We start from the raw sequence: 56,595 nt of genomic DNA, 5'->3' as shown, positions 1-56,595 counted from the left end.
GTGTTGCTCCAGCGCGGAAAAACGGATGCCATGCTCTCGTGTGGTTGGCCTCGCTCGAGGTGCGGCGATGGGGCCAGCTCCATCGATATCGATGCGTGGATCGCAGGGCTCGTTTCGCGCTCTCGCCGCGCCTCGAACGCCGGCGTAGGCGCGTCAGGGGGAGGCCGCAGCGGCGCCGTCCGGCGTGCGCGCGCGGCGGGCGTCCTCGAACGCGCGCGGGGCGTGAGGGCGCCTCCAACACCGGATCTTCGCCGCCCTGGGCTTCGATCTACGATATCGTCCGGCCATGAGGCCGTCGAGCTCAGCCCTGTCGTCCCTTCCGGTGCTCGCGCTTGTTCTGGCGACCGAGCTCGCGTTCATCGCCTGCTCGCGCGAGGAGTCGATCTCTCCGCTGCCGCCCGGCACGACCGGCGGGGCCTCATCGGCCGCAGCCGGCGGAGCGGACGCGAGTGGGGGTGGCAGCAGCGGGGCTGGCGCGAGCGGGACTGGCGGCAGCGGGGCTGGCGCGAGCGGCGCTGCCGCGAGCGGGGTTGGCGGCAGCGGCGCTGACGGAAGCGGCGGCAGCGCCGCTGGCGGCAGCGGCGGCGGTGAGCCCGCGGAGGGATTCAGCTGTGCGCCGCCGAGCGAGGACGAGGGCGCGCTGAAGCTCACGACGGTCGTCTCCGGCCTCGATCACCCGCTCCTCGTGAAATCCGCGCCGGGCGACCCCACGCGGCTTTTCATCCTGACGCAGCCTGGCCAGATCCTCGTCCTCGACGACGGAGCGGCGGAGCCCAAGGTGTTTCTCGATATCCGGGACCGCGTCCTGTTCAATGACAACGGCGAGCGCGGTCTGCTCGGGCTCGCCTTCCACCCGGATTACGAGGACGGCGGTCGCTTCTTCGTCCACTACACGGACAAGGCGACGGGCGGCAACGCGCATGTGGTCGAGTTCGCGCGGGGAGAGCGACCGGACGTGGCCAGTCCAGACCCGGTGGCCACGTACCTCGAGGTCGTGGATCTACATCGGAACCACAACGGCGGTTCGCTCGAGTTCAGCCCGATCGACGGCTTCCTCTATCTCGGGCTCGGCGACGGAGGGGACAACAATGACGCCGGCCCCGGCCACGCGGACATCGGCAATGGCCAGGCGCTCACGACGCTGCTCGGGAAGATCCTTCGCCTCGACGTCTCGACACACCCGTACGGCATCCCGGAAGGCAACATGACGGGCGAAGGCGTCCTGCCCGAGATCTGGGACTATGGCTTGCGGAACCCGTACCGCTTCAGCTTCGACGCGTGCACGGGCGATCTCTACATCGCGGACGTCGGTCAGCGCCTCTGGGAGGAGATCGACATCGAGCCGGCCGGGCAGGGACGGAAGAACTACGGCTGGCGCCGGATGGAGGGCGCGCACTGCTTCATTCCCGCGGAGAGCTGCGATCTCGACGGGACCATCACGCTCCCCGCCGTCGAGTACGGCCATGCCGGGCAGGTCATCGAGGATTGCTCGGTCACCGGCGGCTACGTCTACCGGGGCAGCAGGATCCCGTGGCTCCGGGGGAGCTACTTCTACGGCGATTACTGCAGCGGCAGGGTCTGGACGCTCACCTATGAGGGCGGGGTGGCCTCCGCGCCCGTCGACCGGACGGACGATCTCGGATCGTTCGGTTTCCACATCGCCAGCTTCGGGCAGGATGGGGCCGGCGAGGTCTACGTGGTCGATCTCGGCGGCACCGTGTACCGCATCGATCCGGAATGAGCGCTCACGGTCCGGAGTGAGCGCTCAGGGCCCCCTTCACCGCGCCGGCGCACGGCTGTGCGCGCCGCGCTGGCGCAGCGCCGCGCCGGCGCCGGCCTTCACATGGACCAGCGGAGCCCGGCGTAGCGCGGGCCGATGACGAGCTCTGGCGGCGGCGCCGGCGCGGAGGCGGCCTGCTTCTCGGGCTGCACCGGCACCTTGCGGCCGCCGATGATGGCCAGCGGGATGCCGACGCCGGCGAGGACGAGCCCGCCGATGACGAGCCCGACGCCGGCGCCTTCCGTGCCGTCTTCCTCGTAGACCGCGTCTTCGGCGAACGGGTCGCTGGAGTCGTACCCGCAGCTGTCGTCGGAGCAGGAGGTGGAGGAGGCGATCACCAGGCCCCCGCCCAGGAGGGCGACGGTGCCGAGGCTCGTCAGGACGATGCCCGTGACCATCATCCCCTTGCTGCGGCGCTTGGTCAGCGGCGCAGCCGGAGGCGCCGGCGCATGCGCGGCGACCGGCGCGAACGGGGCGCCGCTCGCCCGCGGCGCGGTGGCGCCTGCGGGGGCCACCACGGCGCTCGGCGGAGGCCCGGCGGCGCGCGCCGGCGCGGGGGGGCCGCTCGGCGGGAGCGCGGCGTCGCGCGCCGGCGCGCCCGGGGGCAGCGGCGGGATGGCCAGCGTCTCCGAGGCGCCCGCCCGGCTGAGCTCCACGGACCTCGCGAACGGCGCTCGGCCGGCGGCGGAGGCCTCGACCGTGTGCTTCCCGGGATCCACGGGCACCGGCGTGCCCCACTGCGCGCGCCCCACGAGGGCGCCGTCGCGCTTCACCTGGAGGTCGGCCGGGGAGTCGGCCGGCGCCGTGATCGTCAGCCGGATGAGCCGCGGCTCGAGCGCGGCGGCGCGCTGCCGGGCGACCTTCTCGCGCTCCAGCTGGCCGGCGGCCTTCGACGCGCCGGCCACCTCGAGGAACATCGACCAGGCGCTCGCCGTCCGGCCGAGCTGCTCGTAGCAGGCCGCGAGGTTGAACTGCGTGCCGATGCCCGGGTCGAGCCGCTGGCTCTCCTCGAGCTTGGGGCACGCGTCGGCGTATTTCCCCTGGGCCATCAGCTGCTTGGCCGCGTCGAACAGGGCCTGCGCGGCCGCCGTGTCGGCCCTCGCGTCGCGGCCGCCCAGCAGGGCGGCAAGGAACATCGCGAGCGCCAGCAGGCGCCCGAGGTGCTGCACGGGCAGGCTCGTCATCGTGGTGTCCTCACTTGCGATCGTCGAACAGGTTGCCGCCGGGCGGCGCAGCGGCCGGGGCGGCGGGCGGCCGGGTGGCCGGAGCCTGCTGCGTGGCGTGCGCCGCGGCCGGGGGTCGCGGCGCGGCGCTCGGCCGGCGCGGCGCGGCGGGCTTGCCGCTGGCCGTCGCCGCGGGGGGGATCTCGGCCGGGGCCGGCGCCGCCGTGCGGTCGTCCGTCGGCGCCGGGGCCTCGGCGCCGACGGGCGTGACGGTCGGCGAGAGCGACGCGGGCGCGGTCGGCGGCTGTGCCGCGGCGTCCGCCGGCGACGGCGCGGCCGAGGCGCTGGCGGTCGGCTCGGTCGCTGCGCCGTCGCCGCGCGCGCGGGACGTCAGGAACGCGAAGACCGCGATCGCGGCGATCAGCGACACGCCGGCGCCGGCCGCGACGGCGAGTCCCACCGGCCGCTTTCGCGTCACGACCGTCCCGCTCCACGTCGGCGAGGTGTTCAGCGACGTGTTCACCACGGTCGGTGAGGTCACCCCGCTCGCCGAAGGGAGCTCCGGCCGCGGGGGCCCCGAGCTCCGCGAGATCCCGCTGATCCGGTCGACGGAGAGCCGGGCCCGCCCGGTCGCGAACGGCGCGAGCGCCTCGGCCAGCTCCCCGACGTGGCGGAACCGCTGCTCCGGCAGCTTCTCCAGGCACTTGCGGATCACCGCCTCGAGCGCCCGGGGCACGTCGGAGCGGAACGCGGCGAGGGGGCTCGGGATCCCCTGCATGATCGCCACGCAGAGCTGCGGCATCGTCGCGCCGTCGAACGGCGGCGCGCCGGTGAGCAGCTCGAACAGGATGACGCCGAGCGACCAGATGTCGGTGCGCGCGTCGACGTCGCGCGAGGACTTGAGCTGCTCGGGCGACATGTAGAGCGGCGACCCCATGATGGCCTTCGTGTCGGTGATCCGCGGGTCGGAGCCGCCGGTCGCCACCTTCGAGATCCCGAAGTCGAGCACCTTCACGCACGGGGAGCTGTCCGCGCGCCGCGTGAGGAACAGGTTCGCCGGCTTGAGGTCGCGGTGGATGATGCCCGCTGCGTGCGCCTCGGCGAGCGCCTCGCAGGCCTGGAGGACGTACTCGACGGCCGCCTGCGGGGTCATGGGCCCGCCCGCGCGGAGCGCGTCGGCGAGATCGCTGCCCGACAGGTACTCCATCACCATGTACGGCGTGCCGGACTCGAGCGTCCCGACGTCCGTCACGCGCGCCACGTGCTCGCTCTTGACCTTCACCGCGGCGCGCGCCTCGCGCACGAAGCGCTCGGCGAGCGTGCGCGACTTCGCCGCCTCCGGCAGGAGCAGCTTGATCGCGACCCGCTCCTCCAGCTGGAGGTGGGTCGCGGCGACGACGACGCCCATCCCGCCGGCGCCGATCACCCGCTCGACGCGGTACTTCTCGGCGATGACCTGCCCCGGTCGCACCAGCCCCTCGGCTTCGTCGTGTGTCGGCGCGGTGGTCGTCATGGCTCGGTCCCTTCGCGCGCCGGACCGCGGACCCCGTGAACAGCGCGATCTTCGCGGAAAATCCGGTGCAAAGCCAGCCAACGATAGCCGCCGGACGGACGGCAATCAATCTCGGGGCTTGGCTCCGCCGCGCCGGCGTGGCCCGCGCGCCGTCGGGTTCGTGCCATCACCAGCGCGCCGCCGCGCCCGCGCCGGCGCGCCGCCGCCCCTGCCGGCGCGCCGTGGCGTCCCCATGGTCGCTCCCGTCCTCCCGCCAGGACGCTTCCCCCGGCCGTGAATCCGGGAGAACATCGCTCACCTCATGGAGCACGGTTACCCCGGCGGCGCCAGTGAGCGACGCCAGCGGATCCTCGAGGCGACAGAGCGGCTCCTCCGCCGGTACGGGCCTGCCAAGACCACGGTCGCCGATATCGCGCGCGAGGCCGAGATCGCGGTCGGCGCCGTGTACCTGGAGTTCGCCTCGAAGGACGCCATCGTCGAGGAGCTCTCCCAGGGCGAGCACCGCGCCGTCATGGCCGCGATGCGCGCCGCCGCGGCCGGGGACGGCGTGCCCTTTTGCGACCGGCTGCGGGCGGTGTTCGACGCCCGCGCGCGCGCTTTCCTTGAGCTCGCCGGCTCGGGCGCGCACGCGTGCGATCTCGTGCATTGCCAGAGCCGCGCCGTGAAGGCAGCCCACGCCCGCTTCCTCGACGAGGAGCGCGCGCTCCTCCGCGATCTCGTCGCGCGCGGCGCTGGCGCCGGCGAGCTCGACGCCGCCGACCCCGAGCTCACCGCGCGCGCCCTCCTGCGCGCCTATGCGAGCTTCGCGCCTCCGTGGCTGTTCCAGAGCTCCCGTGAAGAGGTGGAGGCGATGCTGTCCGCGGTCCACCGGATCGTCCTTTACGGCCTCGTCGGCCGCGAGCCTGCCCGCGCCGCCCGCAAGCCCGAGCGCTGAGTCCGCGCCGTCAGCCTCCGGGCCTGCGCAGGCTCGCGGCCTCGGATACGACCCAGTCCCTGAAGGCGGCCACCGGCTTTCGCCGCAGGCTCGCGCGCGTGCTCACGAGGTAGTAGGCGAGGCCCGTCGGCAGCGCCGGGAGCCTGGGAAAGAGCAGCACCAGGCGGCCGAGATCGAGCTCTGCGGCCGCGAGCGACCAGCGCGCGAGCGCCACCCCCTGGCCGCGCACCGCCGCATCCACGAGCATCGACGAGTCGGTGAGCTGGCTCTGGCGCACCCGGGCCGGGAGGCGGCGCGAGCGCTCGCGAAACCAGCGGCCCCAGGCGTCGGGGTGGTCGTCGCCGAGCAACACCTCGTGGCTCAGGTCCTCGACGCGCCAGCGCGCGCGCTTGCTCGCGACGCTCGGCGCGGCGGCCACGATCAGGGCGTCGTCCGCCAGCTTGACGGTGACCAGGCCGGGGTAGCTGCCGAGGCCATAACGGATGCCGATGTCCACCGGCTCTCTCGCGAGATCGATGAGGCGCTCGGTGGCGGAGATGCGCACGTCCACCTCCGGGTGGGTCACAAGGAACTGCCCGAGCCGCGGCACGAGCCAGCGCGCCCCGAACGACGGCGTGACGCTGACCGATACGGCGGGCCGCGCGTCCGCGGCGGGCCGCCGCAAGCGGGCGTTCGCCTCGCGCAGCCGGGCGAACACGACGCCCAGCTCCGCAGCCCAGCGCTCGCCGTCCTCCGTCAGGCTGATACCGTGCGGCGAGCGCCGAAACAGCGCCGTCTCCAGCGTGTCCTCGAGGGCGCGGATCTGGTGGCTGACGGCTGTCTGGGTCACGCCCAGCTCGCGCGCCGCGTGGGTGACGCTCGCATGGCGCGCCGCGGCCTCGAACGCCTGCAGGGCGGTGAGCGAAGGCAGCGGCGGAGGGCGATCCCCCGGGGCGGGGCCGGTCATGAGAATTTCTCATGGTTCATGGAAAACATTCGTTCGCTCGTCCTGCTGCGCCGGGGTATCCCGGGAGCCATGAAGCTCTACCGACTCCGATATAGCCCCTTCGCCCGCAAAGTTCAGATGCTTCTCGACCTTTTGGCTCGCCCGTACGAGCTGGTCGAGGTGCCGTACGACGATCGCGACGAGCTGGCCCGCGTGACCGGCGGCTATATCTACGTGCCCGTGCTGGTCGGCGACGACGGCCAGGTGACGGTCGAGTCGCGGCGGATCTGCGAGCTCCTGCTCGAGGACCCTGCCGCCAGGCGCTTGACGCTGGACGCCCTCGAGGGGCCGGTCTGGGCGTACGCGGATTTCTGCGACGGACCGCTCGAGGACGTGCTGTTTCGGATCGCGTCGCCGCGCATCCGCGACGCCTGGGAGCGGCCGGGTCAGCGCGCTCTGTACACGCTGATCAAGGAGCGCAAGTTCGGCGCCGGCTGTATCGAGCAGTGGGAGCGCGACACGCCGGCGCTGCTCGATCGCGCGCGGACCCTGCTCGCGCCGACCGTCAGGACGCTGAAGCGAGCGCCGTTCCTGTTCGGCGAGGCCCCGAGCCTCGCGGACGCGGCGCTTTACGGCAACCTGGCGATGTTGTTCGAGGCGGACCGGGCGCTGCCGGGAGCGCTGGCGGCGGAGCTGCCGGGGTACATATCCCGGCTCGAGCGGCTCATCCCGTCGCGGTGAGCCTGGGCTCCCCCGCTGCGCTCATCGCCCCGCTTCGCAGGATTCACCAGTTCGCCTCAGCTGCAGACGCCCTCGACGCACTCGCTGCCGCTCGGGCAATCGCAGTTCGCCTCGCAGGAGATGGCCGGCTCCGGCGGGGGCGCGCAATAGCCACCCTCGCACGAGTCGCCCTCGGGACACTCGCACGAGGCCGCGCACGGTGTCTTGCAGGTCCCTTCGACGCACACGTCGCCGCTCGGGCAGTCGCACGACGCCTGGCAGGCGCCCGGGGTCCCTGGTGAGCTTTCGCCGCCGCCGCTCGCGCTGCTCTCGCCGCCGCTGCTCGCGCTGCTTTCGCCACCGCTGCTGCTCGCGCCGTCCTCACCGTCGGTGTCCTCGTCCGGATCCGGGCGCTCGAAGTCGGGAGCGTCGGGGGCGCCGGGCTGGTCGATACAGTCATCGCTCCAGTCGCAGTCGTCGCCAGTCTCGATGTAGCAACCGACCGTCGTCATCGAGATAAAGGACAAAGAGAGACCGAGACCCCATTCGAAGGCCGTGCGCATGTTCATGTGTCATCACTCCTGATCAGCGATGGATCCAGGGCAGCGGCGCGGCTCGTCGGCGCGGCGCCCTCTGCCCACTCGGAGCTGCGTGCCCGCTGCTACGCGCTCCGTTCAACGGGTCGCGCCCCTGCGCACGATCTCGACGGCCGCCGGTCCGGAGCTCCCGGGCGGCGGGATGGACCCCGGCGGTCGATCGCGCCCCCTGGCCGTCGATTTCAGCCGTCCGGACCCCCGGCGGTCGATTTTGCCGACCGGCGTTGAACGTTCCGGACCCCTCCGGGCACGAAACCGACGCGCCGACCATGAACGCTCTCCTCCACGCCGGGCACGACGGGGTGTGCCTCATGTCGCCCCGGGCTCTCCGACGCTTGTTGATGGCAAACGGGCAACGCCGCCGGGCGCGTTCGGGTGTAACGATGATGGCGCAGGGATGGACCGAGATGGGACGGAGCGAGCAGCGGGTTTTCCGGGGGCAGAGCCGTCCGGCGACGTCGAGCCCCCGCGCGCCGGGGAGAGGTGGCGACCGATGAAGACCATGGCGCTCCTCATGCCGTTCTTCTTCGCCCGCGGCGCCGAGCGCGCGCAGGACGCGGAGGAGGACCTCGTCGAGCGGCTGCGGCGCGGGGACGCCGCGGCGGTCGGCGAGGCGTACGACAAGCACTACGGCGCGGTGCGCGGGTTCGCCCGCCGCCTCACCGGCGACGACGCGTCCGCCGAGGACCTGGCCCACGACGTCTTCCTCAGCCTGCCGCAGGCCGCGCAGCGGTTCCGCGGCGGCTCGTCGCTCAAGACGTTCCTCATCGCGATCGCGGTCAACCACGCCCGCCACCACCTCCGCTCGGCGGCGCGGCGCCGCGCGGCCATGGAGCGGCTCGCCCTGGAGCCGGACGAGGAGCAGGCGTCGAGCCCCGAGCGGGAGGCCGGCCGCGCCGCGCTCGCCCAGGCCCTGAACCGCGCCCTCGACGCGCTGCCGACGGCGCAGCGCGTGGCGTTCGTGCTCTGCGAGGTCGAGGAGCGCAGCGCACGGGAGGCATCCGAGATCATGGGCGTGCCCGAGGCCACCGTGCGCACGCGGCTGTTCCACGCCAAGCAGAAGCTCCGGACGCTGCTGGAAGAGAGGGCGCCGTGAAGGAGAAGGACGACGTGCTCCGCGACGCCGCGCGCGCGCTGCGCGCGGAGGCAGACGCGTCGCGCGGCCGCCGCGACGAGACGCGCGCCCGCGTGATGAGGAGCCTGAAGGCCCAGCGCGCCCGTCGCCTCGCGATGGTCCGCGTGGTGGTCCCGCTGGCCGCCGTGCTCGTCGGCTCGGTCGCGTGGGCCTCGGCCGCGCGCTGGTTTCCAGGCGGCTGGGACGACGTCGCGTCGCGGCTCGGGCTGCGCGTCTCCGAGGCGCCCAGCATGCCGCCCGCGCCGCCGCCGCACCGCGTGCTGTCCGGACCGCGGCACGCGGCCGAGGCGCCTGCGCCGCCGGAGGCCGAGGCGCCCGCGCCGCCGGAGGCCGAGGCGAGCGCGGAGGTGGTCGCGCCGGAGCAGCCGCCGCTGCCTGCGCCCATCGCGGAGCCCCCGATCGCCCCCGCGCCGCCGCGCGCGCCGGTGCTGGCGGTCGCGCCGGTCCGGTCGGCCTCGCGCCAGGTCGCGGCCGTCGCGCCGAGCGCTGCGCGCCTGCCAGCCGCGCCGCGGCCGGCCGCGGGCGATCCGCAGGCCATCGAGCGCCCGCCGGCCGGCCCCGACGCGGACGCGCTCTATCAGGCGGCGCACCGCGCGCACTTCGTCGAGCGCAGCCCGGCGGCCGCGCTCGCCGCGTGGAACGCGTACCTGGCCGCCGCCCCGCGCGGCCGCTTCGCGGTGGAGGCCCAGTACAACCGCGCCCTCTGCCTGGTGCGCCTCGGCCGCGCGGACGAGGCGCGGCGGGCGCTCGAGCCGTTCGCGCAGGGCGCCTTCGGCGGCTACCGAAAGGACGAGTCGCGCTCGCTGCTCGAGGCGATGCGCGGCGCGGACGAGTGAACGTCGCGGCGCGTGAACGAACGCGACGCGAGCGGGCACAGCACGGTCGATGAACACACCCGCCCTCGCACCTCTCCCCGCGCCGCCGCGGGGCTCGCCGCGCGGTGACCGGAAGACGTCCGCGCGCGGCGCAGGCCTCCGCGCGGGCGTCCTCCTTCTGCATGCGCTCGCGGCGGCGGGCGCGCTCGCCGCGGTCACCGCGCCTCCCGCGCCTGCGCTCGCCGAGGAGCCGAGCGCCTCGGGCGTCGATCTCGTCGTCGACGGCGCGCCGTGGACGCTCGATCCCGACGCGGTGCGCGCCGCCATCGGGAGCGAGCTCGGCGCCGGCGTGACGCTGGCCCCCGCGGCGACCGCCGGGCGCCCCACGCTCGTCCTTCGCGGCGAGCCCGACGGCCGCGTCACGCTGAGCTACAGCGCCGCGGACGGCCGCCGCATCGAGCGCACCATCGACGTCCCCGCGGAGCCCGATCGCGCCGCCGAGGCGATCGCCCTGCTCGCGGGCAACCTCGTCCGGGACGAGGCGGCGGAGCTCGCGGCGGCGTTCGGCAAGCGCCCGCCCGAGGCCCCGCCCGCCGCGCAGCCGGAGACCGCGGCGCGCCCGGCGCCGCCCGCTGCAGGCGAGAAGTCCGCGCCTCCCCGCGGCGCGCGCCCCGCGCAGGCCGGACGCGGCGCGCAGGCCGCGCGCGCCGCGGCCCCGGAGCCTCCTCGGTGCGCGCTCCCCGGCGCGAAGGCCGTCCTCCTCGGCGCCGACGTTCTCCCGCTCGTCGGCACCTCGACCTTCGACGGCACGAACGTCGTCCGCCGCTACTCGCTGAACCTCATCGCCGGGTACACGGCGGGCGTCGCGGGCCTCGAGCTCGGCCTCGGGGTCAACATCGCGTCGTCGTTCCTGTGCGGCGCGCAGCTCTCGTCCGTCGCCAACCTCGTGCTCGGTCCGGCGCGCGGCGCGCAGATCACGATGGGGCTCAACGTCGCCGGCTCGCTCCAGGGCGCGCAGGTCGGCTCGCTCAACGTCGCCGCAGGCCCGGTCACGGGCGCGCAGGGCGGCGTGTTCAACGTCGCCATGGGCGCCGTGGACGGGGCGCAGCTCGGCGCGGCCAACGTCGCGGCGGGCGCCTCGATCGACCTGCAGGTCGGCATGGCCAATGTCGCCGTGAGCGACGCGACCGACGTGCAGGTCGGCGTGGCCAACGTCGCCGCGGGCGCAGCGACCGACGTGCAGGTCGGCGTCGCCAACGTGGCCGTGGGCAAGTCGACAGGCACGCAGATCAGCGTGGCCAACGTGGCCGCGGGCGAGTCGACAGGCCTGCAGATCGGGCTCCTGAACGTCGCGACCGGCAAGGTGGGGGGCGCGCAGATCGGCCTCGTCAACTACGCCGACGAATCGCCGTTCTCGCTCGGGCTGTTCAACTTCATCCGCAAGGGCCGCCTGCACGTCGACGTCTGGGGGCTCGAGTCCGGCATCGTGGTGGCCGGCCTCAAGAACGGGAGCGACCACATCCACAACATCTACGGCGTCGGCCTTCGCACGATCGGCAACCGCCCTCTCCTGGTCTCCGCGCTCGGCCTGGGCGGCCGTATCTCCATCCACCAGCGCGCCTACATCGACCTCGACGTGCTCGGGTACACGCTCCACGAGCCCTCGACCCTCAAGCCCGCGGCCACGATCGCGCAGGCGCGCGCGCTCCTCGGCTTCCGCCTCTTCCCGGAGCTCGCGATCTTCGGAGGCCCCAGCGTCAACGTCGCGTTCAGCGGCACCCCGAAGGACGCCCAGCTCAGCCCCTACGGCAGCGCCCCCCTCGGCTCCGACGCCAGCAGCACCGAGCGCGCCTGGCCCGGCGTCGTGCTCGGCGTCCAGGCGTTCTGATCCAGCCGTCGCGCTCGCTGGCGGGGCGGGTTGACGGGCGCGTGAACGAATTTACTTTTCGTTCATCGATTCATGGAGCTCGCCCGAGCGGTTGCTCGCGGCGGTCTACGTGAGCCCCTCCGCGCGCCGCGCCGCCCTCACGGGCGGAGGTGCGGCGCGCTGTCCACGCAGTCAACCGAACCTTCCACCGATCCGGCACGGATGGCGCGAGCCGACCGCTGCCACAGGAGTTCGCATGAGCCAGCTTCGCAGCGGCGCCAGCGCGCCTCGTTCCCCTTTTCCCCTGCTCCCGCTCCGCACCGGCGTCCTCTTTCCCGGCACCGTGCTCACGCTCCCGGTGGGTCGCCCCCGCTCGGTGGCGCTGCTCAACGCCGTCCACGCCGGCGACGTGATCGGCGTCATCGCGCAGCGCGATCCGAAGCGCGAGGATCCGCGGCGCGAGGACCTCCACGACATCGGCACGTTCGCCCGGGTCGTCGACATCTCGCGCGTCTCGAACGGCTACCGGCTGGTGATCGAGGGTCTCGATCGCTTCGCGCTCTCGGCCCTGGTCGAGACCGAGCCGACGTGGCGGGCCGAGGGCACGCTCGCGCCCGAGTTCCTCGGCGACGCCGAGGAGGCGCGCCTGCTCGCGGCGTCGCTGCGCGAGCGCGCCCGGGAGGTCGGCCCGAAGACGGGGACCAACCTCGCCGAGATCGCCGCGACGAGCCGGGCGGAGCCGGGCGTCTTCGCGGATCAGGTCGCCGGCGCGCTCGGCCTGCCCACCGAGAAGGAGATGGAGGTGCTCTCGGAGCTCCGGGTGGTGCCGCGGCTCCAGCGGGTCGCCGGCCTGCTCGCCGAGGCGTCCGCGCTGGCGGACCTGAAGAAGAAGATCGACGGCGACGTGCGGCGCGAGCTCGGCAAGGGCCAGCGCGAGGCGATCCTCCGCGAGCAGCTCCGGGCCATCCAGAAGGAGCTCGCGGGCGGCGAGGAGGGCGAGGACGAGCTGTCGGCCCTCCGGCGGCGCCTCGACGAGGCCGGGCTCCCCGAGGAGGCGCGCGCGGTCGCCGATCGGGAGCTCCGCCGGCTCGACTCGGTCGGCCCGCAGAGCGCGGAGCACAACGTGATCCGCACGTACCTCGAGTGGATCGCGGACCTGCCGTGGAGCGCGAGGGCGGAGGTGACGGACGACCTCGACGCTGTGAAGGCGAAGCTCGACGAGGATCATCGCGGCCTCGACGACGTGAAGCGCCGCATCCTGGAGCACATGGCGGTGCTCAAGCTGACCGGGAAGGCGCGCGCGACGATCCTGTGCTTCGCGGGCCCGCCCGGCGTGGGCAAGACCTCGCTCGGCCAGTCGATCGCCGACGCCACGGGCCGCCCGTTCGTGCGCATCTCGCTCGGCGGGGTGCACGACGAGGCGGAGCTGCGCGGCCACCGGCGGACGTACGTCGGCGCGCTGCCCGGCCGGATCGTGCACGCGCTGAAGAAGGCCAAGGTGAGGAACCCGATCGTGCTCCTCGACGAGGTCGACAAGCTGGGCGCCGGGTGGCGGGGCTCGCCCGAGGCGGCGCTCCTGGAGGTGCTCGATCCGGAGCAGAACCGGACGTTTGTCGACCACTACCTGGAGCTCCCGTTCGATCTGTCGGAGGTCGTCTTCCTCTGCACGGTGAACGATCTCGGCGCGCTCTCGGCGCCGCTCCGGGACCGGCTCGAGGTCATCGAGCTGTCCGGCTACACGCCGGACGAGAAGATCGCGATCGCGCGGTCGCACCTCGTCCCGAAGCAGCTCAAGGAGCACGCGATCGACCCGGCGTCGCTGTCGATCACGGACGAGGCGCTCGCGGCGATCGTGCGTGACTACACGCGCGAGGCCGGGGTGCGGCAGCTGGGCCGGGAGATCAAGAAGCTCTGCCGGGCGGTCGCGCTGGAGATCGCGCGCGCGGCGGACGGCAAGGCGCCGCGCGTGGTGGTCGAGGCGAGCGATCTCGGGACGTACCTCGGCAAGATCCGGTTCTTCAGCGACGTGGCGGAGCGGACGAGCGTCGCTGGTGTTGCGACAGGGCTCGCCTGGACGCCGGTGGGCGGGGACATCCTGTTCATCGAGACGTCGCGGATGCCGGGGAAGGGGAGGGTCGAGATCACGGGCCAGCTCGGCGACGTGATGAAGGAGTCGGCGAAGGCGGCGCTCACCTATGTGCGCAGCCACGCGGTCGAGCTCGGCGTCGACACGGCGAAGCTCGAGGCCGAGGACCTGCACATCCACGTCCCTGCGGGCGGCGTGCCCAAGGACGGGCCGTCCGCGGGCGTGACGATGTTCACGGCGCTGACGTCGCTCCTCTCCGGGCGACGGGTGCGCTCGGACACGGCGATGACGGGCGAGTGCACGCTGCGCGGGCGGGTGCTGCCGGTCGGCGGGATCAAGTCCAAGGTGCTGGCGGCGCACCGCGCGGGGATCACGCGGGTCATCCTGCCGCAGAAGAACGCGCGCGACGCTGAGGAGATCCCGAAGGAGGTGCGGGCCGAGCTGGAGCTCATCTTCGTGGAGGACATGAGCCAGGTGATCGCGGCGGCGCTGGAGGAGGCGCCGATCGAGGCCGCGGCTCCGGGCGGCGCGGCGGGGGCGGCGGCGGGAGAGCCGGCGGCGGCCGCGTAGCGGACAGGGAGAGAGGGGCTGAGCCGAGCCGCCGCGCCGGCGGGGGGCTGTGCGCGGCGGCGCGCGGGTGGGCGCTCGGCCATCCGCCAAGACTGGGGCCGGGGAGCTTGCGCTGAGAACACCGCCCGGCATGTCTCACTTCGGGCCATGCCTTCTGAGACGTCTCGTTGCGCGCCACATAAGGCGCGCCTGGGACGTAGAGCCCCCTGAGAGGTTATGGCACCTCGTTCGGTGCTCGCCGCGCCCACCCGCGCGCCGCCGCGCACAGCCCCCCGCCGGCGCTCACGTTGTCTTGTGAGCGCCAGTCAAAGGGCGCCGAGCTGCACGGCAGTAATGCGTGGGTACGCGATTCATGACGTTGGTCCGAGGGCGGCCAAGGCGGCCTCGACGGCGAGCGACTTGACCTTCTCCATCGGTACGTCGGTGAACTCGATGACGCAGTCGGAGAGGCCGCCGATGGCGACGACGGCGCGGGCGCGGGCGGCGAGCGAGGGGCGGGGGCCGATGAGAAGGCGCATCAGGCGGCGGCGCCACTCGATCATGCGCATGCCGAGGTCGAGGTAGGCGAGCGTTGCGAGGTCGCGGACCACCATCGTGAGGGTGTCGCGGTGGCGGTGCAGGAGATCGAAGTAGTCGGCGAGAAGGGCTCGGGGGTCAGGCTGCGGGCCGCCCTCGCGCTCGGCGATGAACGCGTCCACGTCCGCGAGCAGCGGCTCGACGATGCTGGCGACGAGCGATTCGCGCGAGTCGAAGTGGTAGTAGAGCGCGGGCTTGGTGATGCCGAGGTGATCGGCGATCTCGCGCAGGCTGGTCCGCTGGACTCCCTGGCGCGCGAACAGCTCGCGCGCCACCGCCTGGATTCGCGCCTTGGTGTCGGAGGGCCGGGCTCGGGTCACCCGCGCAGTGTAGCGGTTACTTACCGATCGGTAAGCCTTGTGCGAGGTGGGGTCGCGTGCTTACCTATCGGTAAGTAAGGAGGGGCCCATGGAGATCCTCATTTCGGGGGCCAGCATCGCCGGTCCGGTGCTGGCCTACTGGCTCAAGCGGCACGGGTTTCGGCCGACGGTGGTGGAGCGCGCGCCGACGCTGCGCAAGACGGGCGGCCACGCGGTGGATCTGTTTCGGCCGGCGATGGACATCGTCGAGCGGATGGGCGTGCTAGCGCGGGTCGAGGCCAAGAAGACGGGCACCGAGCGCATGACGCTGCTGCGCGAGGGGGTGCAAGGGCAGGTCGACGTCGACGTCGGCCGGCTGATGCACGCGGTGTCCGACCGCCACGTCGAGATCATGCGCGACGATCTCAGCGAGATCTTCCACGACGCGACCCGGGGCGACGTCGAGTACGTGTTCGGCGACTCGATCGCGTCGCTCGCCGAGGACGAGGCCGGCGTCGACGTGACGTTCGAGCGCGGCGCGCCGCGGCGCTTCGATCTGGTGATCGGCGCCGACGGGCTGCACTCGAACGTGCGGCGGCTGGTGTTCGGCGAGGAGCGGCAGTTCGCGCGTTTCATCGGCGCTTACCTCGCGGTGATCTCGATCCCCAACTACCTGGAGCTGCACGACCACGCGATCGTGCTCGGCGGGGTCGGGCGGATGGCGGCGATCTATGGCTCGCACACGATCGACGACGCGCGCGCGGTGTTCCTGTTCCGCAGCCCGCGCGAGCTCGACGTCCACCACCGAGACGTCGCGCGGCAGAAGCAATTGCTGCGCGAGGCGTTTGCCGGGGCCGGCTGGGAGGTGCCGCGGCTGATGGCCGAGCTCGATCGGACCCCGGCGTTCTACTTCGACTCGATCACGCAGCTGCGCATGGACTCGTGGTCACGCGGGCGCGTCACCCTGACCGGCGACGCCGGCTATTCGCCGGGGCCGGCGGTCGGCGGCAGCACCAGCCTCGCGGTGGTGGGCGCCTATGTCCTCGCCGGTGAGCTGGCCGCGGCCGGCGGCGACCACGCGCGCGCGTTCCAGGCCTGCGAGCGCAAGCTGGCCGACTACGTGCGCCGCAGCCGGGTGTTCGCGCTGAACGCCGCCAGGCGCCTGGTCCCGGGCAGCCGGTTCGAGCTGTGGGCGCTGGCGCAGATCGGCCGCCTGGTCAGCGTGGCGCCGCGCGGGGTGTCGCGCGCGCTGGCCAAGCTGAGCAGCCATGGGGTCCGGCTGCACGACTCGATCGCGCTCGAGGAGTACGCGCGCTGCCTCGCAGCGACACGCCATCAGGCGCCCGCTGGCGGGCATTCCGGCCCTACGGGAGCCGAGCAGCTACCGCTGACGTCTTCTCCTCGGCTTCGCGACCAGCTCCCCGGTGAACTGGTGCTCCTCCGGAAAGGCATCAACGAGAAGATGTGAGGATGGATCGCGCGGCGTTCCATGAAAAGCGGGAGGCGCGGGACATCGCTCCCTCAACCCGCGCCCGGGCGAGCGGCGCGAGCCACTTCTCGACGGCCGAGCGGGCATTAAGCTTCCTCCATGGATCTAGGGGCACGGCTCGCCACGCACGCATTCTCGGCTGGCGCTGCCGGCATCAGCTTCATCGTCCAGCCGATCCCGGGTTCGGACCAGCTGTTCGTCATTCCCATCCAGTACCTGCTCACGGCGTCGCTCGCGAAGGAGCGAGGCGCGTCCCTCTCGAAGGCGGCGTGGTCCCAGGTCCACCAGATCATCTGGGGCGGCGGCGCCCTTCGGCTCGTGCTCACCATGACCCTGGGGCTGATCCCGCTGGCCGGCGCGGTGACGAACGCGTTCACGGCGTTCGTCACGACGGAGTACCTCGGGCATTACGTGGATAGGGCCCTCGACAACCCGGACAAGCCGCCTCCTGCCCTGTCGATCCAGGATATCCTGGACTCCATCACGTCCCTCTTCACCACGCGAGCGCAGTAGGCAAGCGGTCCCTGGGTCGAGCTCACCCTGCGGCTCGTGGAGCCGAAGGACGAGCTCTTCGGGAGCGGCGCGGCATCACCGCCAGATTCGCCGGTGTTTGCGACGGGAGCGTATCGCCACCGCCGCCACGGACCCCACGACCATCACGGCGGCCGCCGCGATGGCGACGCGCTGGCACGACGCGCGCCGCGGAGGGCTCGGAGGCGCTGGCGCTCCGTTGCGCTCGGCTGCTGGCGCCGGATGTGCAACGAGGCGTCAACACGAGGTGCATGTCCCAGTACGTGACAACCGATCGATCGGCGTGTTCGTCTGCAGCGTCGTCCGGGTGTCCATGGATCTCCGGGGCTCCGTCACGAGCAGCGGCGCGCGCGCGGCATTCCCTGGGGGGGAGACATGGCGCTCCTCGCTCCGATGGCTGACCCACCCCGCTCAGGTCGATTGCGGGAGCGACTCAGGAGCATGCTGCCCGTCGCGACGCTCCTCGCTCTCGCGCTCGGCCTGCTCGTGTCCGGCCGAGACACCGGCGTCGCGCGGTGGTCGACCCGCGCCATGAACGGCCTCATGCGCTGGTACACCACCCTGGCGCCGGCTGTGATCTTCGTCGTCCTCGTGCCGACGTTCGTGAGCCTGCACCGGCAAGGGCGCCCGGGGCGGCTGCTCGCGTACGTCATGGGTTGGCTCGCCCTCAAGCGTCTGGCCGCGTGCCTGTTCGGGGTCGTCGTCACCTGGCTCGCGTTCGGGCTCCCGCTGCTCCCCAGCCACAGCACGGGCGCGCCGTTCGAGGCCGCGCGCACCCTCTACAGCTCCTCGGGCCTGGTCCTCTCGAGTCCGTGCTTCGTCGCCCTCTACGCCGGCATCGTGACGTCGTTCGCGGCATTACGTGCGCCGCGGGTCGCCCGCTCGCTGGAGCGCGCCGCGGATGCCCTGGAGCGCGCGGGAGGCGCCGTGCAGTGCCTGGTCCCGCTCTTCATGTTCGGGCTCGGCGCCTACCTCCGGAGCCTGCCTGCGCAGCTCGCCACGCAGACGCACGGAGGCCCCCTCGCGCGCGCCTCGATGGGGTCGCTCTCGCTCGGCGCCGGCAGCGCCGGTGGCCTCATGGTCTCCTACCTGCTCGTGTCCGGGATCGTCGGCGCCGCCTGCCTCGGCTTCCATGCGGCGAGCCTGCTGAGGATGAAGGCCGCCCTCCCGGAGTTCTCGCTGCGCGACTATTTCGTCAACTACTGGCTCAAGGTCTATCCGCTGCTGTGGGCCTCGTGCAGCGAGGCGCTGGCGACGCCGCTCAACCTGCACCTCGTCCGCAAATGTTACCCGGCGGTGCCGCAGGAGCTCAGGCTCTTCGTGGTGGGCCTCGGCGGCTGGCTCAACGTCAATGGCACGTTGATCTGCGCGTTCGTCATGGCGGGCGCCGCCGCCCGCGTGGTCGGTCATCAGATCTCGCTGCTCGAGCTCACGCTCGTGGTGCCGATCGTGTTCCTGCTCGGGTATGTCGTGCCCGGCGTGCCGGGCGAGCTCGCCCTGTTCGCGGCCCCGCTCGGCGAGGCGCTGCACATCCCCGCGCACCTGCGCCCCTCCTTCATCGCGCTCTACATCGGGTTCAATTTCGGCCTCCCGGACTCCTTCCGGTCGGGCCAGAACTCGACCGACAGCTGCGTGAGCGCCCTCCAGCTGCTCGGCAGGTTGACGCGCCGCCGCGCGCGGGGCGCAGGAGCGAGCGGCACCGCCCGCCCGGCTTCACCGTGAACGCAGCCGCGGGGCGCTGACCCCGGAGCGCGCGAAGCTCAGCCGAGCAGGACCGGTGTTTCGTCTGCGCGCGCGGGCCTCGTGGTCGCCTCCAGATAGGCCTTTCCAATGTCGGCCTCGTCCACGAACCCGACGATCGCGCCCTCGCCGTCGACGACCGGGAGCTCGCGGACGCCGTGCGCCACCATCGCCTCGGTCGCCGTCCGCAGATCGTCGGCGACCGACACGGCCACCGGCGGTTGCATGGCGTCGGCGGCCACGGTCATCCGCTCGAGGTCGTGCTCCACCGCGACGATCCGGAGCGATTCGCCGGTGATGATGCCGACCATCTGGCGCGACGTATCGAGCACCGGGAAGACCTCCTGCCAGCTCGCGTCCGCGGCTCGCAGGAGCATCTCGCGGGCAGGCGTCCCCGGCGCGAACGTCACCAGCGTGCACTCCTCGATCATGATCTGCCGCACGCGGATGCTCTTGAGCACGTCGAGCGTCGGCACCGGGTGCGCGGGAGACTCGCGCTGGGTCGGGAGCTGCGCGTGGTAGAGCGAGTGCTTCCGCAGCGCGACGAAGGCGACGCCCTCGGCGAGCATCAGCGGGACCAGGAGGTCGTAGCTGCCGGCGAGCTCGCACACCATCACGAGGGAGCTCACCGGCACGTGCGCGACGCCGCCGTAGAAGGTGCCCATGCCCACGAGCGCGAAGGCGCCCGGATCGATGCGCGGGTCGTTGAGAAGGAGCGCCGCCGCGCGCCCGAACGCGCCGCCAAAGAGGCCGCCGATGACGAGCGACGGAGCGAAGTCGCCGGCGCACCCGCCGCTGCCGAGCGTGAGCGACGAGGCGACGATCTTGGCGGCGCAGAGCAGGAGCAGGAGCTCCACGCCGCGCCAGCCCGGGTGGAGCCACGGCGCGCCGGTGATCGCGACCTGGACGGCGCCGTAGCCGCCGCCGAGCAGCCCGAGCCCTTGCCCGGGGCTGTCGATCCTGCGGCCGACGAACCAGAGGACGGGCACGCAGAAGAGGCCCAGCGCGAGCCCGCCGAGCCCTGGACGTGCCCAGGGCGGGATCGGCAAGCGCGCCGCGAGCGCCTTCACGCCGCCGAGGCACTTCAAGAAGCCGATCGCGACGAAGGCCAAGACCAGCGCGAGCAGCGCATAGAGAGGGAGGTGCGACGGGATGAACGCATACTTGGGCGCGTGCGCGAAGAGCGTCGATTCGCCGAAGAACGAGATGAAGACCGAGTAGGAGACGACGCTGGCCAGCAGCGCCGGGATCAGCGCCTCCGCCTCGAAATCGTCGCGGTAGAGCACCTCGACGGCGAGCAGCGCGGCGCCGAGCGGCGTGCGGAAGATCGCGGACATCCCGGCCGCGACCCCTGTGAGCATCAGGATGCGATGCTCGCGCCGGCCGACCGCGAGCCCACGCCCCACGAGCGAGCCGAGCGCTCCTCCGATCTGCATCGTCGGCCCCTCGCGACCGCCGGAGCCGCCGGAGCCGAGGGTGAGGATCGACGCGATCGCCTTGACCCACGCGACCCGCTTGCGCATCCGGCCGCCGTGGTGGTGGAAGGCCTGGATCATCGCGTCTCCGCCGCCGCCCGCGGCCTCGGGGGCGAGGCGCCAGGTGAGGATGCCCCCGGCCAACGCTCCGAGCGCCGGGATCACCAGCAGCAACCAGAGCCGGACGTTCCGGTGCTCGGAGCCGCCGCCGCTGAAGATCGCCTCGCCGTGGGCTCGAAGCCGCGCGTAGCCGGCGAGATGGCCGAGGAGCAGCTCCTCGACGAGCTCGAGGGCGCCGAAGAAGAGCACCGCGACCAGGCCCGCGATGGCCCCGACGAGCACGGCATGCAGGATCGTGCGCCCGACGAGCCGGAGATCGAGCGGCGCGATTTCTGAGATGAGCGCGGAGAACGGGCGCAACCGTCGCCTCACGCCGGTGCGATTTGCTGGGACTGGTTCCGGCATGGCGATGGTCATGGTCGCGTCCGGGCGCGGGCGCAACGAGGCTGAGACAGTCCGGTGCACGCTGAGCACACCGCCCTGACGGACGCGTCACATCGTCCTGTCCGCGCCCAGAAGGCGCGCGTCCCCGATGGCGTCCAGTACATCCGAGAGATTGACGGGCTCGGCGGCCGATACGGCGCCGAGAGGCGGCCGCGCCGCTGACGAGGACGTCGGGGCCGGTCGCTCGGCCGTCCGGAGCCGTGGCTCCGGCGGACGCCAGCGCGAGGTCGGACGCTGGCGCTCGCCCGCTGCGTGATGCCTACTGGCTTGCGGCCGCGTCCAACGCGCTTGCGGGGGCTCTCGTCTCGACCTGGGCACAGCCGCCCGATGTCAGGCCGCTGTGCCCAGGTCGAGACGAGCGGGCGAATGCCCTGTAGGTCAGCAGGACCCCCGAGGCGAAGAGGAACGCCGCGAAGAGGCGCCTGTACCTGGCGTTGTCGATCCTGACGTAGACGAGCCGATCGACCAGCAAGAAGACGGCGATGCCTGTCGCCACGTAGATGGCGTGCGCGCCGTAGTCGACGGGGGCGTGGGCGGCGGTGGCCACCAGCGTGGCAATCTGGAATGCGGCGAACGCACAATAGCCGATGGCGGTTGTGACTCGAGTCGCGTCCTTGTCGTACTTCTTGGCGTGCACCAGCGCGGTGAGGAGCGAGCCGCCCAGGTTCGTAAGGCCGTGCACGACCCCCATCGTGACGAGGTAGGTGCGCTCGTAGCGCATCAGGGACTCGACCGCTGCGCCGATCCGCCGGGAGAAGTCCTTGAGGGCGACGACTACGAGGAACGGACCGATGATGAAGCCGACGTTGATCTTGACGCGGGTGACGAGCGCCAGGCAAGCCACGATGAAGGGGATCGTGTACAAAAGGATCCTTCGGAACAGGGGCCAGTCGATCTGGCGCCAGTGCTGGGCGATCTGAAGCAGGTTGATGGAGATGGATATCGGCAAGAGCACCGTTAGCGTCTTGGTGAAGGAGTACCCCAGCAGGAGGAGGATAGGCGTGCCGAACAGCAGCACCCCGACCCCGAAGACGGACTGGATGGCTGCGGTGATCACGACGGCGATCAGGATGTCACGCGCCATACCCCTCCCGGAATGTGCACCTCTCGTCGGCTCCCGCCAACCGCTGTGCCTCAGGGACCCTTGGTCACGTCCCTGTCGTCGCGTCGACCCGCGGCCGGGCGCACCTTGCTCGCCACCACCGCGGAGAGGTGAGCGGCCATGACCTGCTCGGCATCCTCGGCCTGCGGAACCGCGAGGAGGCCATGGTGCTTCGTAACTCCATCGTGACCTGCGCTACGCTGCTCGGGCACGAGGCGCGCGCCGCCAGTGTGAACGCCCGCTGGGACATCCCCGAGGCGAAGCGCAGCGTCAGCGTCGCCTCGTTCCGCAACGCCCTGCGGAGGCTCCGCCCGAAGCGCCGGGCAAGCGCCGCCGAGCCGGACGATCTCGCGCCGCCTGCGCCCGCGCCCGTCCAGGTCAAGCCCACCGAGCCTGCGCCGGTTTGATCTGAGCCGAAAAATCCCCGTTGCGCATGCCGAGCTCGCCGGTAGATGCTCGGCGCGCCGGGGCATGGTGTTGCAGCGGGACCTCAGGTCGCGCGCCTCGACATCCTCGATCCAGCATTCCTCGCCCGCTACCTCGTCGTGGAGGTGACCCATGTCCGACGACCGTCTTACCGCCGCAGAGCTCGGCGAGATCTGGGCGGTGCTGTCCCCCGAAGAGCGCGCCGACGGCGTCGAACACCTCGAGCGGGGCGAGGCGCACAGCTTCTTCCTCGGCCTCGCCGAGCAGGAGCAGGCCGCCGTCCTCCTCGCGATGAAGGCCGGCGAGCGCAGGCTCTGGATGCGGCTCCTCGCGCCCGACGACGCCGCGGACGTGATCCAGCTCGTTCCCCAGGAGCTCCGCGCCTCGCTCCTGGAGATGCTGGACGAGCCGACGCGGCGCGAGGTCGCGGCGCTCATGGCGTACGCCGAGGATGAGGCCGGCGGGCTCATGAGCCCACGGTTCGCGCGGCTGCGGCCCGACATGAGGGTCGGCGAGGCTATCGGGTACCTCCGGCGGCAGGCCCAGGAGCAGCTCGAGACCATCTACTACGCGTACGTGCTCGACCAGGAGCAGCGGCTCCTGGGCGTGGTGTCCTTCCGGGACCTCATCACCGCGCGCAGCGACAAGGCCCTGTCCGAGGTCATGCGGCGGGACGTCATCTCGGTGCCCGATACGCTGGACCAGGAGGCGGTCGCGCGCGTCATCGCGCAGCATGACCTCAACGCGATTCCGGTCGTCGACGCCGAGGGCCGGATCAAGGGCATCGTCACCGTCGACGACATCGTCGACGTCGTCCAGAGCGCGGCGACCGAGGACATCCAGAAGCTCGGCGGCATGGAGGCGCTCGACACGCCCTACATGAAGACCGGCATGGTCGCCCTGGTGAAGAAGCGCGCCGGCTGGCTCTCGGCGCTCTTCCTCGGCGAGATGCTCACCGCGAGCGCGATGGGGCATTACGAGGACGAGATCGCGAGGGCGGTCGTGCTCGCGCTCTTCGTTCCGCTCATCATCTCGAGCGGCGGCAACTCCGGATCCCAGGCGACGACGCTGATCATCCGCGCGATGGCGCTCGGCGAGGTCACCATCAAGGACTGGTGGAGCATCGTCCGCCGCGAGCTCACCGCCGGCCTCTCGCTCGGCCTCATCCTCGCCACGATCGGCCTGGTCCGCATCCTCGTGTGGCAGGCGATCTTCCACACGTACGGCGAGCACTACCTGCAGGTGGCCGCCACCGTCGCCGCGAGCCTGGTCGGCATCGTCGCCTGGGGGACGCTCGCCGGCGCGATGCTGCCCTTCGTGATCCGCCGGCTGGGATTCGACCCGGCCAGCGCGTCCGCGCCGTTCGTCGCGACCCTCGTCGACGTCTCCGGGCTCGTCATCTACTTCAACGTCGCGCAGGTCATCCTCCAGGGGAGCCTGCTGTGACGCCGTAGACTCCCCCGCCACGCCGCCGACAGCGCGCCGCTCTACCGCGGTTTCCGCCCACCTCTGCGAGCGGCGGTCTCCCGCACAGGAGACGGGCCCAGATCGGCGTTTTCGGCGCGCAAGCGCACTCCGGTGCGCTGAGCACCGAAAACGTCGAGGTGGGCCCGTATCCGAAGCGGGTGACCGTCGCTCTAGAAGAGCTCCCCGATGCGCCGGAGGAAGCTGCCGCTCGAGAAGAGCGCGCGCATGCCCCGCTTGAACCAGCTGTACGACGACGCGGTGTAGGGGAACCAGGTCGGGTCCTTCGATCCCAGCGCGATGCGGTCCGCGTTGATGTGCTTGACGTCGCACATCTGCCGGAGCCCGTCCTCGCCCATCACCCGGCCAAAGCCGCTCTGCTTGACGCCGCCGAACGGCGCGTCGGGGAGGGCGCCGTTCATGAGCACGTCGTTCACCAGCACGCTGCCGGCCTGCAGGCGCTCGGCGAGCCGGCGGGCGTGATCGGTGTCCTCCGAGAAGACATAGGCGTTGAGGCCGAGGTGCGACTCGTTCGCGAGGCGGATCGCCTCCTCCTCGGTCGCGACCTGCATGAACGGCACGACCGGCCCGAAGATCTCCTCGGTCATCACCGTCATCGCGTGATCACAGCCGGCGAGGACCGTCGGCTCGAAGAACTGGCCCTGCCCCGGCGCGCGCTTGCCGCCGGCCTTCACGGTCGCCCCCTTGTCGACAGCATCCTTGATGTGCCGCTCGGCGACGTCGATCTGCGGCGGGAAGATGATCGCCCCCACGTCGACGAACTCCTTGCCCGGATCGCCCTGGTTCAGCCCCTTCGTGATCTCGACGGTCCGCTCGAGCAGGCGGTCGTGGATCTCGCGGTGCGCATAGACCCGCTCCACCGCGACGCACACCTGCCCCGCGTTCGCGAAGCCGCCGAAGACGATCGCCTGCGCCGTGCGCTCGATGTCCGCGTCCGCGCAGGCGATGAGCGGCGCCTTGCCGCCGAGCTCCATCACGCACGGGATCAGGCGCTCGCCGCAGGCGGCGGCGACCTTCCTGCCGGTGCCGACGCTGCCGGTGAACAGGAGCATCTGGATGCCGCTGTCGATGAGCGCCGCGCCGGTCGGCCCGTAGCCGGTGACGACCTGGAAGAGATCCTCGGGCATGCCCGCGCCGTCCCAGATCTCCTTCTGCTTGAGCGCGATGAGCGGCGTCACCTCGCTCGGCTTGAGCACGGCGGCGTTGCCGGCGACGATCGCCGCGAGCACGTCACGCAGCGCGAGCTGGAACGGGAAGTTCCACGGCGAGATCACGCCGACCACGCCGCGGGGGACGTAGTGGACCCAGCTGCGCCGGTGCTTGAAGAGGTGGAGCTTGATCTCGTGCGGCTCGAGCGCCTTCGGGGCGACCTGCGCGAAGTACGTCGCCATGTCGGCCGCGACAAGGACCTCGTGCAAGAGCGCCTCGTGGCGCGGCTTGCCGCACTCGCGCGAGAGCAGATCGACGATCTCGTCCGTCCGATCGACGATGGCATCGCGGAAACGCAGGACGCGCTGGCAGCGCTCCTCCACGGGCAGCGCGCCCCACGCCTCCTGCGCGCGCCGCGCCCGGGCGACCGCGGCCCGCACCTCCTCGGCGCTCGTGTTCGGGGCCTCTCCAAGGAGCTCCCCGGTCGCGGGCGCGTAGCTGCGGATCGCCCCGCCCCCGTGCCCGTTCATGCCAGGACCGCTGCCGTTGCCCCCGATCGGGCGCTCGCTCACCACCTGACCCATGTTCGATCCCTCCGCCTGTCGAGCCCGCGTCGCTTGCCAGATGGCCTCCGTGGCGCGCTGCTCGACGCCGGGACCCTACCCTTCCCGAGAAGGTACAGCAAATGAGCATTTGCGCTGTTTCCCGATGAATCCCGGCGATTCTCCGGCATGCGCGCCGTCGATCCAGCCCCCCGACGTCCGCTGTTGCGTTGCGGACAAATGGTGAGCACACCGTGGTTGCGCCAGGGGGGACCGGCGCCGCGGGCCGCGCCGGTGTGCCCGGGTGAGCCGGGTCGGCGTCTCGGGCGGACTCTCGGCATGACGTCGGCGAGAGGAGCCGCTATAGCCGGACCCCGACATGTTGGAACAACGAGAACTCGATCTCATCGCGGCAGTCGAGCATCCGGATCCGCACCACGTGCTCGGCGCGCACGAAGACGAGGACGACCTGGTGGTCCGCGTCTTTCGACCGGACGCCACCGAGCTCGCGGTGGTCCCGGCCGACCCCAGGCTCCGGAAGCAGCCGATGGAGCGCGTCCACCCCGCGGGCCTCTTCGAGGCGCGCTTCTCCGGCGTGTCCTACCCCGCGGACGGACGCTTCAGGTACCAGCTCGAGCTCCGCTTCGCGGACGGCAACTCCTCGGTGGAGCTCGACCCGTACTCCATGCCGCCGACGCTCGGGGACATCGATCGCCACCTCCTGGCCGAGGGGCGGCACTGGGAGCTCTACCGCGTCCTCGGCGCGCACGTGCGCGAGGTGGACGGGGTCTCCGGGACGTCGTTCGCCGTCTGGGCCCCGAACGCGCGGCGGGTGAGCGTCATCGGCGACTTCAACCAATGGGACGGCCGCCGCCACGCGATGCGCCGGATGGGCGAGGGCTTCTGGGAGATCTTCATCCCGGGCCTCGGCGAGGGCGCGCTCTACAAGTACGAGATCAAGACGCCGGAGGGGCACATCACGGTGAAGACCGATCCCGTCGCCCAGGCGATGGAGCTCCGGCCGGCCACCGCCTCGCGCGTCTACACGAGCCGCTACTCGTTTCAGGACGGCGACTGGATGCAGGAGCGCGGCAAGCTCGACTCCCGCAAGAAGCCGATCACGATCTACGAGGTCCACGCCGGCTCCTGGCGGCGCGTTCCGGGCGACGGCCCGCCGTACGAGGGCGGGATGCGCTGGATGACGTACCGCGAGCTCGCCGATCACCTCGTCGAGTACGTGGCCGAGCTCGGCTTCACGCACATCGAGCTCATGCCGGTCATGGAGCACCCCTTCGACGGATCGTGGGGTTACCAGGTGGCGGGCTACTTCGCCCCGACCAGCCGCTTCGGCGATCCCGACGACCTCCGCTACTTCATCGACCGCTGCCACCAGCGGGGGATCGGCGTGATCCTCGACTGGACCCCCGCGCACTTCCCGAAGGACGCGTGGGCGCTCGGGCGGTTCGACGGCACGGCGCTCTACGAGCACCTCGATCCGCGCCTCGGCGAGCACCGCGAGTGGAACACGTACATCTTCAACTACGGCCGCCACGAGGTGCGGAACTTCCTTGTGGCCAACGCGCTTTACTGGCTCGACGAGTTCCACATCGACGGCCTGCGGGTCGACGCCGTCGCCTCGATGCTCTACCTCGACTACGCCGCGCAGGGCGGCGACTGGGTGCCGAACCGGTATGGCGGCCGCGAGAACATCGAGGCCATCGACTTCATCCGGGAGCTGTCGAACCGGGTGCACGAGCGCTGTCCGGGCGCGATCCTCTGCGCGGAGGAGTCCACCGCCTGGCCGTCGGTGACCCACGCGACGTACGTCGGCGGGCTCGGCTTCGACTTCAAGTGGAACATGGGGTGGATGCACGACACGCTCGACTTCTTCAAGCACGAGCCCATCCACCGCGCCTTCCACTACCACCAGCTCACGTTCGGGCTCATCTATGCCTTCTCCGAGAAGTTCCTCCTGCCGCTGAGCCACGACGAGGTCGTGCACCTCAAGCGGGCGCTGCTCTCGAAGATGCCCGGCGACTACTGGCAGATGCTGGCGAACCTGCGCGCGCTCTACGGCTACATGTGGGCGCACCCGGGCAAGAAGCTGCTCTTCATGGGCGGCGAGATCGGTCAGTTCGCCGAGTGGAGCGAGAAGACGGAGCTCGACTGGGGCCTGCTCTCGGTGCCCGAGCACGCGGGGCTCAAGCGGCTCGTGACGGAGATCAACGCGCTCTACAAGAAGTATCCGGCGATGTACGAGCTCGACGACGAGCACCACGGCTTCCGGTGGATCGACTGCACTGACCACATGCAGACCGTGATCTCGTTCATCCGCTACGGCGACGGCGCGGGAGATCAGATGTCGCCCTCGGGCACGCACGTCGTGTTCATCGGCAATTTCACGCCGGTCCCGCGCCATTCGTACCGGATCGGCGTCCCGCGGCGCGGCGCCTACCTGGAGGTGCTCAACACCGATGCGGTCCAGTACGGCGGCAGCGGCGTTGGCAACCTGGGTCGCGTCCAGGTCGAGGACGTCCCCTGCCACGGGTTCCCGCAATCCGTCGTGCTGTCGCTCCCGCCGCTCGGGGTGCTCTGGCTCGTCCCCGAGCACGACGCGCCGGGCTGAGGCCTCGTCCGGCGCCCTGGCACCCAGGGCGCCTTCGCTCGTCGGAGCGAGCGCGCTCCGCGCCTGTTTACTGGGCCTCGTCCGCCGGCGCTGCCTCGCCTCGCCGCGAGCGCCTTGGCAGCCACATGTCCACGGTCGAGACGACCGCCATGGCGCCGAGCGACAGCAGCATCGCCACGCCGGAGATGGGCATCAGCGCCGCGGCGCCGGGCGCGCTCCGGATGAGCCAGGGCGCCGCGATGTGCAGCCCGCTCGCGACGACAGCCGCCGCGACGCCCGCGGTGTGGAGCCACGACGGCAGGCGCGCGAGCAGCCAGAGGTGCGCGAGGATCAGCACGTACACCGGCACGGAGAAGAGGTGAAAATGGGTCACCTCGAGCAGCTTCCGCTCGGAGATCTGCTCGACCAGGACGCGCGGCGGCTCCGGCGTTCCGGGGAGCTCGAGCTCCGGGCCCAGATCGAGCGCGGGCCCCCCGGCCGCGGCGGGTGCCTCGGTCGGGGCAGGCGGCGGCACGGCGATCGCCGCGCCCGCGTAGTAGGCGGCAGCCCCCGCGTCCTGCACCATCGCCCCGTAGAGGCGCCACGACACGAGCAGCCCGATGACCGACGCGAGCGCGAACGCCGAGTAGAGGAGCTTCGCGCCGAGCGAGAGCGACCTCAGCCGACCGGCTGAAGCTGTGAAATCCCTCACAGACCGCCGCGCTTCAGCGCGAGCTGGAGGACGAGCGCGTCGCGCTTGACGCCGAGCGCCACGGAGCGGGACGAGATGGATGCGCCCGACACGATGTCGATGTCCTTGCCCGCGGTGATCGGGTCGCCCGCCGTCTTGCCGCGGAACTGGGCGCGGAAGCGATCGCCGCGGACCTCGTCGCCGTACGCCTCGCGGTACTCGAGGATCTCGATGCGCTCCACCGCGCCGGCCGTCGAGAACTGCACGGCGAAGTCGATCGGCTCGTGCATCCCCTTCTCTTCGTCCTTGATCGCGTAGCCGTCGATCTTGCCGTCGGACTCCGCGACGTACACCACCCACTCGCGCTTGACCGGCGCCCCCAGCTTCTTGCCGAGCTCCTGCGCCTCCCCGTCGCCGAGGACGACCTTGCGATAACCGACCTTCTTCGAGCTCGCGAAGAAGCTCTTCAGGACAGCGGGGACCGTCCAGTACGTCGCGCCGTGGGCGGGCAGCGCCGCCAGGATGAACGTGAGCGCCGCCGCTGCGGCGAAGTGGGCGGTGCGAAGGTCACGAGAAGGACGCATCAAGGCTCCGACGAAGCTGTCATTCGTGAAAGTCAAAGTCAACGGCGTTTGGGCCGCGGATCCGGCGGCGCGGGCGTCAGTCGCGCACCTGCACGTCCAGGTAGCGCTCGGCGTTCAGCGCCCACGCTTCCGGGCTGCGGCCGGCCTCGACGTGCGCCACCGCGTCGGCCGCGATCGCGGCGCAGTGATCGAGGTTGCAGTGCAGGAAGAGCGCCTGCCGCCCGAAGGGGACCACGCCGAGCGCGGCGGCGCGGCGCATCGCGGCTCGCCAGTCCCGCAGCCAGCCGCGCCGGTAGAGCGGGTACACGCGCGGCACGAAGCGCTGCCGGGCCTCGAGCGGCGCCACCCCGCGCGGGGCGATGCCCGCGCGGACGAGCTGGTCGAGCAGCGCCTCGAGCGGCGGGCCCGAGGCGAAGTCGCGCCCGCTCCCCCAGGCCCCCTCGGGGATCTCGACGCACAGCACCGTCTCTCCCGGGCGGCGGAGATCGGGCGCGTAGTTCTGCAGCTCGGAGACGCGGCCGAACCAGAAGCGCGGGTCGGGGCAGTAGTACGTCTCCGGGGCGCCGAGCCGCGCGCGCGGATACGCCAGGTAGACCAGGTAGAGCCCGCGGTGCTCGAGGGGCGCGTCGGGCACGAGATCCGCGAGATCACCGGCGAACAGGATCGGCGCCGCGCCGGCGCGCGCGCCCGCCCCGGCCAGGCCGAGGGCGGTCCCGCACTCGGCCCGGACGCCGGCCTCGGCGAGGCGCGCCTCGAGGTACGTGATGAGGGACGAGATGCCCGCCGGCGGGTAGATGAACCGCGCGAGATCCGCCGCGGCGCCGCCGCGACCGCGGGCGAGCCCCTTGAACAGCGCGAGCGGGCTCGTCGTGCTGATCCGCTTCTTCGCGACGGTCTGGGAGAGCTCCGACGGCGGGATGCCCCAGACCTTCTCGGCGTACGGCCGGTAGAACGACGCGTAGGCCGCCGCTCCGACGCGGTCGCGCACGAACCGCTCGAAGCCGACGTCGTCGCCGGCGCGGGCGCGGTCGTGCTCCCAGCGGGCGAAGGCCGCGCGGCGGCCGCGCTGCGCCACGAACCCGAGGCCCATGGCGGCGCCGGCGCGGAGGCCGAGCGCGCGGAGCATCGAGGGCGCGCTCGGCGGGTAGGGGACGTGGCGCTCGCCGAGCACGAGCACCCCGCGTCGGGGGCGCGAGAGGAACGGGGAGCGCGCGTGCACCTCGCGGAAGAGAGGCTGATCGAGGGCTGCCGGGTGGAGCCGGTGCGAGCCGAGATCGCACGGCAGGCCGCGGAACGTCTCGGCGCCGGCGAGCCCGCCGGCCCGCGCCGCGCGCTCGAGGAGGCGCACGCGCCGGCCGGCCCGCGCGAGCAGCAGCGCGGCGTAGAGGCCGGAGATGCCGGCGCCGACCACGAGGCGCTCGGGCCCGGCGTCGTCTGGGCGGAGTGACATGGCGTGCCCGCGTCCGGCGCTCAGTACATGAACCCGAGGCCGAGGTTGAGCTGCGTCTGATCGAACCCGAGCGTGCGGTCGCGCAGCTGGTAGTCGGCCTTCACGACGACCCCCTGGGTCGGCCGGTACGAGGCGCCGAGCGTGAGCTCGCGGACGCCGTACGAGGCGTTGGCCTTGTAGCCCTCGGGCACCGCCGACTGCGTGTCGTACGCCTCGACGCGCGCGAACGGCAGGAGCTCGTGGCCCACGCCGAGCGGGCGGAGCACGTCGAACGCGGCCTCGACATAGCCGCCGCGGATCCGGGTGGCCACGGGGCTCGTGGGGTCGATGAAGTTCGGCGCGCCGCTCTCGTTGAACGAGACCATCAGGGCGCGCGCCTCGGGCAGGTGCCACTCGGCGAACAGGACCCGCGTCTCCAGGCCGCTCCTGCGCCAGCGCGCGTCGAGCGACCAGCCGAGGACCGGGACCGAGAGATCCACCGGGGTGCCATCGCGAAGGAAGAACTTGCCCTCGCCGTTCGGGCCAGCGTCGCTCGCGTACACCGACGCGCCTGCGACGACGCCGAGCAGCGGCTCGGCCTCGACGCGCGCGACGGCCGCCCACGCGTTGGCGCGGGCGAGCCCGCCGTTCTGCCGCCCGCCGGCGAGGCCGCCCGCGCGGAAGCCGAGCGGATCGAGGCCGGTCATGGCGTAGGCCTCGAAGCGCAGCCAGTCGAGCGGCTGCCCGAACGCGCCGATGCCGATCTCGCGCCACGTCGAGGGGATGACGAGGGTGTCGACCTTGGGCCTGACCACGCCGTGGAACACCGGCGGCTCGTGCCACTGGTTGATGATCCCCATCGGGACGAGCACGAGGCCCGCGCGCAGCCCGAGGGCGCGGCCTACGGCGTTCCACTCGATGTAGGCCTGCTCCAGCTCCGCGGCGCCCGGGCAGCTCGCGCAGGAGATCGAGTGCTCCACCTCGAGCTCGACATAGGACCGGATGTCGGCGGTGAACTCGTGCGCCACGAAGAGCACGAGCCGGGGGATGTCGGCGACCCACGCGCGCTCGCCCTCGCGGCCGGTCGTCGTGCCGCGGACATGCACCTCGCCGTAGCCGCCGACGGAGGTGCTGCTGGCGCTCGCTCCGGCGCTTCGGAACCGCTGTTCGGTCAGGCCGCGGACGAGCTCGTGCTCGGGCGCCTCTCCGGCGCCGAGACCGACGGCGGGCTTCCCGGGCTCCGGCGGCGGCGCGGCGTGCTCGGGCGGCAGGTCGAGGACCGGGCCGTCCGGCGCGGGCTGGGCGGTGGGCGCGGGTTGGGCGGCGGGCGCCGGCTGCGCGGCAAGCGCGGGCGGCGTGGCGGGCGCGGGCTGCGCGGCAGGCGCGGGCTGCGCAGCGGCGGCGAAGGGCAGCAGCGCGCCGAGGACGACGCCCGCGGAGCGAGGCCACAAGGACGAGATCGCTTTCATGACGAGGACCGGGAGCCCGGAGGGGCGTGAGTCTTCGCCCCCTTGAAAACGGAGGTCAACCTCGTTTTCAGCGAGGGGGCGCGCCGCGCGGCGCGCGTGAGAGCGCGCCGCCTGCCGGAGGTCCGGCGGGCAGCGCCTCGAGCAGGGCGAGGTCGCTCCAGAGCGCGTCGACGTAGCGCGAGCGCGGGCGCGCGAAGCGGATCGCGATCGTGTAGCCGCGGCGTGCGAGCGCGTCGCGCGCCTCCTGCGACAGCGCCTCGCTGGTGATGAGCGCGCCTCCCGGCCCGGCCTGCTCGACGCCGCGGACGAGCGCGGCGTCGTCGCGGACGCGCACCGGCAACCGGCCCGGCGCGCCCTCCTGGATCATCCGGTCCAGGTCGCGCGTGAGCACCGGGCGCGGCGGCGCGCCGGCGTCGCGGAGGAAGCGCACGAGCGCGGCCGCCGGCGAGGGCGCCTCGTGCTGGCGAGCGAGCGAGATCGCGTCGGCGAGCCACTGCGCCGCGAGGGCCGCGACGACGGCGAAGGGCGCGGCGCCGCGGAGCGCGCGCCGGCGCGCAGCGCCCTCCGCCGCGGGGCGCGCCGCCGACAGGGCCGCTGCGCCGGCGGCCATGGCGACGAGGAGGAGCGGGACGAGCGGGAGCCAGTGCCGCGGCTTGTAGGCGATGTTTTGCCCGAGGAGCGCCCAGAGGAAGTAAGCGAACGCGGAGGCCCAGAGCTCGGGCTGCTCGCGCAGCGCGCGCGCGGCCCGCTGGAGCGGCGCGACGCGGAGCGCGCCGGCGGCGAGGAGCGCGATCAGGAGCGGCGCGCCGAGCCACCGCGCCGCCGGCGCGTCAGGCCACGCTCCGCCGAGCCCGTTGGCCCAGATCCCCCAGATCACGCCGCGGAGACGATCGAGCGGCGACGAGACGGTGATCGCCGTCCCTCCCCAGCGGGTGAAATGCCCGAGCCCCTGGACCCACGTCGTCGCGACGAGGTCGCGCGGCGTCGCGATCAGCACGAGCGGCACGAGCCACGCGAGCGCGCCGGCCGCGAGGTCGCGGCCGCGCGCGAGCCACGCGAGGCGGCCGCCCTCGCCGCGGGCGATGACGGCGAGGCAGGCCAGCGCGAACGGGAAGTACGAGAGCCGCACGCCGAGCCCGACGCCGAGCAGCACGAGCGCCCAGGTGCGCGTGCGCGCCGCGCGCGCCTCCGCGGCGGTCTCCAGCGGCGCGGCCGGGGCGGCGATCTGCGCGCCGCGGAGGCGCCTCGCGCGGGCGCACAGCCAGAGCGCCGCGGTCACCGTCGCGGTGCCGGCCATGTCGCTGAGGAGCTTCTCGGACGACAGCCAGAGGAACGGCGACGCGAGCGCGAGGACCCCGGCGAACACCGCTGCGCGCGGCCCGGCGACGTCGCGCGCGAGCAGGGCGGTGAAGGCGACGGTGGCCGCGCCCGACGCGGCGCTGACGAGGGCGAGCGCCGCGCGCGGCGTCGCGCCGAGCAGCGCGAGCCCCTTCGCCGCCGCGACGAACACGGGGTAGTACGGCGCGTGCGGGCGGAGCTCGGCCACGTCGAACCGCTCCACGCCGAGCGCGAACCGGAGCGCGTCGATGTCCTCGTCGTGATCGATGCGGAAGAGCAGGCGCGAGGCGAGCGCGGCGGCGGTGAGCGCGGCGAGCGCGAGCAGCTCGCGCCGCTCCTCCCTCACGAGCCCGAGCCGGATCCCGAGCCGGGCGCGTGCGTCGGCGCGCCGCAGTCCGGCTGATCCACGCTGGCCGCGCCGGCGCTCGTGGTGGCGCCCGAGCCGGACCCCGAGCCGGGGAGCGGCGCCGCCGGCGTGTCGCACTGATCGAACAGCTCCTCGCCCGCGTAGTCGAGGCACGCGGTCGCGAGCGACGCGACGACGAACGTGGCGCCCGCCACGACGAACGCGGAGCGAAGCGATGCCCAGGAGCCCAAGCCAGCCACGCAAGCACCGTGCCGCTGACCCCAATGACTGTCAAGCGCGTGTGTCCCCCGGGTTGCGCCTGCGCGGCGGGGCGGAGCGTCGCTCGTTTTTTGCTCCTTCCGGCGCCGCGCGCGTAGGGTCGCGCGCATGGAGTGGCTCGAGTCGATGCACCGCATCCGCGCGCTCAAGCTGGAGCTCGCGCGGATGGATCCACGGCGGGGAATGCCGATCGCGCCGCCGGCCGGGGCCTCCGAGGAGGCGATCGCCGGCGTCGAGCGGCGCCTCGGGATGGCGCTGCCGCCGAGCTATCGGGAGCTGCTCTCGCGGCACGACGGCTGGCCGCAGCTGTTCGCCGGCGCCAGCCTGCTCGGGGTGCGCGCGCTCGCGCGCGGCTCGTACATGGACGTCGGGCGGATGGTGCTCGAGCACTGCGAGGGCGAAGAGGTGCGCGGCGCGGGCGAGCGCGACGGCGCGTCGGCGACCGTGCGCGGCCGCTATGGCGCGCGGAGCGCGCTCGTCCCGTTCGGCATCGACGCGGCGGCCGAGACGGTCTTCGCGTGGGATCCCGAGGCGAGGACGCCTGACGGAGAGCTCGAGATCATCCTCTGGACGAACGACGTCGGGCTGCGCCTGTCGGGCTTCCCGGAGCTCCTCGACATGGTGAAGGACATGCTCGCCGCGGAGCTGGACGATCGCCGCAGGCGCGCCGTCGCGCAGATCGAGCCCGCGGCGCTCGCGCGCGGCGCGGTCGCGTCGCGGAGCCGCGTGCGCGCGGTGGCGGTGCCGCTCACACCTGCACCTCGCCCGCTCCTGCGGAGCGCGCTCACCGGCTGAGCGAGCCTCGCCCCCCGAGCCCGGCCGCTGCGACGCCCGCGTAAGGCTGCGTCCCGCGACCAGGGCGCGCTCGTGCGCGACCGTCGCAGACCGCACTCTTTGCGCGCTTCGACCGCGGGCTCCGATGAAGACGAGCCGGTTGTTTCCGCGCGAAGCGTGGGACGTGGTGTACTAGGTGGACCATGACGGATGCCCACCAGCAGCAGCGCTACCGGGTCATCGAGCGGCTAGCTTCGGGCGGCATGGCCGAGGTCTTCCTGGCGGAGAGCGCCGGGATCGAGGGGTTCAAGAAGCAGGTCGCGATCAAGCGCGTGCTCCCGCACCTCAGCGAGAAGAAGCGCTTCATCGCGATGTTCCTCGACGAAGCGCGGCTGTCTGCGCACCTCTCCCACTCCAACGTCGCGCAGGTGTTCGACATCGGCGTCGGCGACAACGCGTACTTCATCGTGATGGAGTACGTCGACGGCGCCGACCTGAAGGCGGTCCTCGAGTCGATGCGCAAGGCCGGCCGCACCCTCCCGGTCGAGTCCGCCGTGTTCATCACGGCGAAGCTCTGCGAGGGGCTCACGTACGCCCACGAGCTCAAGGGGGCCGACGGGCATCCGCTCCAGATCGTCCACCGGGACATGTCGCCTCCGAACGTGCTCATCACGAAGTACGGCGAGGTGAAGATCGTCGACTTCGGCCTCGCCAAGGCGACGAGCCAGCTCGAGAAGAGCGAGGCCGGGATCATCAAGGGCAAGTTCAGCTACCTCTCGCCCGAGGCCGCGCAGGGCCAGGAGGTCGATCACCGCACCGATATCTTCGCGCTCGGCGCGATCCTCTGGGAGATGCTCTCCGGGAAGCGGCTCTTCCTCGGCGACACCGACTACCAGACGGTCAAGCTCGTGCAGCAGGCCCAGATCCCGACGCTCTCCGAGAGCAACAGGGCGGTTCCCCCCGAGCTCGATCGCATCATCGCCCGCGCGCTAGCCCGCGATCCCGGGGAACGTTACGCCTCGGCGCGCGAGCTCGGACGGGATCTCACGACCTTCCTGTACAGGTTCGGCAGGCCCGTCAGCGCCTACGACATCGCCGAGCACGTCCGCAGCGCCATGGCGCTCCGGAAGCGGGCCCCCACGTCGGACAAGGCGTCGTTCATCGACAGGCTCATCGAGGAGACGCTGCTCGAGTTCACGTCGCTCCCGGACGACAAGGCGGCGCCGAGCACCGCGCGCCTGAACGAGCCGCTCAAGATCTCGGCCTTCGAGGACATCGGCAAGTGGGCCGACGAGATCAAGCTCTCGGCGCCGGGGGACAAGCTCTCGGCGCCGGGGGAGGACGTCATGCGGAGGTCCCTCGCCACCGTGTCGGTCGAGGAGGGCAACCTCGCCGCGCTCGAGGAGACGGGGTTCGGCCTTCCGCTTGCCCCTTCATCTGGAGGTCCCTCGTCCAGGCCCGCGGGGCCGCTGCTCGCGCCGCCTGCGCTGGCGCATCCGCCGCTCGAGAGGCGAGCCGTGCCGACCCTGGCCTCCCCGCAGCCAGTACCCGAGATGCAGCGCCCTGCGCCGCCCTTGCCGCCGCCGCTCGCGCCGCTCGTACCGGCCACGCCGCGCGACCTGGAGCCGGATCCGGCCCCTCCAGCCAGGACCGGGGGCGGCGCGGTGAAGGCCGTGCTGCTCGTCGCCACGCTCGCCGCCCTCGCCGCAGGCGCGTGGTTCGGCGGCCTGATCCCGCACTGACCCGGCGAAGGGAGCGTGCTCCCTGCGGCGCCCACGGCCGAGCCATGGGCGCGCTGCGTGCCGCGCGGCGGCGAGGTGCCCGGCGCATCTCAGGGCGCGTCAAGACGCGTCAACACGCCTTAACACACGATTACACGCCGCCCCTGCGAGGCGCGCCGCACCGTGATCGGCGTCGTGGCGCGCTCTCTCGCCGGATGCGTTACTCGGTCCCCTCCGCCTCGTCGTCGTCGTCGTCGTCCTGCTCCTCGAGCTCCCTCTCGAGCTTCTCGATCTCCTCGTCCTCCGTGTCGTCCTGGGCAGGAGCGGCGCGCCCTTCCTGGATCGCCTTCTGGCGAGCCTTCTCCGCGGCGGCGCGGGCCTGGGCCACCTTCTGCAGGATCGCCGGCTTGGGCGCCATCATCAGCGTCATCGTGCGCTGCTCCATCATGGGGCGCACCTCGACGTTCGCGATCTCCTCGCAGTGCTGGACGATCCAGTCGAGCTGCTCCTGCGCCTTCTCCGGGTGGGTGATCTCGCGGCCGCGGAAGCGCACCGTGAACTTCACCTTGTGGCCTGCGCCGAGGAATCGATGCGCAGCCCGGGTCTTGAACTCGAGATCGTGGTCGTCCGTCTTGGGACGGAGCTTGATCTCCTTGATCTCCACCACACTCTGCTTGCGCTTCGCCTCGCGGGCCTTCTTCTTCTCGTCGTACTTGTACTTGCCGAAGTCGAGGATCTTGCAGACCGGGGGATCCGCCTTCGGGTTGACCTCGACGAGGTCGAGCCCCTTCTCCTGTGCTCGGCGCAGCGCCTCGTGGGTCTGCATGATGCCGAGCATCTCGCCATCATCGCCGATGACGCGGATCTCCGGGACGCGGATGCGCTGGTTGATGCGGATCTGCGGCCCCCGCTGGGCCTGCCGAGGGTCGAAGCGTCTCATCGCCATGTGATATTTCGCTGCCTCCTTGTGTTCTGTGCTCTTGAAAGCGACGGGCCGCCGCTCCGCGACCGAGCCCGGTCGTGGCGTCCATCACCACGACAATGTCGCCCGACTCTGCGCCGCAGGCAACGGCGGCAAGCAGGACGAGCGCCGCGGCGCATGGGCGCTCCGGGCCGTGGCGTGCCCGGCTGGACGGGGGTGGGGGAGGGCCTGCCGGGCGAGAGGGGCCGGCCGGAGCGGGAGGTCACGAACCCGATGCGCTCACGGCGCGCCGGGGGAGCTTCCACGCTGCGGCTCGCCGGTCGGCGAGCTCCTCGAACGGCATCGCCTCGAGGTCCTTCTCGAGGTCGCGCGACCCGGGGGCGGTCACGACGTGCTCCGTCGAGCGCCGCACGACGCAAGGGCCATCCGGATTGCTCGTCCGGACCAGCCCGATCCGGGCCACGTCGTCGCAGAGGAAGTGTGTGTGAAGATCGATGAGGCGCCCTTTGACGTGGGCGCCGGGGATGGGGCGGTTCTTGGCGATGTCGTCCACGAGAGCCTTGCGCACCGTGGTGCGGGCCGCCGAGGCGGCCAGGGCTGTCTGATCGAGGGCCATGAAACCTCGCAGGCTAGGTCACCTGCTGATTTGTAGGCGCGGCCGGTTTCGAACCGGCGACCCCTACCGTGTCAAGGTAGTGCTCTACCACTGAGCTACGCGCCTATGTCCCGCCCGCTCGGCCCGATGCCGACGAAACGGAGAGCGCCTCCTATCAAGGGGGGTGGAGTCCGTCAAGCGATATGTTTCGTGGGGTCGCTTTTGTCGTGGCGGCCTGGTGACGGATTCGTGGTGCAAGGGCACGGGCGGCGGCCGTACTCGCCCCGCCCCCGCCGCCTGGTCGAGCAGCCGACGTCGAACCGTCCCATCGATGAATCGACGACCCGGCGGGCAGCCTCAGGCCGATCGTGGCGCGCTCCAGGGCGCGCTCCCGCTCGACGTGCCGCGCGAGCGACGTGCCGCGCGAGCGACCCATCGGCAGCCGCGCGCGGCGGAAGCGCATTGCGCGGTGGGAGCATGAATTCTCGGAGTTACGTCCGGACACCGAAGATCGCGATCGCCGCGCCACTTCAGGCCGGCCGCTGCGCGGAGGTCGATCGCGCTCGCGCTTGACCTCGCGTGCGGCTCGGGCGACGAACGATTGGATGGCAGGGCCTGACGGTCTAGGCTCGCCGCCGGATCCGGCGGCGGTGATCGCGCATGTCGAGGTGGCCGCGGGGAGCGCGCTGTTCGCCGCGCACGCGGCGGTGCCCGGCAATCTGCCGATCGAGCGCGCCGCGTGCGCCAGCGAGGCGATCCGCGGCGCCGCCGCGCGCACGCGCGCCGGGCAGCGCGCGAGCGTCGTGCTGGGCGCCCACGAGCTCGTCGGGGCGCTCGCCGCCCTCGGCGAGGCGGCGGCGGTGCGGACGCCGGTCACCGTTCACGTCATCGAGCGGCGCGGCGGGCTCGCGGTCGGGCGCGACGAGCTCGCGCCTGCGCTCGACGTCGGCGCGGGGGTGCTCGTGACCTGGAGCAGCCAGGAGGCGGCCGACATGACGCTCGTGGCGCGGCGCGCCGCGGAGGACAGCGAGACGCCGTTCCTGCACCTCGTCGACGCGCTGCCGTCGGACGTCTCGGCCCTCGGCGGGGCGCGCGAGCTCGCGGCGCGCTTCCTCGGCTCCGAGCGGAGCGCGCCGACCTTCATCGACGCGGCGCCGGGCGAGAGCGACGGCGACGGCGGGCCTCGCCCGCAAGGCCGCGGCGTCGTCCGGAAGCGGGCCGAGCGGGGCTTCTGCGCGCGCGTCCCGTTCGCGCTCGCCAGCGCCATGCGGGAGCTCTGCGAGCTGACCGGCAGGCCGCTCGGCGCGATCGAGCGTGTCGAGACCGCGGACGCGGAGGAGATCCTGGTCGTCGTCGGCTGCGCGTTCCCGGCGGCCCGCGAGGTCGTGCGCAGCCTGCGCGCGCAGGGCCGCCGCGTCGGCCTCGTCGGCGTGCGCGCGCTCCGCCCGTTCTTCGGCGCCGACGTGGTGAAGACGCTCGGGCGGGCCAAGGCCGTCGTGGTCCTGGAGCCGCTCGACGTGCCGCTCGCGCCGTACGGGCCGGTCGCCGCCGGGGTGAAGGCGGCGTTCGCGGACGCGATCACCTGGGCCCCGGGCTTCCCCGGCATCGGGCGCATCCCGCCGATCCTCTCCGCGACGTTCGCGACGATCGACGGCACCATCACCGAACGCGACGTGCGCCTCTCGCTCGCGGAGATCGCGAGCGGGGAGCGCGCTCGCCGGCACATCGTGTTCGGCAGCGACGGCTGACGCCGCGCGGCAGCGGAAGGGAACACAGCCGCGGAATGGGTACGGAAAAGGCCGCCAGGCTGCATTCCCCGGACGTCCGGGTGAGCCTGCCCGCCTAGCTCCTTGCGCGACCCTTGGATCCTGGGTATGGAGGCGGGCCCCGGGGGGTTGGGAGAGGCCCGCAATTTGCGGGCGAGCCCGTCGGGGCCCGGAGACACGCGTCACCTTGGCAAGCTCAAACTGGTTCCAGCCGAACGCCGCCCCCGGACGAGCGGGCAACGCGCCCGCGACGCCGGTCGAAGGTCAATCGCCGCCGTCCGGAGGGCAGGAGGCGCCGCCTTCTTCGCCGTTCGGCGGAGGGGCCTTCCAGTTCCTCATCCTGGCGCTGCCGCTGCTGCTCATCTTCGTGATGACGCGGAGCCAGAACAAGAAGCAGAAGCAGCTCGAGTCGAACCTCAAGGCGGGCGACCGGGTCGTCACGCAGTCCGGGCTCCTCGGCAGGATCGTCGACATCAGCCCGAACTCGCCCAGGGTGAAGCTGGAGATCGCCGCTGGCGTGAACGTGCAGGTCCTGAAGAGCGCGATCCAGGGCCCCGATCCGGGCGAGGTCGCGGCGGCGGACGCCAAGGTCGCCGACGCGGCGAAGGAAAAGAAGTCGTAGGCCGGCGCTCGGCCCAACAGGAAGCTTTTTTACCGCCCCCGCGGCGCCCCACTCCATGCTCCTAAACATCTTTCAGTACGGGTTCGCCGGCGTCGCCGGCCTGTGCGTCCTCGGCGCGTGGCTCAGCCGATCGAAGCGCAGCGTCTTCGCCTGGGCGGCGCTCTCCGCCGGCGCCGCCGCGATCGCGGCCCACTACCACGTGTTCTGGGCCCTCGCGACCTTCGGCCTGATGGTGCCGTGGGCGCTGTTCTGCACCGGGCCGTGGATCGATTTCGCGTGGCGGGCAAAGACGGGCTTCGTGCTGTTCCTGGCGCTCGGCTCGGCGCTCGCCATCTACCCGACCTACCACGACGAGCGGTACGGCCGCCCCGTCCACACCGGCCTCTCGTCGGAGGAGGTGGCGGAGCAGGAGACCCAGGCGAGGGCGGGCGAGCTCGGGTTCAGCCGCTTCCTGACGTCGAACATCCCGTTCCGCCTGGTGCGCGGGCTCGATCTGAAGGGCGGCCTCCGCCTCGTCTACACGGTCGACGTCGACGAGGCGATCAGCGACAAGCGGGATCGGTACTACGACGACCTGCGCGCGGCGCTCGCGAAGTCGTTCGGGTTCCACGAGGGCGACAAGCCGCCGACGATCGAGGAGATGCAGAAGCTCCAGACGAAGCTCCGCATCGAGAAGTCGCGCGAGCAGGCGGACACGATCGCGATCACGTTCAACGACCCGGCGGACTCCGAGAAGATCAACGACGAGTTCCTCGCGAAGTTCCTGCACGAGCTGCAGCTCGTGCGCTCGGCGGATCGCCGCGTGGCGAAGTTCCGGATCCGCGACGAGGTCTCGAGCACCATCCGCGACCGGGCGGTGTCGCAGGCCAAGGAGACGGTGCTCCGCCGCGTCGACGGGCTCGGCCTCAAGGAGGCGAGCGTCTCCACGCGCGACGAGGACGTCATCATCGAGGTCCCCGGCGACGACGAGAGCGCGTTCGCCACGATCCGGGAGATCATCAGCCAGACCGCGCGGCTCGAGTTCAAGATGGTCGACGACGACCACGACTTCTTCGAGCCGATCGCGAGGAGCGCCAAGGAGGAGGACCTCCCGAAGGGGCTGACGTTCTCGATCGAGAACGCGCCGGTCGGCCCCGGGAAGACGAAGCCGGTCCACTTCGCGCGGATGGTGCGCGCGGAGCACGAGGAGATGCGCGACACGCTGAAGCGGCTGCGCGAGTGGGTCGGGACGCTCCAGGTCCCGGCGGACAACGAGGTCGGCTACGGCAAGCTGTACGAGTTCAATGAGGAGAAGGACGCCATCGAGGAGATCGGCTGGCGGACGTACTTCCTCTTCAGCAAGGCCGAGATCACGGGCGACATGGTGCGCGACGCGCAGGCGCTCCCGGATCAGCGCGACGGCGGCCTCGGCGGCTGGTACGTGTCGATGGATTTCACCCCGACCGGCGCCGACCGGTTCGAGGACATCACCGGCAGGAACGTCAAGCGGCGGTTCGCCATCATCCTCGACGAGAAGGTCGAGAGCGCGCCGGTCATCCAGACGAAGATCGGCGGCGGCCGCGCGCAGATCACGATGGGCTCGCAGAACCCGGATCAGCAGCTCCAGGACGCGCGCAAGCTCGAGCTGGTGCTCCGGTCGGGCGCGCTGCCGGCCCCGATCTCGCCCTCGAACGAGCAGCGCATCGGCCCGTCGCTGGGCAAGGACGCGATCCAGCAGAGCATGAAGGGGGCCATCGCGAGCGGCGTGCTCGTCGTCGTGTTCATGGTGGTGATCTACAGCCGCGCCGGGCTCATCGCGGACATCGCCGTCATCTTCAACCTCATCCTGCAGGTCGCCGTCCTCGCGATGTTCGGGGCGTCGATGACGCTGCCCGGCATCGCCGGCCTGGTGCTCACGATGGGCATCGCGGTCGACGCCAACGTGCTGATCAACGAGCGCATCCGGGAGGAGCTCAGGGCCGGCAAGAGCCCGCGCGCCGCGGTCGACGTCGGCTACGACAAGGCGTTCAGCGCGATCCTCGACGGCCACGTGACCACGCTGCTCTCGGGGCTCATCCTCGCGCAGTACGGCACCGGCCCGATCAAGGGCTTCGCGATCACGCTGATCGTCGGCATCGCGATCAGCCTGTTCACCGGGGTCGTCTGCACCCGCCTGATGTTCGACTGGGCGGTCCGCGGCCGAAAGATCAAGACGCTCTCGCTCGGCTGAGAACGAGGGCGCGCGAGCGGCTCTCCGACCTTTGAGGGAGAACGCGCGAGCGGCTCTCCGATTGAGACACGACGATGGAACTCATCAAACCTGGCCGTCAGTTCGACTTCATGAGCAAGCGCTGGCTCTTCATCGGGCTCAGCGCGGTGCTGCTCATCCTGTCGATCATCTCGTTCTTCGTGCCGGGGCCTAAGCTCGGGACCGATTTCAAGGGAGGCACCGAGATCGAGGTCGCCTTCCGGGCTCCGGTCTCGAGCGCCGAGGTCCGCGAGGCCGTCACCAAGTCGGGCTTCGACTCCCCGGACATCGTGTCCGTCGCGGATCAGGCCAACCCGAACCGCTACCTCATCCGGGTCCACGAGGTCTCGACCCTGTCGGAGCAGCAGAAGGCCGCGGTGCGCGATCGGATGTGCCTGCCGCCGGAGAACGGCTCCGTCCCCGAGGACCGCTGCCCGCCCGCGGTGCGCGCCACCGAGGTCAAGTTCAGCCCCGGCGGCGACAAGATCTCCACGCGCTACGACGTCGCGCCCGATCTGGAGGGGATCAAGAAGCAGCTCGAGGGCATCGAGGGGGTCGAGCTCAGGGCCGGCGCGAACAACCCGCTCGTCGTGAGCGAGCGCGACCACAAGGTCGAGCTCCACCTGAAGTCGAAGGGCGACCAGCTGATGGATGGCCTCCGGGAGCACCTCGGGGCGGACAAGGTGCCCGAGCAGGCGCTCCGGGTGGAGTGGATCGGCCCGAAGGCCGGCGCGCAGCTGCGCGACGCGGCCATCAAGAGCGTCGCCATCACGATCTTCTTCATCATGGCGTACATCGCGTTCCGGTTCGACATCCGGTTCGCGCCCGGCGGCATCGTCGCGCTCGTGCACGACGTGGGCATCGCGCTCGGCGCGATGGTGATCACGCAGCGAGAGATCACCCTCTCCACGGTCGCCGCGCTGCTCACGATCGTCGGCTACTCGATCACGGACACGGTCGTCGTCTACGACCGGATACGCGAGAACCTGGGGAAGCACCGCGACATGAGCTTCGCCGCCGTCATCAACTTCTCGCTGTCCGAGATGCTCGGGCGAACGATCCTCGTGTCGATGACGACGCTGCTGTCGCTCGTCATGTTCCTCTTCTACGGCACGGGCGTCATCAAGGACTTCGCGTTCACGCTCGTGGTCGGGATCGCCGTCGGGACCTACTCGTCCATCTACGTCGCGGCGCCGCTCACCGAGTGGATCGACCGCCGGTTCTTCGGCTCGAACGCGGGCAAGCGTAGCAAGAAGGTCAGCCGCGTCCGCACGCAGAAGCGCGCCGACGCGGTCGTCTGAGCGCCTCGCCGTGGCCGCGCGTGGATGCGCGGCCTGAGCCGCCCCAGGCCATGGACGCATCCATCCCGCCGGTGTACCCGCTTCCGTGATGAGCATGGCCACCGAGGCGTGGAGGGAGCTCCCCGAGCGCGAGGCGCCGGCGTCGGCTTTGTCCGGCGCGCCGGGCGCCTCGCCCGTCGTGGATCCGGGCGAGGCGTCGGCCGAGGCGCTCGTGATGGCGCGCCAGCTCGGGCTGTCGATCACGGTAGCGGACATCCTGCACCGGGCCGGCTGGGCGCCTGACGAGGCGACCCGGCGCTTCCTCGACCCGCGGCTCTCGCACCTCACGTCGCCGGACGCGATGGCCGATCGCGAGGCGAGCGCGGAGCGGATCGCGCGCGCCGTGCGCGCCGGCGAGCGGATCGCCGTCTTCGGCGACTACGACTGCGACGGGATCACCGCGACCGCCATCATGACCGGCGGGCTGCGCGCCCTCTCGGGCCAGGTGGTGCCGCTCCTCGCGACGCGGGCCGAAGGCAGCTACGGGCTCTCGGCGCCCGCGCTCGAGCGCGTGATGCGCGCCGGTCCCACGCTGCTCATCACGTGCGACTGCGGCTCCAGCGATCACGAGCGGCTGGCCGCGGCCCGCGCGGCCGGCATCGACTGCGTCGTCATCGATCACCACCTCGTGCCGGCCGAGCCGCTCCCCGCGATCGCGTTCCTGAACCCGCACCGCGCCGATTGCGGCTTCCCGTACAAGGGGCTCGCCTCGTGCGGGCTCGCGCTCTCGCTCCTGGCCGCCGTGCGCAAGAAGCTCGGCTCGTCGCTCGATCTCCGCCCCTACCTCGACCTCGTGGCGATCGGCACGGTCGCCGACGTCGCTCCGCTGACCGGCGACAACCGCGCGCTCGTGCGGGCTGGCCTTGGCGTGCTCCAGACCGGGCCCCGTCCAGGGCTCCGCGCGCTCGCGGCGCTCGCCAACCTCGATCTCGGGCGCGGCGCGTCCGCCGAGGACGTCGCCTTCCGGATCGCGCCTCGCCTCAACGCGCCCGGTCGGCTCGGCGATCCCGACATCTCCCTGGAGCTCCTGCTCGCGCACGACGGCGTGACCGCCTCCGCGCTCGCCGCCACGGTGGAGCAGGCGCAGATGAAGCGGCGCGCGATCCAGGACGAGATGCTGACCTCCGCGCTCGCCGAGATCGAGCGCGCCGGGTTCGATCGGGATCCTGCGATCGTCATCGCGCGGCAGGGGTTCCACCCCGGCGTGGTCGGCATCGTCGCTGGCAGGATCACGGGTCGCTACGGCAAGCCGACGATCGTGATCGCGCTCGAGGGCGTGAAGGGGCGCGGCTCGGTGCGCGGTCCGGCGGGCGCGCGGCTCCACGACGCGCTCACCCGGTGCCGCGCCGAGCTCGTCGGCTTCGGAGGCCACCAGGCCGCGGCCGGCGTCGAGGTGCGCGCCGATCGCGTCGAGGCGCTCCGGGCGGCGTGGTGCGACGCCTTCCGCGAGCAGGACCTCCCGGCCGCCGCGGCGTCCGCGGCCGCCCACGTCCGGCTCGACGATCGCGACGATCCGGCGGCGGTGGCGCGTGATCTCGAGCGGCTCGAGCCGTGCGGCGAGGGCAACCGCCCGTCGTACGTCCTCGTGCCGGGCGCGGCCGTGCGCTCCGCGAGGAACCTGAAGGGCCACCTCAAGCTGGAGCTCACGTTCGCCCGCCGCGAGATCTCGTGCTTCGGGTTCGAGCTGGGCGAGCTCGCGCCGCGGTTCACCGGCGGGCGCGTCGACGTGGTGGGCCGCCTCCGGCGCGACGCCTGGCGCGGCGGGGACGCCGTAGAGATCAGGATCGAGCACGTCGCCGCGTCCGACTGAGCGCGGCGGGCGTCCGCGGCGTGCTAGCGTGATCGCGTGGCTGAGCCGCTGATCCGGTTCTCGCGTGTGCGCAAGGCCTTCGGTCCGAAGGTCATCTACCGCGACCTGAACCTCGACGTGTACCCGGGCGAGACGATCACCATCATGGGCGGCTCCGGCGTCGGCAAGAGCGTCATGCTCAAGCTGCTCATCCGTCTGCTCGACGCCGACGATGGATCTATCCAGTTTCACGGTGAGGAGATCACGCGCCTGAGCGAGTCGCGCATCGCCGGGGTGCGTCAGCGCATCGCGATGCTCTTCCAGGGCGGCGCCCTGTTCGACTCGGTCTCGGTGGGTGAGAACGTCGCTTACGGCCTGCACGAGCACTACCGCAAGGAGATGACCGAGGCGCAGATCGCGGATCGGGTCAACTGGGCGCTGTCGCTCGTCGGCCTGCCGGGCATCGAGCAGATGCGCCCGGGGGACCTGTCCGGCGGCATGAAGAAGCGCGTCGGCCTCGCGCGCGCCATCGCGGTGCAGCCGGAGGTGCTGCTCTACGACGAGCCGACGACCGGCCTCGATCCGATCAACACCGAGCGCATCAACCACCTCATCAAGGGGCTGAAGCAGGCGCTCAACGTGACGAGCATCGTGGTGACACACGACATGAAGAGCGCCTTCTCGATCTCGGATCGGATGGCGATGATCTTCCGCGGCGAGGTCATCGCTACCGGCACCCCGGACGAGTTCCGGGCGTCCACCGATCCGCATGTCGCCGATTTCATCACCGGGACCGCTCCGGTGAACGAGGACGTCCAGACGCTTCTCGGCGCGTGACGATCCCCTCGAGATCGCGCAAGATGCCCTTCTGCATGGGCAGAGCGCGCGATCTGAAGGTCGGACTCTTTGTGCTGGCGGGCCTCGTACTCTCCGCCGTAGTCATTTTCCTGATAGGTGACGAGCGGCGGCTCTTCGACTCCTCCGTCAGCTTCACGACGAACTTCGCCGATGTGCAGGGGCTGAAGCCGGGCGCGCCCATCCGCATGGGAGGCATCGACATCGGTCACGTCGCCGAGGTCGGTTACGGCCCTGATCCGAAGGACACCAAGATCTATGTGAAGCTCGAGATCGTCGAGAGCGAGGCGAGCCGGATCAAGACGGACAGCGTCGCCCAGATCGCGAACAAGGGCCTGCTCGGCGACAAGATGCTGGAGCTCACGAAGGGGCAGAGCCCGGATTCGGTGCCGCCTGGCGGGCAAATCCCCGGCGAGGTGCCGACCGACGTGATGGGCAAGGTCACCGGCATGGCCGAGAAGGCCGAGGCGACGCTCGACAACATCCAGAAGGTCTCGGAGAGCATCGCCGACGAGAAGCTGCACAGGGATCTCCGCGAGACGGTCGCCTCGGCGAACACGCTGATGAAGCAGGTGACCGAGGGGGAAGGCTACCCGCACCGCTTCCTGACCGATCCCGAGGAGGCCGAGCGCATCTCGCGCACCGTGCAGAGCCTCGACCGCCTCAGCACGGAGCTCGCGGGCGCGGTGCGCGAGGTGCGGGGGGTCGTGTCCCGGGTCAAGGAGGGGCCGGGGTTCGCGCACGACGTCATCTACGGCGACGGCCCGCAGAAGCAGGTTCAGCAGTTCGGGAACGCGGCGGACGAGGTCGCCATGACGCTGCGGGGCATCCGCGAGAGCGACAGCCTCGCGCACGACGCGCTCTACGGCGGCAAGGGCGACGGCGCCGAGGCGCTCGCCAACGTGACGGCGATGACCGGCGATCTGCGGGCGATCGTGCACGACATGAGGGCGGGCAAGGGGACCCTCGGCGCCCTGCTGGTCGATCCGTCGATCTACGAGGACATGAAGAGCCTCCTCGGCAACGTGCAGCGCAACGACGTGCTCCGCGCGCTCGTGCGCTACTCGATCAAGCAGGACGAGCAGAAGCCCGCGGTCCAGGTCGGCGGCGCCACGCCGTCGCCCTAGCGGCACATCCGAGCCGCCCGCGCAAGCGTCGGAGCGGCAGCGCCTTGCGTTATCTCGGTCCGCCCTTTATTTCTCAGTGTCTCGATGCCCACGAAGCTCGCTGACCGTCTGTCGGCCGTCGCGCCCAGTGCAACGCTCGCCATGGCGGCGAGGGCGGCGCGCCTCCGCGCCGACGGGCACAGGGTCTACTCCTTCGGCGTGGGCGAGCCTGACTTCGACACGCCCGAGCACATTCGCATCGCGGCGAAGGCGGCGCTGGACGCCGGCGCCACACACTACACGGCCGTGTCCGGCATCTCCGAGCTGAAGTCGGCGATCTGCGCCGCGACCGAGCAGCACCGCGGCTGGCGGCCGCTGCCGAGCCAGGTCACCGTGAGCTGCGGCGCGAAGCACGCGTTGTTCAACCTCGCGACCGCGCTCTTCGAGCCGGGAGACGAGGTCGTCATCCCGGCGCCTTACTGGGTGAGCTACCCGGAGCAGGTGCGCCTCGTCGGCGCCACGCCGGTCATCGCCAGCACGACCGAGGAGATGGGCTTCCGCCTCACGGCGGACGCGCTCCAGGCTGCGCTCTCTCCGCGGGTGAAGGCGATCATCCTGTGCACGCCCTCCAACCCGACCGGCTCGGCGTATGCGGAGGAGCACCTGCTCCCGCTGCTGGGCGTGCTGCGGCGCCACGACTGCTGGATCATCGTCGATGAGATCTATGCCGATCTCACCTACGACGGGTTCCGGCACGTGTCGCTCCCCGCGCTCGCGGAGGACCTCGCGCCCCGGGTGATCGTCGTCGACGGGGTCAGCAAGACCTTCGCCATGACGGGCTGGCGGATCGGCTGGAGCATCGCCCCGACCGAGGTCGCGAGGGCGCTCGACGTGGTCCAGGGTCAGAGCACCACGAACGCGGCGGCCGTTTCCCAGGCGGCCGCTGTCGCCGCCCTGAACGGGCCCCGCGACGCGGTGTTCGCGATGCGTGCCGCGTTCGCCCGGCGGCGCGCGCTGATGGTCGAGGGGCTCAACGCCGTACCCGGGGTGCGCTGCAGGATGCCGGAGGGCGCGTTCTACGCCTTCGCCGACGTGCGCGGGCTCTGCGGGCGCGCTTTCCAGGGGACGACGCTCGCGAGCGACGAGGACGTGGCGACGTGGATGCTCGAGCAGGCGCACGTGGCCGCGGTCGCCGGCACCCCCTTCGGCGCGCCTGGGTACCTTCGATTTTCGTACGCCTGCGACGAGGATCACATCGAAGCAGGCCTCGCCGCGCTCCGGCGCGCCGTCGCGACGCTCGACTGACCGCGCGCGTCCGATGCGCGAGTCGCTCTGCGCCGGTCTGCGCCGGTGCCCACGCGCGCTCGAAGGGCAGCGGCGCCCGTCCCCGCTCGCTCGACCGCGACGCCGCGCGGACGCAGCAGCCCGCCTGGCTCCACGCCCCGGTCGCTGATGGCTGGCGCGCAATCGGCGCGCGCGGGCCCCGCGGCCGGCTCGCTGACCGCGGTCGCCAACGCGCCTTCACCGGCGACCCGCCAGTTCCGGGCCTGCCCCATGGGCCGCCGGCTACGGGGCTGCCCCACGGGCCGCCGGCTCCGGGGCTGCCCGAGCGCCGCAAAGAACTTCGACATCGCCAGCGAGTTCTTCTTGTCGAACGCCGATGGTTGGGTTAAAAGCGCCACGTCTTTCCGAAACGGCCGGGTGACAACCGGCTGGCATCGGGCGCATAACTCAGCGGTAGAGTGCGTCCTTCACACGGACGAAGTCGCAGGTTCAAGTCCTGCTGCGCCCACCCCGATTCGCTCCCCTTGTGAGCTGGTTCCACGCGCCGCTCTGTCTGCGTGGCCGTGCCGCTCCCATCAGGTGTTGAGCGGCTCCTTCGGAGCATCGAGCCGCCAAGCGGCCGTGACAAGGCATTCCCTTCGTGCCGGCAGCTTTGCGGGGGTGGCGGGCGCGGGGCCGCTCGGCGCCGTCACGTTGACGCGTGAAGCCGGCGAAGCGAGGGGCACAAGGAGCGCAGGCCGCTCCGGGGTTGGCGAGGTGAAGGCGTCAGCGAGCGGCGCTCGCTGCGGGCGGCGCAGCGGCCGCTTTGTCGTTCCTGCGCTTCTCGATGGCGCTGGCCGTCGCGCGAAGCTCCTTCTGGAGGGGGCCGCACCTGAGGCACTTGCGCGTCCGATGGCCCCGGCAGGGCTGGGGGGTGCCCAGCGCCTTGATGTAATGGAGCGCGCGGATATCGCCCTCCTCGCGCACCCTGGCGAGCATCGCCTTGGTGGGGCAGTCCGTGAGGCGGCGCAGATCGTCGGCCACGAGCAGCGCCGGCGACGCGAGCTGCCGCACGCTGCTCTCGATCAGCCGTGTGCTCGCGTGGTCCCTGGGCCAATCGCCGAATTTCGGCGCGGTCACCACCTCATAGAGCAGGTCGGGACCGCGGCTTCCCATGTGCTTGGCCATCAGATCGAACGCCGTGAGGGCGAGGTCCGGGGTGCCGTTCGCTGCCCTCAGGATGATCTGCTTGAGCTCGTCGTTCCCGGCCTCCTCGGGAGCGAGCTCGAACAGCCGCTGCGCCGTGAGCAACGCGGCCGCCATCGCCTTCTCGCGCGCCTGCGCGACCGCGAGCGCCCGGAGGACCGCGGGATCTTCCGGATACCGCTGCGCGAGCGAGCCGAGCGCCGCGCTCCCCGCGGCCTGGGCGCTCTCGAGCTCCGCGGCCTGAGCGCGGGCAGGCGGCGCCTTCGCCGGGGCCTCGGGCTCCGCGGGCGCGAGCGCCGGCGCCGGCTCGGGGGCCGGCGCGCTGCTGCTCTCGCGGACGCTGCTGCTGGGTGCAGCGGCCGGCGAAGGGGCCGGCGAGGCACCGGCGTCCCGCTCGAGCGCCGTCACGACCGTCGGGTCGCGCAGCGCTACCGCGCCGCAGACGAGCCCGGTCGCGGCCAGCAGGCCCAGCGCGGCCAGCGTGGCAGCCGTCTTCGGGCGGCCCAGCCCTGATTCACCGACGTGACTCACCGAGCCGCTCATCGCAGCTGCCTCTCCCGCGGAGGACCCGCGGCCTGGTCATCAACCGTAGGGATCGTCGTTCTTCGGCGGCTTCGGCGCGGCCGGCCTGGGCCTGGGGGCCGCCGGCTTGGGCGCCGCGGGCGCCGCCGTCGCCGTGGGGGCCGCGGGCTCTGGCGTCGGGGCGGGCGCCGCAGGCTCCGCCGTCGCCTTGGGCGCCGGAGGCTCCGCCGTCGCCGGGGCCGCGGGCTCCGCCGTCGCCTTGGGCGCCGCAGGCTCCGCCGTCGCCCCGACGGGCGCGGTGGCGTTCGCCGCCGGCGCCGCCGGCGGTTCGGCGGTCGTCGTGGGCGCCGCCGTCCCGGTGGGCGGAGCCTTGTCCGTCGCTGCGGGCACGGCCTCCGTCGGCTGAGGCTTCTCCGCCGGAGCCGCAGGCTTCTCCGCCGGAGCGGCAGGCTTCGCCGCGGGCTGCTCCGGCGCGGCCGGCGGGGTCGCAGGGGGCTTGTCGCTCTGCCCGAAGACGAGCCAGAGCGCGCCGCAGAGCGCCGCCGCGACCAGCAGGATCGTGAGCAGCCGCCCGGTGCCGCTGCTCTCCTCTTCCTGTGCGAGCGGAGCCTGGGGCGCGGGCTTGGCCGTGGCCGCCTTGTCTTCCTTCGGCCTGGCGGACGTCGGCTTCGCCTTTGCCTGATCGTCCGGCGCCTTTGCTTCCTGGCGCGCAGCCTTGCCGTGCAGATCGTCTGCCGGCGCCCTGTCCGCGACCTCGGCCGGCTTCCTGGCCGCGGCCGCCTTCGCTGGTCTCGCCTCGGCCGCGGGCGCGTCCTCCCGCGCTTCCCGCTCGTTCACCAGCTGAGCGACCGCAGGGACCGGTATGGCCGCCGGCTCGGCCAGCGGCCTGACATGCTCCTCTTTCGGCGCCGGAGCGGGCTCGGCTTTCTTCGGCGGGGCGGCGATGAGCGGCTCCTTGGACGGGCCGATCTCGTCCAGCGAGCCGCCGGCATCGGCGAGCGCTTGCTTCAGCAGCTCGGCCGCCTGCTTCATCATCGTCCGCTCGTCGGGCGGCGGCATCTCCTTCTCGGGGTTCGTCTGCGGGAAGAAGCTGCCGCCCTCCGCGGCGTCGGCCTTCTTCGCCTCGCCCTTGCCCGCGTCGCCCTTCGCCCCGATCGAGCCGAGCCCCAGCATCGTCGACGCCCGCTTCACCTGCGCCTGCGCTGCCTTGGCGGGCGCGGGCTCGGCCTGCGGTGCGCTCGCGGTCGCCGACGGGGCCGTGATCTCCTGCACGTCGTCGCCCAGATCCGCGCGGTCGGTGATGCCGGCCTCGAACGCCGACCCGGCGCCAGCCTGCGCGTCGACGAGCCGGGTGATCACAGCCTTGGATTTCTCATCGATCTTGATGAACTTCACGCCCATGCCCGCCGGGTGCGCGTCGCTCCCCTGCGCGGGCTCGCGCTTCCACACGACGCGGCCGACGCCGGCGATCACGGCTTGCTCGTCCTGCAGACGGATCTCGAACTTGAGCAGCGTGCCAGCGGGGAAGGGCGACGGCGTCTTGATGAAGATGCCGCCACGGCTCACGTCATGCGAGTGGTGCTCGATGAACTCGTCGACCGTGGCGCTCTTGTAGCGGACGGTCATCTGCAGCACTCTCGCTCGCGGATCTTTGCGTGTGTCCTGGGCCATCAGGGTAGAACTCCCGTCTACTTCGCGACTCGCTCCAGCGGATGTGGTCCGCATGTTACCCAAGGTTCGCCGCGAAGCCCAAAGGCTAACACGTGACGGTCGCTTTACCGAACGCAGCCATGGGCGACCGGGCGAGCATGCTGTTCGCGCGGCGCGCGTCACCGCGCCCGAGCCCGCGCCCCTGCGCCGCAGGGCATGGCGAACCGAGCGTGTGCGCGCGTCTCTCGTGATATGTTCGCGTCGACTGGAGAATGCGCCAGGATGGCTGTCCGGGACCACTTTCGCGTTCACGCGAGGCGACGCGTCGATCTTGGGGCGACGTTGCGCGATCGGCAGTCGGTCGAGGAGCACGGCGTTCGCATCCGCGATCTGGGGCTGGGCGGCGCCGGCATCGAGCTGTCCGAGGCCCAGCTCGCGTCGGAGCTCCTGGATCCCGAGGCGTCGGTGACGCTCGAGGTCACCGCCCCGAACCTGTGGGATCCGCTGAGCCTCCGCGGTCGTATCGCCTGGATCCGCCGCGGCGCGGCGGGCCGGCCGGCGCGTGCGGGGGTTCGCTTCGAGCACCACGACGCCGGGTCGCTCTACGGCCTCTACCAGCTGCTCGGCACCGAACACTTCGACCTCTAGCGCGGGGGGGCGCCCGCTTCGGATACGGACCCATCTCGGCGCTTTCGGTGCTCGGCGTACGTGAGTACGCCTGCGCGCCGAAAACGCCGATCTGGGCCCGTCTCCTGTGCGGGCGACCCCCCGCGCAGCGGCTGGAACGGGGGAACGGGGGCGGAGGGGCTCGGCCTGCGTGAATACGTCTGCGCGCCGAAATGCCGAGATGGGCCCGTCTCCTGTACGGGCGGCCCCCCCGCGCTGCGGCGGCCGGGAGGGGGAGGGGAGGGGCTCGGGTGTGCGGGAGACGGAGCTAGAAGGCGAACACGGGGCTGACGGTGGGGGCCAGGACGAGGCCGAGCGTTGGCCACATCAGCATCACCTTCATCTCGGCGGACACACCGAAGTTCTGGGTGATGCCATAGACCACACCGGCGCCTAGCGCCGAGAAGTTCCGCCCGGTGATCTGGTAGGCATCGAGATTCTCGACGTAGCGGGTGTTCGCCGGACACCTGTTGCTGCTGCTGGTGCTCAGAGGATCCCCTTCCTCGGTGCGGCGATCGCACACATCCACAGGCACCGAGGCGTTCACCTGGGCCAGCCCGATGGGCGAGACGAAGGCGTAGGGGCGGAACCCGCCCTTCTCGACAATCCGATCCCCCAGGAGGAAATACGTGGCGCGGAGCTCCGCATGGAGCGGCAGGAAGCTGAGCGCCTGGAGATGCGGGTTCTGCAGCTCATTGCCCGCCCCGTCCGACCACGGGTTCGGCCCGTTCTTGGAAGACGGCGAGCCGCCGAACGCGAATCCGACCCGTACGCCGAGGAGCAGCGACAGATCCGAGAACAGCTGCCGATCGTACGACAGCATCACCCGCCATCCAGCGAGGCTCAGGCCGCCCTTGACCCCGTTCGTCCCTTCGAGATCCGCGGGCTCGCCGTAGAACTGCCGACCGTCGCCGCCCGGATAGAAGCAGGCGTAGGCGGCGTCGCTGCCCGAGCAGACGTAATCCGTGCCGCGCACCAGGAGCAGGTCGAGCTGGCCGGAGACGCCGACCACGTTGCGGTTGCCCTTGCTCTTGCCCTTCGACGCCCCGCCCCCCTCGTCGCTCCCCTGCTCGCAGGTCCCGTTCACGCAGGCGAGCCCCGACTGGCACTCCTCGGTCGCGTCGCAGGCCGCGCCCCAGGTCTTGTCCCCGCGCTTGCCGCCGGCCTCGGGGCAGCCAGGCAGGCCTGGCGGGCAATCCTCCTTCGCGGCGCACCGCTTCGGCGGCTCCTGGCCAGGCAGCGACGGCTCGTGCTCGATCTCGTTCTTGATCGGCACCCGGTGAGGGGCCTGCATCGAGCCGGCGGTGCCCACCGGATCGCCCGCCTCGTCCCTCAGGATGACGAAATACCGGAGTTCGCCGGTCGTCGTGACATCCTCGCAGGGGATCTCCACGCCGAAGCCGCTCTCGAGACGCCTCATCTCGAGCGACTTCCACTTGGGCGAGCCGAACGGCTTGTAGCGGACCGTCGCCTTGGACGCGTCGATCTCGTCCGGGATCTCGACATACACGGGCACCGGCGTGTTCACCGCCTGCTCCGCCACCGGCGTGTGGGGAACGTCGCCCGCCGCGGCCTTCGTGGCCTTGCCGCCGCCGTCGCCCGACGCCTTCCCGGCCTTCCCGGCGGCCTGCGCCTCCTTCTGCGCCTCCTTGAACGCCTGGGCCAGCTCGGTCGTCGTCAGCGCGTCGATGAGCGCCGCCTTCGGATCGGCCTGGAGCGCAAGCACGAACTCGGCCTTGGCCTGTTCGAGCTTGTTGCCGCCGCCGTACACCGTGCCGAGCGCGATGTGCAGCTTGCCGACCACGGACTTCGAGCAGGCGTTCTTGTCGCACTTCTTCAGCGCGTCTTTGAGCTTCTTCTCCGCCTTGTCGAACTCGACAGAGAGGTAGTCATCGTCCATCGCCTGGTTGTGCAGCTTCATCGCCTCCGCGTCCTTTTCGCCGGCGGCGACGGCGACCGCCGGCGCGCCGAGGATCCACAGCGAAGTCAGTGCAGACGCGAGGCGAGCGCGGCGTGAACGACGGAAAAACACGGGTTCTGACCTCCAGGGTGTGCTGGGGAGGGGCTCTTGCTTTCAGGATGAGGGGGCCGGGTCCGGCCCCCTGGACTGCGCGGTCGAGAGCGACCGGACCCCGACACGCCAGGCGGTGCCCCCGTGACGGCTGGACTACTGCGCGCCCTCCGTGCGGACGAACTGCACGCGCCGGTTCAGGGCGCGGTTCTGGTCGGACGTGTTCGGCACGATCGGCTGCTCCATGCCGTACCCCTTCGATGTCAGCCGGGCCTCGTCGATGCCCTTGGCCACCAGGTACTTCTTCACCGAGGCCGCACGCCGATCCGACAGCTTCTTGTTGTAGGCCGCGGCGCCCTTGTTGTCCGTGTGCCCCTGGATCTCGATCTTGATCTTCGGGTTCTGCTGGAGGACCTCCACCACGGCGTCGAGGATCGGGAAGCTCTCGGGCCGGATCTTGTCCTTGTCGAACTCGAAGTGGATCTGCTGCGTGATCTTGATCTCCTTCTCGGTGACGATGACAAGGCTCGGCTTCTTCGGGCAGCCCGGCTTGTCGCCGCCGACCACGCCCGGCTCGTTCGGGCACTGGTCCTCGAGATCGACCACGGTGTCCTGGTCGTTGTCCGGCTCGGGGCAGCCGTCGGCGTCCTCGTAGCCGTCCGGATCCTCCGGATCGTTCGCGCAGTTCTTGCCCGTGCTGTCCTTGTCGTTCGCGTCGAGGATCGTGTCGAGGTCGTTGTCGACCTCGGGGCAGCCGTCCTCGTCGAGGTAGCCGTCCTTGTCCTCGGGCAGGAGCACGCAGCTGTCCTTGCTGTCCGTCAGGCCGTCGCCGTCCGTGTCCGGATCGTCCGGGCAGCCGTCATCGTCCTGGAAGCCGTTCCAGGTCTCGGCGTCGCACGGGCACTTCTTGTCGTCCGGATCGAGCAGCCCGTCGCCGTCGCAGTCTCCGGGCTTGGGCGGCGGCGCCTCCTCGACGAACCCGCGCTCGGCGCACTTCTGCGGCGGCGAGAGGTCGTACGCGGCGTGCGTGTTCGCCTTCGCGATGTCGAGGTGCTCCTTGGCCCGGACGAAGAAGCCCTGATCGAGCTCGACCGAGGCGAACGACAGGTGCGACTTCGCCATCGCCAGCTCGCGCGGCGCGCAGCGGAGCGCGCCGTTGCGCTCCGCCTGCTTCGCGATGGTGGTCAGCGCCTCGATGTCGCCGCGCATGACCGGCACCTGCGTGCACGAGAAGGCGGCCCCGGCGATCGCCACGAGAGCGACGGCGCCTGCGCGACGGGCGCGGCGGGAACTGCGGCGCGTCATTCCAATGCTCATCGACCCGCGCCCTCGTGCGCCTGTTTCGCTAGGGTGATCGCCTTGTCCGCGTACTCCTCTGCGACGTCGGCGAAGTCGAT

46 protein-coding genes and 2 tRNA genes (2 of these 48 running past the window's edge) are annotated in these 56,595 nt (G+C 71.8%); 25 read left to right on the top strand and 23 right to left on the bottom strand.

Translation table 11 applies throughout. From position 1 onward, the window contains the following. Positions 1–32 carry the start of a cytochrome c3 family protein gene (locus WMF14_RS25335; RefSeq protein WP_437790158.1) on the bottom strand. The gene continues 619 nt to the left of window position 1, outside the view, so only the first 32 of its 651 coding nucleotides appear in the window; its start codon is at positions 30–32; its stop codon lies off the left edge, out of view. Between the two features lie 254 nt (positions 33–286). Between WMF14_RS25335 and WMF14_RS25330 the strand changes: the two genes are divergently transcribed. Then, positions 287–1,741 carry a PQQ-dependent sugar dehydrogenase gene (locus WMF14_RS25330; protein ID WP_437790156.1) on the top strand — a complete coding sequence of 485 codons (1,455 nt, stop codon included), beginning with the start codon at positions 287–289 and terminating at the stop codon, positions 1,739–1,741. Positions 1,742–1,839: 98 nt separating this feature from the next. Here the strand turns inward: WMF14_RS25330 and WMF14_RS25325 are convergent, their stop codons facing one another. After that, positions 1,840–2,964 (bottom strand): hypothetical protein, encoded by a 1,125-nt coding sequence (locus WMF14_RS25325; RefSeq protein WP_437790154.1) that lies wholly within the window; start codon positions 2,962–2,964, stop codon positions 1,840–1,842. Positions 2,965–2,974: 10 nt separating this feature from the next. Further along, a complete protein-coding gene (locus WMF14_RS25320) occupies positions 2,975–4,456 on the bottom strand; it encodes a serine/threonine-protein kinase (protein WP_437790152.1) in 1,482 nt (493 codons plus the stop codon). 301 nt (positions 4,457–4,757) lie between these two features. On the opposite strand from WMF14_RS25320, the gene WMF14_RS25315 reads away from it, so the two are divergent. Then, positions 4,758–5,390: a TetR/AcrR family transcriptional regulator gene (locus WMF14_RS25315; protein ID WP_437322564.1), complete on the top strand. Its 633-nt coding sequence runs from the start codon at positions 4,758–4,760 to the stop codon at positions 5,388–5,390. Between the two features lie 10 nt (positions 5,391–5,400). Here the strand turns inward: WMF14_RS25315 and gcvA are convergent, their stop codons facing one another. Beyond that, complete coding sequence (gene gcvA, locus WMF14_RS25310; RefSeq protein ID WP_437790149.1) at positions 5,401–6,336, bottom strand: transcriptional regulator GcvA; 936 nt, start codon at positions 6,334–6,336, stop codon at positions 5,401–5,403. Positions 6,337–6,354: 18 nt separating this feature from the next. On the opposite strand from gcvA, the gene WMF14_RS25305 reads away from it, so the two are divergent. Then, positions 6,355–7,056: a glutathione S-transferase family protein gene (locus tag WMF14_RS25305; RefSeq protein ID WP_272093426.1), complete on the top strand. Its 702-nt coding sequence runs from the start codon at positions 6,355–6,357 to the stop codon at positions 7,054–7,056. Between the two features lie 56 nt (positions 7,057–7,112). Here WMF14_RS25305 and WMF14_RS25300 read toward each other — a convergent pair whose 3' ends face one another. After that, on the bottom strand, positions 7,113–7,604 hold the full coding sequence (locus WMF14_RS25300) for a hypothetical protein (RefSeq protein ID WP_437790147.1): 492 nt from the start codon (positions 7,602–7,604) through the stop codon (positions 7,113–7,115). A gap of 520 nt (positions 7,605–8,124) precedes the next feature. On the opposite strand from WMF14_RS25300, the gene WMF14_RS25295 reads away from it, so the two are divergent. The 4 genes from WMF14_RS25295 (at position 8,125) to lon (ending at position 14,104) form a co-directional block, all read left to right on the top strand. Further along, positions 8,125–8,727 (top strand): RNA polymerase sigma factor, encoded by a 603-nt coding sequence (locus tag WMF14_RS25295; RefSeq protein WP_272093424.1) that lies wholly within the window; start codon positions 8,125–8,127, stop codon positions 8,725–8,727. Then, on the top strand, positions 8,724–9,602 hold the full coding sequence (locus WMF14_RS25290; protein ID WP_437790145.1) for a hypothetical protein: 879 nt from the start codon (positions 8,724–8,726) through the stop codon (positions 9,600–9,602). The genes WMF14_RS25295 and WMF14_RS25290 overlap by 4 nt, the downstream gene beginning before the upstream one ends. 49 nt (positions 9,603–9,651) lie before the next feature. After that, on the top strand, positions 9,652–11,469 hold the full coding sequence (locus tag WMF14_RS25285; RefSeq protein WP_437790143.1) for an LA_2272 family surface repeat-containing protein: 1,818 nt from the start codon (positions 9,652–9,654) through the stop codon (positions 11,467–11,469). Positions 11,470–11,704: 235 nt separating this feature from the next. Continuing rightward, positions 11,705–14,104, top strand: coding sequence for an endopeptidase La (lon, locus tag WMF14_RS25280; RefSeq protein WP_437790141.1), 2,400 nt, complete (start codon positions 11,705–11,707; stop codon positions 14,102–14,104). Between the two features lie 350 nt (positions 14,105–14,454). Here the strand turns inward: lon and WMF14_RS25275 are convergent, their stop codons facing one another. Further along, positions 14,455–15,000, bottom strand: a complete 546-nt coding sequence (locus WMF14_RS25275) for a TetR/AcrR family transcriptional regulator (RefSeq protein ID WP_437790139.1) — start codon at positions 14,998–15,000, stop codon at positions 14,455–14,457. Positions 15,001–15,088: 88 nt separating this feature from the next. Here WMF14_RS25275 and WMF14_RS25270 point away from each other — a divergent pair, with 88 nt between their 5' ends. The 3 genes from WMF14_RS25270 (at position 15,089) to WMF14_RS25260 (ending at position 18,721) form a co-directional block, all read left to right on the top strand. Then, entirely contained in the window at positions 15,089–16,447 is a 1,359-nt protein-coding gene (locus WMF14_RS25270; protein ID WP_437804292.1) for an FAD-dependent monooxygenase, read from the top strand. A gap of 120 nt (positions 16,448–16,567) precedes the next feature. Next, on the top strand, positions 16,568–16,981 hold the full coding sequence (locus WMF14_RS25265) for a hypothetical protein (RefSeq protein ID WP_437790138.1): 414 nt from the start codon (positions 16,568–16,570) through the stop codon (positions 16,979–16,981). A 459-nt stretch (positions 16,982–17,440) separates the two neighbouring features. Further along, entirely contained in the window at positions 17,441–18,721 is a 1,281-nt protein-coding gene (locus tag WMF14_RS25260; RefSeq protein WP_437790136.1) for a cation:dicarboxylate symporter family transporter, read from the top strand. Between the two features lie 38 nt (positions 18,722–18,759). Here the strand turns inward: WMF14_RS25260 and WMF14_RS25255 are convergent, their stop codons facing one another. Both WMF14_RS25255 and WMF14_RS25250 read right to left on the bottom strand, forming a co-directional pair. Further along, positions 18,760–20,634, bottom strand: a complete 1,875-nt coding sequence (locus tag WMF14_RS25255) for a chloride channel protein (RefSeq protein ID WP_437790134.1) — start codon at positions 20,632–20,634, stop codon at positions 18,760–18,762. A gap of 343 nt (positions 20,635–20,977) precedes the next feature. Next, a complete protein-coding gene (locus WMF14_RS25250; RefSeq protein WP_437790132.1) occupies positions 20,978–21,802 on the bottom strand; it encodes a TSUP family transporter in 825 nt (274 codons plus the stop codon). A gap of 128 nt (positions 21,803–21,930) precedes the next feature. Between WMF14_RS25250 and WMF14_RS25245 the strand changes: the two genes are divergently transcribed. Both WMF14_RS25245 and mgtE read left to right on the top strand, forming a co-directional pair. Beyond that, positions 21,931–22,227, top strand: a complete 297-nt coding sequence (locus WMF14_RS25245; protein ID WP_437790130.1) for a hypothetical protein — start codon at positions 21,931–21,933, stop codon at positions 22,225–22,227. 151 nt (positions 22,228–22,378) lie between these two features. Next, the gene (gene mgtE, locus WMF14_RS25240) at positions 22,379–23,692 is read left to right on the top strand and encodes a magnesium transporter (protein WP_437790128.1); all 1,314 of its coding nucleotides are present in this window, start codon (positions 22,379–22,381) and stop codon (positions 23,690–23,692) included. A 191-nt stretch (positions 23,693–23,883) separates the two neighbouring features. On the opposite strand, the gene WMF14_RS25235 is transcribed toward mgtE, so the two are convergent. Continuing rightward, positions 23,884–25,464 (bottom strand): aldehyde dehydrogenase family protein, encoded by a 1,581-nt coding sequence (locus WMF14_RS25235; RefSeq protein ID WP_437790126.1) that lies wholly within the window; start codon positions 25,462–25,464, stop codon positions 23,884–23,886. A gap of 337 nt (positions 25,465–25,801) precedes the next feature. Between WMF14_RS25235 and glgB the strand changes: the two genes are divergently transcribed. Continuing rightward, positions 25,802–28,048 carry a 1,4-alpha-glucan branching protein GlgB gene (gene glgB / locus WMF14_RS25230; RefSeq protein ID WP_437790124.1) on the top strand — a complete coding sequence of 749 codons (2,247 nt, stop codon included), beginning with the start codon at positions 25,802–25,804 and terminating at the stop codon, positions 28,046–28,048. Between the two features lie 67 nt (positions 28,049–28,115). On the opposite strand, the gene WMF14_RS25225 is transcribed toward glgB, so the two are convergent. The 6 genes from WMF14_RS25225 to WMF14_RS25200 all read right to left on the bottom strand — a co-directional run bounded on the left by WMF14_RS25225 (position 28,116) and on the right by WMF14_RS25200 (position 34,144). Further along, positions 28,116–28,739, bottom strand: a complete 624-nt coding sequence (locus WMF14_RS25225; protein ID WP_437790122.1) for a hypothetical protein — start codon at positions 28,737–28,739, stop codon at positions 28,116–28,118. After that, on the bottom strand, positions 28,736–29,302 hold the full coding sequence (locus WMF14_RS25220) for an FMN-binding protein (RefSeq protein ID WP_272093411.1): 567 nt from the start codon (positions 29,300–29,302) through the stop codon (positions 28,736–28,738). The genes WMF14_RS25225 and WMF14_RS25220 overlap by 4 nt, the downstream gene beginning before the upstream one ends. A 76-nt stretch (positions 29,303–29,378) precedes the next feature. Continuing rightward, positions 29,379–30,752 (bottom strand): FAD-dependent oxidoreductase, encoded by a 1,374-nt coding sequence (locus WMF14_RS25215; RefSeq protein WP_437790120.1) that lies wholly within the window; start codon positions 30,750–30,752, stop codon positions 29,379–29,381. A gap of 20 nt (positions 30,753–30,772) precedes the next feature. Then, on the bottom strand, positions 30,773–32,182 hold the full coding sequence (locus WMF14_RS25210) for a hypothetical protein (RefSeq protein WP_437790118.1): 1,410 nt from the start codon (positions 32,180–32,182) through the stop codon (positions 30,773–30,775). A gap of 85 nt (positions 32,183–32,267) precedes the next feature. Continuing rightward, positions 32,268–33,884, bottom strand: coding sequence for a hypothetical protein (locus WMF14_RS25205; RefSeq protein ID WP_437790116.1), 1,617 nt, complete (start codon positions 33,882–33,884; stop codon positions 32,268–32,270). Next, positions 33,881–34,144 carry a hypothetical protein gene (locus WMF14_RS25200; RefSeq protein WP_437790114.1) on the bottom strand — a complete coding sequence of 88 codons (264 nt, stop codon included), beginning with the start codon at positions 34,142–34,144 and terminating at the stop codon, positions 33,881–33,883. The genes WMF14_RS25205 and WMF14_RS25200 overlap by 4 nt, the downstream gene beginning before the upstream one ends. Positions 34,145–34,271: 127 nt before the next feature. Between WMF14_RS25200 and WMF14_RS25195 the strand changes: the two genes are divergently transcribed. Together WMF14_RS25195 and WMF14_RS25190 are read left to right on the top strand one after the other, a co-directional pair. Then, a complete protein-coding gene (locus tag WMF14_RS25195; RefSeq protein ID WP_437790112.1) occupies positions 34,272–34,958 on the top strand; it encodes an SMI1/KNR4 family protein in 687 nt (228 codons plus the stop codon). Between the two features lie 182 nt (positions 34,959–35,140). Beyond that, positions 35,141–36,679 carry a serine/threonine protein kinase gene (locus WMF14_RS25190; RefSeq protein ID WP_437790110.1) on the top strand — a complete coding sequence of 513 codons (1,539 nt, stop codon included), beginning with the start codon at positions 35,141–35,143 and terminating at the stop codon, positions 36,677–36,679. Positions 36,680–36,878: 199 nt separating this feature from the next. Here the strand turns inward: WMF14_RS25190 and infC are convergent, their stop codons facing one another. The 3 genes from infC to WMF14_RS25175 all read right to left on the bottom strand — a co-directional run bounded on the left by infC (position 36,879) and on the right by WMF14_RS25175 (position 38,301). Next, the gene (gene infC, locus WMF14_RS25185; RefSeq protein ID WP_272093404.1) at positions 36,879–37,604 is read right to left on the bottom strand and encodes a translation initiation factor IF-3; all 726 of its coding nucleotides are present in this window, start codon (positions 37,602–37,604) and stop codon (positions 36,879–36,881) included. A 238-nt stretch (positions 37,605–37,842) separates the two neighbouring features. Beyond that, entirely contained in the window at positions 37,843–38,196 is a 354-nt protein-coding gene (locus WMF14_RS25180) for a hypothetical protein (RefSeq protein WP_437790108.1), read from the bottom strand. A 33-nt stretch (positions 38,197–38,229) separates the two neighbouring features. After that, positions 38,230–38,301 (bottom strand) — tRNA-Val (locus WMF14_RS25175). Between the two features lie 479 nt (positions 38,302–38,780). On the opposite strand from WMF14_RS25175, the gene WMF14_RS25170 reads away from it, so the two are divergent. The 9 genes from WMF14_RS25170 (at position 38,781) to WMF14_RS25130 (ending at position 49,672) form a co-directional block, all read left to right on the top strand. Next, positions 38,781–39,923, top strand: a complete 1,143-nt coding sequence (locus tag WMF14_RS25170) for a transketolase (protein ID WP_437790106.1) — start codon at positions 38,781–38,783, stop codon at positions 39,921–39,923. Between the two features lie 205 nt (positions 39,924–40,128). Then, a complete protein-coding gene (gene yajC / locus WMF14_RS25165) occupies positions 40,129–40,563 on the top strand; it encodes a preprotein translocase subunit YajC (RefSeq protein WP_272093401.1) in 435 nt (144 codons plus the stop codon). A gap of 55 nt (positions 40,564–40,618) precedes the next feature. Continuing rightward, positions 40,619–42,772, top strand: a complete 2,154-nt coding sequence (gene secD, locus WMF14_RS25160; protein WP_437790104.1) for a protein translocase subunit SecD — start codon at positions 40,619–40,621, stop codon at positions 42,770–42,772. A gap of 74 nt (positions 42,773–42,846) precedes the next feature. Beyond that, positions 42,847–44,091 carry a protein translocase subunit SecF gene (gene secF, locus WMF14_RS25155; RefSeq protein ID WP_437790102.1) on the top strand — a complete coding sequence of 415 codons (1,245 nt, stop codon included), beginning with the start codon at positions 42,847–42,849 and terminating at the stop codon, positions 44,089–44,091. Between the two features lie 88 nt (positions 44,092–44,179). Beyond that, complete coding sequence (recJ, locus tag WMF14_RS25150; protein WP_437790100.1) at positions 44,180–45,940, top strand: single-stranded-DNA-specific exonuclease RecJ; 1,761 nt, start codon at positions 44,180–44,182, stop codon at positions 45,938–45,940. 36 nt (positions 45,941–45,976) lie between these two features. Further along, complete coding sequence (locus tag WMF14_RS25145; protein ID WP_272093397.1) at positions 45,977–46,756, top strand: ABC transporter ATP-binding protein; 780 nt, start codon at positions 45,977–45,979, stop codon at positions 46,754–46,756. Between the two features lie 35 nt (positions 46,757–46,791). Then, entirely contained in the window at positions 46,792–47,901 is a 1,110-nt protein-coding gene (locus WMF14_RS25140) for an MlaD family protein (protein ID WP_272093396.1), read from the top strand. Between the two features lie 84 nt (positions 47,902–47,985). Then, on the top strand, positions 47,986–49,185 hold the full coding sequence (locus WMF14_RS25135) for a pyridoxal phosphate-dependent aminotransferase (RefSeq protein ID WP_437790098.1): 1,200 nt from the start codon (positions 47,986–47,988) through the stop codon (positions 49,183–49,185). Between the two features lie 415 nt (positions 49,186–49,600). Beyond that, positions 49,601–49,672 (top strand) — tRNA-Val (locus tag WMF14_RS25130). 257 nt (positions 49,673–49,929) lie between these two features. Here the strand turns inward: WMF14_RS25130 and WMF14_RS25125 are convergent. Further along, positions 49,930–50,880 carry a hypothetical protein gene (locus WMF14_RS25125; protein ID WP_437790096.1) on the bottom strand — a complete coding sequence of 317 codons (951 nt, stop codon included), beginning with the start codon at positions 50,878–50,880 and terminating at the stop codon, positions 49,930–49,932. A gap of 51 nt (positions 50,881–50,931) precedes the next feature. Then, the gene (locus tag WMF14_RS25120; RefSeq protein WP_437790094.1) at positions 50,932–52,542 is read right to left on the bottom strand and encodes a TIGR02266 family protein; all 1,611 of its coding nucleotides are present in this window, start codon (positions 52,540–52,542) and stop codon (positions 50,932–50,934) included. A gap of 261 nt (positions 52,543–52,803) precedes the next feature. Here WMF14_RS25120 and WMF14_RS25115 point away from each other — a divergent pair, with 261 nt between their 5' ends. Further along, a complete protein-coding gene (locus WMF14_RS25115; RefSeq protein WP_437322524.1) occupies positions 52,804–53,169 on the top strand; it encodes a PilZ domain-containing protein in 366 nt (121 codons plus the stop codon). Positions 53,170–53,455: 286 nt separating this feature from the next. Here WMF14_RS25115 and WMF14_RS25110 read toward each other — a convergent pair whose 3' ends face one another. The 3 genes from WMF14_RS25110 to WMF14_RS25100 form a co-directional block, all read right to left on the bottom strand. Further along, positions 53,456–55,108: a hypothetical protein gene (locus WMF14_RS25110; protein WP_437790092.1), complete on the bottom strand. Its 1,653-nt coding sequence runs from the start codon at positions 55,106–55,108 to the stop codon at positions 53,456–53,458. Positions 55,109–55,354: 246 nt separating this feature from the next. Beyond that, positions 55,355–56,503 (bottom strand): OmpA family protein, encoded by a 1,149-nt coding sequence (locus WMF14_RS25105; protein WP_272093390.1) that lies wholly within the window; start codon positions 56,501–56,503, stop codon positions 55,355–55,357. Between the two features lie 8 nt (positions 56,504–56,511). Then, positions 56,512–56,595 carry the 3' portion of a DUF4398 domain-containing protein gene (locus WMF14_RS25100; RefSeq protein ID WP_012237102.1) on the bottom strand. Its footprint extends 243 nt past the window's final position, so only the last 84 of its 327 coding nucleotides appear in the window; its start codon lies off the right edge, out of view; it ends in the stop codon at positions 56,512–56,514.

Source organism: Sorangium sp. So ce693, from assembly GCF_051521375.1.
GTDB classification, from domain to species: Bacteria; Myxococcota_A; Polyangia; order Polyangiales; family Polyangiaceae; genus Sorangium; species Sorangium atrum.
The sequence above is the reverse complement of the archived record's forward strand: the minus strand, read 5'-3'. Positions and strand labels throughout refer to the sequence as shown.

What these genes read in the sequence shown, in the direction of transcription:
- WMF14_RS25330 (WP_437790156.1), top strand. Translation starts at nt 287, where the DNA reads ATGAGGCCGTCGAGCTCAGCCCTGTCGTCCCTTCCGGTGCTCGCGCTT.
- WMF14_RS25325 (WP_437790154.1), bottom strand. Translation starts at nt 2,964, where the DNA reads ATGACGAGCCTGCCCGTGCAGCACCTCGGGCGCCTGCTGGCGCTCGCG.
- WMF14_RS25320 (WP_437790152.1), bottom strand. Translation starts at nt 4,456, where the DNA reads ATGACGACCACCGCGCCGACACACGACGAAGCCGAGGGGCTGGTGCGA.
- WMF14_RS25315 (WP_437322564.1), top strand. Translation starts at nt 4,758, where the DNA reads ATGGAGCACGGTTACCCCGGCGGCGCCAGTGAGCGACGCCAGCGGATC.
- gcvA (WP_437790149.1), bottom strand. Translation starts at nt 6,336, where the DNA reads ATGACCGGCCCCGCCCCGGGGGATCGCCCTCCGCCGCTGCCTTCGCTC.
- WMF14_RS25305 (WP_272093426.1), top strand. Translation starts at nt 6,355, where the DNA reads ATGGAAAACATTCGTTCGCTCGTCCTGCTGCGCCGGGGTATCCCGGGA.
- WMF14_RS25300 (WP_437790147.1), bottom strand. Translation starts at nt 7,604, where the DNA reads ATGAACATGCGCACGGCCTTCGAATGGGGTCTCGGTCTCTCTTTGTCC.
- WMF14_RS25295 (WP_272093424.1), top strand. Translation starts at nt 8,125, where the DNA reads ATGAAGACCATGGCGCTCCTCATGCCGTTCTTCTTCGCCCGCGGCGCC.
- WMF14_RS25285 (WP_437790143.1), top strand. Translation starts at nt 9,652, where the DNA reads ATGAACACACCCGCCCTCGCACCTCTCCCCGCGCCGCCGCGGGGCTCG.
- lon (WP_437790141.1), top strand. Translation starts at nt 11,705, where the DNA reads ATGAGCCAGCTTCGCAGCGGCGCCAGCGCGCCTCGTTCCCCTTTTCCC.
- WMF14_RS25270 (WP_437804292.1), top strand. Translation starts at nt 15,089, where the DNA reads ATGGAGATCCTCATTTCGGGGGCCAGCATCGCCGGTCCGGTGCTGGCC.
- WMF14_RS25265 (WP_437790138.1), top strand. Translation starts at nt 16,568, where the DNA reads ATGGATCTAGGGGCACGGCTCGCCACGCACGCATTCTCGGCTGGCGCT.
- WMF14_RS25260 (WP_437790136.1), top strand. Translation starts at nt 17,441, where the DNA reads ATGCTGCCCGTCGCGACGCTCCTCGCTCTCGCGCTCGGCCTGCTCGTG.
- WMF14_RS25250 (WP_437790132.1), bottom strand. Translation starts at nt 21,802, where the DNA reads ATGGCGCGTGACATCCTGATCGCCGTCGTGATCACCGCAGCCATCCAG.
- mgtE (WP_437790128.1), top strand. Translation starts at nt 22,379, where the DNA reads ATGTCCGACGACCGTCTTACCGCCGCAGAGCTCGGCGAGATCTGGGCG.
- WMF14_RS25235 (WP_437790126.1), bottom strand. Translation starts at nt 25,464, where the DNA reads ATGGGTCAGGTGGTGAGCGAGCGCCCGATCGGGGGCAACGGCAGCGGT.
- glgB (WP_437790124.1), top strand. Translation starts at nt 25,802, where the DNA reads ATGTTGGAACAACGAGAACTCGATCTCATCGCGGCAGTCGAGCATCCG.
- WMF14_RS25220 (WP_272093411.1), bottom strand. Translation starts at nt 29,302, where the DNA reads ATGCGTCCTTCTCGTGACCTTCGCACCGCCCACTTCGCCGCAGCGGCG.
- WMF14_RS25215 (WP_437790120.1), bottom strand. Translation starts at nt 30,752, where the DNA reads ATGTCACTCCGCCCAGACGACGCCGGGCCCGAGCGCCTCGTGGTCGGC.
- WMF14_RS25195 (WP_437790112.1), top strand. Translation starts at nt 34,272, where the DNA reads ATGGAGTGGCTCGAGTCGATGCACCGCATCCGCGCGCTCAAGCTGGAG.
- WMF14_RS25190 (WP_437790110.1), top strand. Translation starts at nt 35,141, where the DNA reads ATGACGGATGCCCACCAGCAGCAGCGCTACCGGGTCATCGAGCGGCTA.
- infC (WP_272093404.1), bottom strand. Translation starts at nt 37,604, where the DNA reads ATGGCGATGAGACGCTTCGACCCTCGGCAGGCCCAGCGGGGGCCGCAG.
- WMF14_RS25180 (WP_437790108.1), bottom strand. Translation starts at nt 38,196, where the DNA reads ATGGCCCTCGATCAGACAGCCCTGGCCGCCTCGGCGGCCCGCACCACG.
- WMF14_RS25170 (WP_437790106.1), top strand. Translation starts at nt 38,781, where the DNA reads ATGGCAGGGCCTGACGGTCTAGGCTCGCCGCCGGATCCGGCGGCGGTG.
- secD (WP_437790104.1), top strand. Translation starts at nt 40,619, where the DNA reads ATGCTCCTAAACATCTTTCAGTACGGGTTCGCCGGCGTCGCCGGCCTG.
- secF (WP_437790102.1), top strand. Translation starts at nt 42,847, where the DNA reads ATGGAACTCATCAAACCTGGCCGTCAGTTCGACTTCATGAGCAAGCGC.
- recJ (WP_437790100.1), top strand. Translation starts at nt 44,180, where the DNA reads ATGAGCATGGCCACCGAGGCGTGGAGGGAGCTCCCCGAGCGCGAGGCG.
- WMF14_RS25140 (WP_272093396.1), top strand. Translation starts at nt 46,792, where the DNA reads ATGGGCAGAGCGCGCGATCTGAAGGTCGGACTCTTTGTGCTGGCGGGC.
- WMF14_RS25135 (WP_437790098.1), top strand. Translation starts at nt 47,986, where the DNA reads ATGCCCACGAAGCTCGCTGACCGTCTGTCGGCCGTCGCGCCCAGTGCA.
- WMF14_RS25120 (WP_437790094.1), bottom strand. Translation starts at nt 52,542, where the DNA reads ATGGCCCAGGACACACGCAAAGATCCGCGAGCGAGAGTGCTGCAGATG.
- WMF14_RS25115 (WP_437322524.1), top strand. Translation starts at nt 52,804, where the DNA reads ATGGCTGTCCGGGACCACTTTCGCGTTCACGCGAGGCGACGCGTCGAT.
- WMF14_RS25110 (WP_437790092.1), bottom strand. Translation starts at nt 55,108, where the DNA reads ATGAAGCTGCACAACCAGGCGATGGACGATGACTACCTCTCTGTCGAG.
- WMF14_RS25105 (WP_272093390.1), bottom strand. Translation starts at nt 56,503, where the DNA reads ATGACGCGCCGCAGTTCCCGCCGCGCCCGTCGCGCAGGCGCCGTCGCT.